Consider the following 54,032-nt stretch of genomic DNA (forward strand, 5'->3'; position numbering starts at 1 on the left):
GGTACGTGGGGTGCTTGCGCACCTTGCGCATGAACTCCTCGACCAACCACACGGCGATGGAGTCCGCCCGGTCGTCGTTGTTGCCGTACGCGGGGTAGTCGCCCTCGACGACGTAGTCCACCGCGAGGCCGCTCGCGTCGCGGACCGGCTTCACCGTCGCGTACTTGACGGCGGACAGCGAGTCCGCGGCCACCGCGAGGCCGGCGATGCCGCAGGCCATGGTGCGCCGCACCGCCCGGTCGTGCAGGGCCATCTCCAGGCGCTCGTAGGCGTACTTGTCGTGCATGTAGTGGATGACGTCGAGCGCGTGCACGTACGTCTCGGCGAGCCACTCCAGCTGCTCGTCGAACCGGGCGAGCACCTCCTCGTAGTCGAGGACCTCGGCGGTGACGGCGCCCGTCCGCGGGCCGACCTGCACCCCCGACACCTCGTCCCGGCCGCCGTTGATCGCGTAGAGGAGGGTCTTGGCGAGGTTCACCCGGGCGCCGAAGAACTGCATCTGCCTGCCGACCGTCATCGCCGAGACGCAGCAGGCGATCGCGGTGTCGTCGCCGAAGCGGGGCCGCATCAGCTCGTCCGACTCGTACTGCACGCTGGAGGTGTCGATCGACACCTTGGCGCAGAACTCCTTGAAGCCCTCCGGCAGTCCGGGCGACCAGAAGACGGTCATGTTCGGCTCCGGCGCCGGGCCCAGGTTGTAGAGGGTCTGCAGGTACCGGAAGGAGGTGCGGGTGACCAGCGGCCGGCCGTCCTCGCCGATGCCGCCGATCGACTCGGTGACCCAGGTCGGGTCGCCGGAGAACAGCTCGTCGTACTCGGGGGTGCGCAGGAAGCGGACGATCCGCAGCTTGACGACGAAGTCGTCGACGAGCTCCTGGGCCTGCTCCTCGGTGAGCAGCCCGGCCGCGAGGTCGCGCTCCAGGTAGACGTCGAGGAAGGTGGCGGTGCGGCCGAGCGACATCGCGGCGCCGTTCTGCTCCTTCACCGCCGCGAGGTAGGCGAAGTACAGCCACTGGACGGCCTCCCGGGCGGTGGTGGCCGGCCCGGAGACGTCGTGCCCGTAGGACGCCGCCATCCGCTTGAGCTCGCCCAGCGCCCTGATCTGCTCGGCGAGTTCCTCGCGCTCGCGGATCGTCTCCTCCAGTGCGCCGGGGTCGCGGGGGGCGGCGTCGAGTCCGGCCTTCTCGGCCCGCTTGGCCTCGATCAGCCGGTCCACGCCGTACAGCGCGACCCGGCGGTAGTCGCCGATGATCCGGCCGCGGCCGTAGGCGTCCGGCAGGCCGGTGATGACACCGGCCTTGCGGGCGGCCAGGATCTCGGGGGTGTAGGCGTCGAAGACGCCGTCGTTGTGGGTCTTGCGGTAGGTGGTGAAGACCTTCTCCAGCTCCGGCGACACCGGGTAGCCGTAGGTGCGCAGGGCGCCCGCCACCATCCGCCAGCCGCCGTTCGGCATGATCGCCCGCTTCAGCGGGGCGTCGGTCTGCAGGCCGACGATCAGCTCCCGCTCCCGGTCGATGTATCCGGGTGCGTGCGCGGTGATGCCGGAGGGCACGTCGTACGCGACGTCGTACACGCCCTTGGCGCGCTCCTCGGGGAAGCGGTCGGTGATCCGCTTCCACACCGCCAGGGTCCGCTCGGTCGGGCCGGCCAGGAAGGCCGCATCGCCCTCGTAGGGGGTGTAGTTGTGCTGGATGAAGTCGCGGACGTCGATCGCGTCTCGCCACAGGCCGCCCCGGAAGCCGTCCCAGGCTCCGCGGGTGGCCGTCTCCGTCTGCCGGACCGTCATCGTCCTTGCTCCCGTCGTGTTGTCGTCGGAACGGTCGTGCTGCTCGGGCCGTCGGCGCTCAGCCCCGGGTGCCGTAGTAGGCCCGGGTCATCAGCTGCTGCATGTCGGCGAGCATCGGCAGCCGCGGGTTGGCCGGGGCGCACTGGTCCTCGTAGGCGTTCATCGCCTGCCGGGGCAGCGCCGCCAGGAACGCCGCCTCGTCCACGCCCGCCTCCTTGAAGGACCGCGGGATGCCGACCCGGTCGCGCAGGTCCTCGACGGCCGCGGCGAGCGACTCCACGCCCTGCTCCGGCGTGGCGGCGGGCAGGCCGAGCGCCTCGGCGACGGCCCGGTAGCGTTCCGGTGCCGCGTAGCTGCGGTACTTGGGCCAGCTGGTGACCTTGCCGGGCGCGGCGCCGTTGTACCGGATCACGTGCGGCAGCAGCAGGGCGTTGGTCCGCCCGTGCGCGATGTGGAAGGTGGCGCCGAGGGTGTGCGCCATGGCGTGCACCACGCCGAGGAAGGCGGAGCCGAAGGCCATGCCGGCGATGGTGCCGGCGTTGTGCATCTTCTCGCGAGCCACCGTGTCGTTCGGCCCGTCGGACACCGCCCGCTCCAGGTGCTCGAAGATCAGCCGGATGCCCTGCAACGCCAGGCCGTCGGTGAAGTCGTTGGCGTAGACCGACACGTAGGTCTCGATGCAGTGGGTGAGGGCGTCGAAGCCGGAGTCCGCGGTGACGTCCTTCGGCAGCCGGGTGGTGAGCGCCGGGTCGACGATCGCGACGCTCGGGGTGAGCGCGTAGTCCGCCAGCGGGTACTTCTGGCCGGTGGCGGTGTCGGTGATCACCGCGAACGGGGTGACCTCGGACCCGGTGCCCGAGGTGGTGGGGATGCACACCAGCTTCGCCTTCTCCCCCAGGTCGGGGAAGGTGAAGGCGCGCTTGCGGATGTCGAAGAACTTCTCCTTCAGGTCGGCGAACTCGACCTCCGGGTGCTCGTACATCAACCACATCACCTTGGCGGCGTCCATCGGCGACCCGCCGCCGAGCGCGACGATCGTGTCGGGCCGGAAGTCCCGCATGAGCTCGGCGCCCTTGCGGACGGTGTCGATGCTGGGGTTGGGCTCGACGAAGTCGACCACCCGCACCTCGACGGGCTCGCTGCGGCGGTCGAGGACGCCCCTGATCCGCTCCAGGTGGCCGATCTCGACCATCGTCCGGTCCGTGACGACGACGATCCGGCGGGCGTTCGGCATGCTCGCCAGGTACGTGATCGAATTGCGCTCGAAGTAGATCTTCGGCGGGACCTTGAACCACTGCATGTTGGTGTTCCGCCGGCCGATCCGCTTGATGTTGAGGAGGTTCGGTGCCGACACGTTGCCCGACACCGAGTTGTGCCCGTAGCTGCCGCAGCCGAGCGTCAGCGAGGGGGTGAAGGCGTTGTAGACGTCGCCGATGCCGCCCTGGGAGCTGGGCGCGTTCCAGATGATCCGGCAGGCCTTCACCGCGTGCCCGAACTCCTCGACGAACGCGGTATCCTCGGTGTGCACCGCCGCCGTGTGCCCGAGCCCGTTGAACTCCACCATGGCGGCCGAGAGTTCGACGCCTTCACGGCGCGATCCCGCGGTCAGCACCGCCAGCACGGGGCACAGCTTCTCCCGGGTCAGCGGCTCGAACGGCCCCACCCGCTCGACGTCCACCAGGATCACCGAGGTGTCCGCCGGCACCTCGAACCCCGCCGCCTCGGCGATCTGCGCCGCCGAGCGGCCCACCACCCCGGGGTTCAGCCGCTCCCCGGCGCAGGAGGTGCCGTCCGCGGAGCCGAACAGGTGGCGCTCCAGCAGGGCCTTCTCCTCGGCACTCGCGTGGTGCGCCTTCAGCGTGCGGAACTCGGCGAGTGCGGCGTCGCGGATCTCCGCGTCGAGGACGACCGCCTGCTCCGAGGCGCAGATCATCCCGTTGTCGAAGGTCTTGGACAGGACGATGTCGTTGACCGCCCGCTTCAGGTCGGCACTCCGCTCGACGTACGCGGGGACGTTGCCCGCGCCGACGCCGAGGGCCGGCTTGCCGCACGAGTAGGCGGCGCGGACCATCGCGTTGCCGCCGGTGGCCAGGATCGTGGCGACGTCCGGATGGTTCATCAGCGCCTGGGTGGCCGCCATCGACGGCTCCTCGATCCACTGGATGCAGTGCTCGGGCGCCCCGGCCGCCACCGCGGCGTCGCGGACGATCCGCGCCGCCTCCGCGGAGCAGCGCTGCGCCGCCGGGTGGAAGGCGAAGACGATCGGGTTGCGCGTCTTCAGGGCCAGCAGGCTCTTGAAGATCGTGGTCGAGGTGGGGTTGGTCACCGGGGTGACACCGGCGACGACACCGACCGGTTCGGCGATCTCCACGATGCCCTCGATGTCGTCGCGGCGCACCACCCCGACCGTCCTCGTCCGGGCCATCACATGGGTGACGTTCTCGCAGGCGAAGACGTTCTTGACCGCCTTGTCCTCGAACAGCCCGCGCCCGGTCTCCTCCACCGCCAGGACCGCGAGACCGGTGTGCTGGGCCAGCGCGGCCAGGGACGCCTTCTTGACGATGTGGTCGATCTGTTCCTGGGTGGAGTCCGCGTACTCCCGAAGTGCCGTCAGGGCGTGTGCCACGAGCGTGTCGACGGCCGGCGCGGCGCCGCCCGGAGCGGGCGGCTGCACGGTGTGCGGGCGGCGGGTCATGGCAGGACCACCTTTCAGTGGGATCGTCCGGAAAGCGGCGGCCGGCGGGTCGTGCCCGGCTCTCGACGAGAAGCTTCCTGCGCGCGGCACGGGCCCGGGATGCGCCGATGGGGACCGGGTCTTCGGGCCGAAGGTCCCTTCTCGGCAGCCGGCCGCAGGGCCGTTGGTCCGCCGGTCCGCCCGGGTGGGAGTCCGCGCGCTCGTGCTCACGACCCCGGCACGACCGCCACGGGGCAGGCGGCGTGGTGCAGAACGGCATGGACGACCGGGCCGAGCGGGATCACGGAGCCGACGGGCCGGCGCCCCAGCACCATCAACCGCGCCTTGGCGGACACGTCCACCAGCACCCCGGCCGGCCCCCCGCCCTCGACGTCCTCCAGCACCTCGACCTCCGGGTTGAGCGCCTTCCACGGCTCCAGGGCGGCGGCCAGCAGCCGGGCCTCACCGCCGGGGCCAGCCGGGCGTGCGGCCCCGGCGTGGACGGCCCGCAGCGGCAGGCCGTACCGGTGCGCGGCCGCGAAGGCGAAGCCGAGGGCCGCGTCGGCGGGGCGCCGCGCGTCCACCCCGACCGCCACGAACTCGCGGGGATGCGGCCCGGCGGCCTCCACCGGCAGCACCACCGTGGGGCAGCCCGTCCGGGCGACGACCTGCAGCGCGGTCGAGCCGACCCGCAGGTCCGGGAAGCCGCCGGTCCCCCGTGCCCCGAGCACCACGAGGTCCGCGTCCTCGCCCGCCGTGAGGAGCGCGGGGGCGGCGGTGTCGTGGGCCTGCTCGGTGCGCATCCGCAGCCGCGGGTGACGTACCGCCAGGACGTGGGCCACCTCGTGCAGCAGGTCGCCCGCCGGTCGGACGGCCACGGCACCGGCGGGGAGCAGATGGGGCATCAGCGGGAGGGCGTGCAGGACGCGCAGCGACCGGTCGCGCAGCAGCGCCTCGCGGGCGGCCCAGTCGGCGGCCGCCGTCCCGGCCTCGGATCCGTCGACGCCGACGGTGACGGGAAGGTCCACGGTGAATCGTCTCCTCTCGACCCCCCTCCGTTCCGGGCCGAGCCCGGGGGCGGCCCCGTCGGACGGGCGGCCCGCACCCATCATCACCCGGTGCAACCGTCCGGTCACAGGGCCCACCGGGCCGGATCTGCCGCGCCCCGACCGGGACCTGCGGCCCCCGCGGAGGGACTGCAGGGCCCTGTCGGCGGCGGTCGCGCAGCGACCAGGCTGGACGGCGCCTGCCGACGGCGCAGGCGCACTCCACGACGACCGGGACGAGGCATGATCGACAGCGGACGCACCACCAAGGCGTATCTGGTCGGCGGCGGGATCGCCGCCCTGGCAGCCGCGGCCTTCCTGATCCGGGACGGCGGCGTCCCCGGTGAGAACATCCGCATCCTGGAGCAGATGCCCCTCGCCGGCGGCTCGCTCGACGGGCGGAAGGCGCCGGACGGGGCGTACGTGACCCGCGGCGGGCGGATGCTGGAGGACGAGGCGTACACGTGCCTGTGGAACCTCCTGGAGTCGATCCCGACCCTGGACGATCCGAACGTCTCCGTCCGCCAGGAGGTCGCCGACTTCAACCGGGCGGTGCCGACGGACGCCAGAGCCCGGCTGATCGACCGCGACCACCGGATCGTCGACGCGTCGCGGCTCGGCCTCGACGCCCGCGACCGGCTGGAACTGGCCCGCCTGCTGGTCACACCCGAGTCGGCGATCGGCGCCCGGCGGATCGACGAGTTCTTCTCCGAACACTTCTTCGCCACCAACTTCTGGGCGATGTGGCGGACGACCTTCGCCTTCCAGAACTGGCACAGCGCAATCGAGCTCAAGCGCTACTTCCTGCGCTTCCTCCAGGAGTTCCCGCGCATCCACACCCTGGCGGGCGTCCGTCGCACCCGGTTCAACCAGTACGACTCCGTCGTGCGGCCGCTCACCAAGTGGCTGCTGGAGCGCGGCGTGCGGATCGAGCAGGGCGTGACCGTCACCGACGTCGACTTCACCGAGAGGGACGGCATCCGCCGCGCCGGGCGCCTCCACCTGCGGCGGGCGAGCGGCCCGGAGACCGTCGAGCTCGCCGAGCCGGACCTGGCCTTCATCACGCTCGGTTCGATGACCGCCGACGCCTCCTTCGGCGGGGACGACACCGTCCCGGAGCTCGTCCGCGACAAGCGCGACGGCAGCTGGACGCTGTGGGAGACGCTGGCCCTGAAGGCGCCCGACTTCGGCCGGCCGTCGGTCTTCAACGGCAGCGTCGCCGAGGCCGCCTGGGAGTCGTTCACCCTCACCATGCGCAGCCCCGCCCTGCTCAAGCGGATCGAGGAATACAGCGGTAACGCCCCGGGCACCGGCGCGCTGATGACCTTCAAGGACTCGCCGTGGCTGATGTCGATCGTCGTCCCCCGCCAGCCGCACTTCGACGGCCAGCCCGAGGGCGTGTTCACCCTGTGGGGGTACGGCCTGTTCATGGACGCTCCCGGTGACTTCACCGGCAAGCCCATGGCCGCATGCACCGGGCGGGAGATCCTCACCGAACTGCTCGGCCAGCTGGGCTTCGACGACATCGCGGAGGAGGTGCGCGCCTCCACCACCGTCACCTCCGTGATGATGCCCTACATCACCAGCCAGTTCGCCCGCCGCTCGACGCACGACCGGCCCAGGGTGATCCCGCACGGCGCGCGGAACTTCGCCTTCCTCGGCCAGTACGTCGAGATTCCGGAGGACGTCGTCTTCACCGTCGAGTACTCGGTGCGCGGCGCCATGCACGCCGTCCACCAGCTGCTGGGACTCGACCTGCCGGTGCCACCGGTGCACCACGCCCTGGCGGAGCCGGCGACCGTGCTCGCGGCCCTGCGGACCGCGTTCGCCTGAGCCACGCCGCCTCGTCCGCCGGCCGCACCGCGGAGCGCGGCCGACTGCGGGACCGGCAGGAACCGGGAACGGCCCGACCGCTGTTCCCGGTTCGGCGTTTCCGTGTCCTGCCGGCGCCCTGCAGCCCGGAGCGATCAGCCCGCACCCGCACGGCTCGGCACCACCGGGGTGCCGGCGGCACCCGTCACGTCCGAGCGGGCACCTCCCTGGGCAGGGCCGCCCGGACACGCCGTCACCGGGGCGCATAATGGGGTCCGTTGCCGGGGTTGCCGGGCCGCCCGGCCCGGTGTCCTCCGGGAGCCCCCGGCACACTGCCGACGGTCCCACCCGCTGCCCCGACGGCGGGTCCGAGAGTTACGGAGACGCGATGACGGGCAGTACGGAGGCCCAGGCGAGCACCCCGATCACGGTGTTCCTCCTCGACGACCACGAGGTCGTCCGGCGCGGCGTGCACGACCTGCTGGACTCCGAGCCCGACCTCACGGTCATCGGCGAGGCCGCCACCGTCGAACAGGCCCTGGCCCGCGTGCCGGCGCTGCGCCCCGACGTCGCAATCCTGGACATGCGGCTGCCCGACGGCGACGGCGTGACCGTCTGCCGCGAACTGCGCTCGAAGATGCCGGAGCTGGCGTGCCTCATCCTGACCTCCTTCGACGACGAGGAGGCACTGCTGGACTCGATCATGGCCGGCGCCTCCGGCTACGTCCTCAAGCAGATCACCGGCACCGACCTGGTCTCGGCCGTCCGCACGGTCGCCGCCGGCCAGTCCATGCTCGACCCCGGTGCCACCACCCGCCTGATGGCCCGCCTGCGCGGCGACACCGCCCCGCCGGCCTCCGACCTGCCCGCTCTCACGGACCGGGAGCGGGAGATCCTCGCGCTGATCGGCGAGGGGCTCACCAACCGGCAGATCGGCGAGCGCCTCTACCTGGCGGAGAAGACCGTCAAGAACCACATCTCCCGGCTGCTGGCCAAGCTCGGCGTCGAGCGCCGCGTCCAGGCCGCCGTCATCGCCACCCAGGCCCTGGCCGCCCACGGCCAGGCGGACGGCCGGACCGCCCGCTGACGACCGGGCCCGGCGCGGCGGGCCGCCCGGCCGTCCGACCGGGGCCGAAGGCCCCTGCCCCGCGCGGCGGGCCCGGGCGACCATCGGTGTCATGACCCCTGACTCCGCACCGCTGGGCGAGTGGCACTCCCTGCGTCTCCTGGCCACGTCGTCGATCGGGCGCGTCGTCTACACCGTCGGCGCGCTGCCCGCCGTCCTGCCGGTCAGGTACCGGCTCGACGACGACGGCAACGTGCTCGTGCCCGCCACCGCCGGGTCGGAGTTCCTCCGGGCCGTGGCGGACGCGCTGGTCGCCTTCCAGGCCGACGAGGTGAGCGAGGCGGACGGCAGCGGCTGGAGCGTCACCGTCCTCGGCAGGGCCGAGGTGACCGGCCCCGGGGCCGTGGCCGGGTCACACCCCCGGCCCGCCGACCGGGTCACCGTCCGCATCCACTCCGAACTGGTGACCGGACGCCTCCTCGCCGACGTGACGCCCCCTCCGCCCTGACACGACACCGGTGGCCGCTCCCGCCGGCGAGCACCGGACCGGTGGGCTCAGCGTCCCAGCGGGGCCGACCAGACGAGCCTGGTCCCGCCGTCCGCCGGGTTCGACAGTTCGAGCAGCCCGCCGAGGCCCTCGGCGCGTTCGGCCATGTTCCGCAGGCCGCTGCGCCGTCCCTGCTCGGGGATGCCGACGCCGTCGTCCAGCACGGCGAGCACCACCTGCTGCCCGGTGGCGCGGAGCGACACCTCCACCCGGCCGGCCCGGGCGTGCCGGGCGGCGTTGCTCAGGGCCTCGGCCAGCACCGCCACCACGTGGTCCGCGACCTCCCCCGGGACGTCGGTGTCGAGCAGGCCCTCCATGCTCAGCCGGGGCGCGAATCCGAGGGTGGCCTGTGCCTCCTCGACCGCCCGGACCACCCGGGCCCGCAGCCCGCGCCCGGTCTCGTCCCCCCGGGCCCGCAGGCCGAAGATGGTCGACCAGATGATCTTGATGGTCTCGTCCAGGTCGCCGACCGCCCGGAGCACCCGGTCGGAAGCCCCGGCGTGGTCGATCAGCCGGGCGGCGCTCTGCAGCGTCATGCCGGTGGCGAACAGCCGCTGGATCGCCAGGTCGTGCAGGTCCCGGGCGATCCGGTCACGGTCCTCCAGCATCGCCAGCTGTTCGGCGTCCCGGCGCCGCTCCCCCAGCTCCAGGGCCAGCGCGGCCTGGTCGGCGAAGCCCAGCAGCGGGCCGATCTCCCGCTCGGTGAAGGGCGGTTCGCCGGGCCGCCGGGCCAGCAGCAGCACACCCGCGCTCTCGCTGCCGGCCCGGCCCAGCGGAACGGCCACCGCCGCGCCGAGTCCCTGGAAGCGCCGCGGGCCGGCGGACAGCCGCGGGTCGTCGGCGAGGTCGGGGCTGGTCACCGGCTCGGCCCTCGCGACGGCCGCGCCCGAGAGCGTCCCCTCCGCCGGGACGACGAGACCCAGCCGTGCGGCACCGTCGCCGCCCAGCGCCAGCTCCACCCGCAGCGATCCGGTCCCGGCCACCGGCACCGAGACGTCCGCCAGCTCGGCGCCGGTGATCTCCCGCGCGCGCTGGGCGATCAGCCCGACCACCTCGGACCGGGAGCTCCCCGACAGCAGCGTGCGGGTGATCTCCGCGCTCGCGCTCAGCCAGCGCTGCTGGCGCTGCGCCTCCTCGTAGAGCCGGGCGTTGTCGATCGCCACGCCCGCCGCCACGGCGAGGGTCGCGATCACCGACTCGTCGTCGGCGTCGAACTCCTCCCCGCCGCGCTTGTCCGTGAGGTAGAGGTTGCCGAACACCTCGTCGCGCACCCGCACCGGCACCCCGAGGAAGGTCCGCATCACCGGGTGGTGCGCGGGACAGCCGAAGGACGCCGGGTGCTCCGACAGGTCGCGCAGGCGCAGCGCCTCGGGACGGCGGATCAGCTCCCCGAGCAGCCCCTTGCCGGTCGGGTAGGGGCCGATCCGGGCGATCTCCTCCTCCGACAGTCCCACCGTGAGGAACTGCGACAGCGTCTCGCCGTCGGGGCCGATCACACCGAGTGCGGCGTAGCGGGCGTCCACCAGCACGGCGGCGGCCTCGACGATCCGGCGCAGCACCTGGGTCAGGTCCAGTTCCCGGCCCACGGACAGCACGGCCTCCAGCAGGCTGTGCACCCGGTCCCGGGTGCCCCGGGCGGCGTCGATCCGGGCCTGGAGCTCCTCCAGCAGCTCGTCCAGCCGCAGCTGCGGAATCCTCGACCGCACCTCGTCACCGCCCACGCGGCCCTCCTCGTCCCTGGTTGCCGGCCGGTCGATTCTGGCAGATGAACGGCCTGACATGGCAGGGACGAACGGCACCCCTCGGCCCGGCCCGACCCGGCAGACCCGGGCGGCCCGGCCGGCCCCGCCACCCGGGCCGGATCCGGTTCGGCGTCGTCAGCCCGTGGTCCGCCCGTTGCCGAACACGGCCCTGATGAGCCGGTCCAGCGCCCCGGGGAACGCCTGTGCCGGGTCGACGTCGGCGTCGCCGGTGGTCAGCCCGGCGGTGAGGGTCCGGCTGCCGTCGGGGCTGGCGATCATCAGTGCGCCGTAGCCGCCGGGGGCGCCGCCGTTGTGGTGGACGACGGTACCGCCCTCCGGGCCGAGGTCCTGCACGAACAGGCCGAGGCCGTAGCCGAGCATGCCGTGCGGTGTGCGCATCTCGGTCAGCAGCGGGGCGGGCAGGAGCTTGCCGCCCAGCAGTGAGGAGAAGAAGGTGTGGAGGTCCCGGGTGGTGGAGATCATGTCGCCGGCGCCGGTCAGGAGGGTGAGGTTCTGGCGGGTGACGTCGACGACCTTCCACTGGTCGCCGTCCTGGTAGCGGTAGTAGCCGTGGGCGTGCGGCGCGGGCAGGTCCGGCGAGTCACCGGGCACCGCGGTGTCCCGGAGCCCGAGCGGCTGCAGGATCCGCAGCCGCATCTGCTCGGCGTACGAGCGGCCGGCGGCCTTCTCGATCAGCAGCACGGCCAGGGTGTAGTTGGTGTTGGAGTAGCTCTGGTCGGCCCCGGGCTCGAACCGGGCCGGCTTCGCGAGGGCGAACCGGACGAGTTCCTCCGGCCGGTGGCTGCGGAACCGGTCGTCCACCCACGGCTTGCCCGCCGCCGGGATGCCCGGCACGAAGGTCCCGTCGGGGTCGAGGTCGCCGGTGTAGCTGGCCAGCCCGCTGGTGTGCCGGAGCAGCATCCGCACGGTGATCCGCCCGTCCAGTCCGAGCTCGGGCAGGTGGTCGGCCACCGGGTCGTCCAGCCCGATCGCCCGGTCGGCGACCAGCTGCAGCACCAGGGTCGCGACGAAGGTCTTGGTGGTGCTGCCGATCCAGAACCGTCCGTCCGGCGGCGGCGGCGCCGCCTCGCCGAGCTTGCGCACTCCGGCGGTGCCGGCCCACGCACCCCGCTCGTCGTGGACGCGCATCTGCACCCCGGCGAACCCGGCGTCGACGAAGTCCTCGACGGCCTTCTGCAGGTCGGGACGGTCCTGTCCGGTGGCGTTCTCGGCGGTGCGCAGGGATTCACTCATGGTCGTTTCCTCGTCTCGTGTCGGAACGTGCCGGGTACTGACCGCGACCGCGGCGCCGTGGGAGGTGCGACTGCGCGCACCTCCCACGGTCCGGTCGGCCGGGCGGTGGTGGTCAGAGGCTGCGGGCGGTGATGTCGCCGGCGGCGGTGGTCGCGCGGATGGTCACGGCCGCGTCGGCGCCGTCGGTGTTCTTCAGGGAGTTGGCGATCCGGCCGAAGGCGGTGCCGGCGTCCAGTGCGGCGGAGACGCCGTGGGCGACGCCGACCTCGATCGCGCCGGAGCCGGTGCGCAGCACGAGGGTGCCGCGGACGGCCTCGGTGATGCGGAGGTCGCCCTGCTGGGTGCTGATCTCGGCGGGGCCGGTGAGGCGGCCGAGGGTGACGTCGCCGGACTGGAGGGTGAGGCGGGCGGCGGACGCCTCGTCGAGTTCGACGGTGCCCTGCGCGATCTCGACGGCGACCTCGCCGAGCCGTCCGGTGCCGTGGAACTCGGCGGCGGCGCCCTTCGCCTCGATGCGGGAGCCGGCGGGCAGGTGGACGGTCACCGAGACGGTGCCGGAGGTGCCGAGGATCCGGTTCCTCGCCGCGGGGGCCTCGATCCGCAGCACCCCGTCGCGGTGGGCGACCTCGATCAGCTCGGCCGCCTTCACGTCGCGGCCCTTGGCGGCGTCCGCGGGCAGGACCTCGACGGTGGTGTCGGCCCGGTCGGCCGCGACGAGCCGGACACGGCCCGCGGGGATGTCGAGGACGACGGTGACCGGGGCGGGGGTGTTGAAGGTGTGCATCGTGCTCTCCTTGACTGGCTGCGCTGGTTTCTGACATTGGAAACGCTACGTTGCATTCCAAGTTGTGGCAACCGACTCGTTGCATAAAATCTCGATATCAGCAGGTCAGAGCCGGTAAATCGTTGCAACAGCCACGGAACTAACGCAACGTCACGCACGCAGCCCGTTGCAATGAATTGAGCGTGAACGCTACTCCGGGGGCGGGCCGACTCCGGTCGGTGGCGCTGCCGGGCTGCCGCCACCCGAGGTCGTTCAGCGCCGTGTTGAGCAGGACGACGTTGATGCCGCCCCGGCCGAGGAAGCCGAACGGGCGGCCCTCGGTAGGTCCTCGCTGTTCGGGCCGAGGTCGGACGCGCCGGAAGCCTTCGACTCGTACGAGCCGGCCGAAGGTCGGGGCTGGAACCACTTCGGGCGAAGGGGACGATCAGGCCGCCGACGCCGTAGAGCCCGAGGTTCCGGGCCAGCAGCGAGCCGGTGTCGGAGGGGCGGTACTTGACGCCACGCAGGACGCCGCGTTGACGGCGGCGTCGTCCGCCGTCCAGTGACGACAGAGGGGAAGGGGCGCCCTTCAGGCTCGCGGGGCTTCGGCCTGCCCCGCCGACCGGGCGTTCGCGTCCTTGCGCTCCGCGAGGAGGAACAGCACCACTGCGGCGGCGATGAGGCCGAGGCCGGCGGCGGTGCAGGCCGTGACCGTGCCGACGGACGCGTCGGCGATCCGCGGGAGGCCGTTGAGGGGGGCGAGGGCGTAGCAGCAGAGGGCGCCGTGGGCGCGAAGCCGCATCCCGGCCCGTCGCCCCCGCATCCACGGCGGTGTCCAGCCGGCCAGCACCGCCACCGGAATCGGCAGCAGGAGCGCGGTGGACACTGCCAGCGCCGTCCAGTGGTACAGCGGATCGCCGTTCACCACACCCCCTCCCAGATGATCACCAGCCTAGGCGGCATCGGCGCGGCACGTCCATCATCGAATGCCGCGAAGCTCCGCATGGCGCCCGCAGCTCCCGCGTGGCGCCACATGGCGCCACGCGACGCCATCGCAGACCGCCGGCATCGGACAGGGCGTGAGTGGCGCCACAGCAGGCCCGTCCATCCCGGCGCGTTTCCGCAGGCCAGGACCGCCCCCACTGCAAGGCGCCACGGATGACACCACACAGGCTTGCGTATGGCGCCATAATGGTGCCATCATGGCGTCACGAACCTGGACCACCTGGTCTCGCCGACGACCGACCGGGCGCAGCTCGACGGCCGGGTGTGCCGACCGCGGCACCCCGCACCACCTCCGCCCCCCCATCCACACACACCGCGTCCCACCAGCGGGGACGTCCTGCAGAGCCGAGAGGACGGGACAGCCGTGCCTTCTTTCACCACCCCCGAACCGATCTCCGTGACCGCCACCGTGGAGGCCGGTTCCGTCCGGCTCACCGCCGGCGACCGCACCGACACCGTCGTCGAGGTGCTGCCCCGCGACCCGCAGAAGGACCAGGACGTGCGGGCCGCCGAGCGGACCCGGGTCACCTGCACGGACGGCGTCCTGACCGTCACCACGCCCAAGCAGCCCTTCTCGCTCCGCCGCTCCGGAACCGTCGACGTGACGGTCGAACTGCCGACGGGCTCGCACGTCGCCGTGGCCGGCTCCTGGACCCAGGTGCTCGGCGAGGGCCGGCTCGGCGAGGTCCGGGTGAGGACCTCCTCTGGCGACCTCCGCTTCGACACGACCGGCGCGCTGCACCTGGAGGCCTCGCACGGCTCGATCACCGTCGACCGGATCGAGGGCGCCGCCGAGATCAGCACCAGCTCCGGCAGCGTGCGCGTCGGCACCGTGGACGGCCCCGCCACCCTGAAGAACGCGCACGGCACCACCACCGTCGGCACCGCCCTCGGCGACCTCCGGGTGCGCGGCACCAACGGCGACATCGACATCGCCCACGCCGAGGCGTCCGTCACCGCCAGCACCGCCCACGGCACCCTGCGCCTGGGTGAAGTCGTCCGCGGCACGGTGCAGTTGGAGACCGCCTTCGGCTCGATCGAGGTCGGCGTCCGCAAGGGCACCGCCGCCTGGATCGACGCCGCCTCCGGTTCCGGGCAGGTCCGCAACGCGCTCGCCGCCGCCGGAGCCCCGGCCAAGGCCGAGTCGGAGGCCGAGGACACCGTCAAGGTCAGCGCCCGCACCACGCACGGCACCGTCGACATCCTCCGCGCCCGGGCCTGACCCGCGGCAGCACCGGCACCACCGTCCCCGCTCCAGCCACGCCAGCCTTCAACCGGAGGGCCCCATGCCTTCGTCCGCCATGCCCGCATCCAGGACGGACCTCGACCAGCAGCCGCCCGCCGCGATCACCGCCGCCGGTCTGCGCAAGTCCTACGGCGACAAGACCGTCCTCGACGGCATCGACCTGCACATCCCGGCCGGAAGCGTCTTCGCCCTGCTCGGCCCGAACGGCGCCGGCAAGACCACCGCCGTCAAGATCCTCTCCACCCTCGTCTCCGCCGACGGCGGCACGGCCCGGGTGGCCGGTCACGACCTCGCCGCCGACCCGCAGTCCGTCCGCGCGGCGATCGGCGTCACCGGCCAGTTCTCCGCCGTCGACGGCCTGATCACCGGTGAGGAGAACATGCTCCTCATGGCCGACCTGCACCACCTCCCCCGGCGGGAGGGACGGCGCGTCGCCGCCGAACTGCTGGAGCGCTTCGACCTCGCCGACGCCGCGACGAAGCCCGCCTCCACCTACTCCGGCGGCATGAAGCGCCGCCTCGACATCGCCATGACCCTGGTCGGCACGCCGAGCATCATCTTCCTCGACGAGCCCACCACCGGCCTCGACCCGCGCTCCCGCCAGAACATGTGGCAGATCGTCCGCGAGCTCGTCGCCGGCGGCACCACCGTCTTCCTCACCACCCAGTACCTGGAGGAGGCCGACGAACTCGCCGACCGCGTCGCCGTGCTGAACGACGGCCGGATCGCCGCCCACGGCACCGCCGAGGAACTGAAGCGGCTCGTCCCGGGCGGCCACGTCCGGCTCCGCTTCACCGACCCGACGGCGTACCGGTCGGCCGCCTCCGCCCTCCGTGACGTCACCCGCCACGACGAGGCGCTCGCGCTGCAACTCCCCAGCGACGGCAGCCAGCGCGACCTGCGCGCCGTCCTCGACCGGCTGGACGCGGCCGGCGTCGAGGCCGACGAACTCACCGTGCACACCCCCGACCTCGACGACGTGTTCTTCGCCCTGACCGGCGGCACCACCGTCCCCCACCAGGCCGAGGAGGCCTCCCGATGACTTCCCTGTCCCTCGCCGTCCGCGACTCCTCGACGATGCTGCGCCGCAACCTGCTGCACGCGCGCCGCTACCCGTCACTCACCCTGAACCTGCTGCTCACGCCGGTCATGCTGCTGCTGCTCTTCGTCTACGTCTTCGGCGACGTGATGAGCGCGGGCATCGGGGGCGTCGGGGCGGACCGGGCCGACTACATCGCCTACATCGTCCCGGGCATCCTGCTGCTGACCATCGGCGGCACCACGATCGGCACCGCGGTCTCCGTCTCCAACGACATGACCGAGGGCATCATCGCCCGCTTCCGGACCATGGCGATCCACCGCGGTTCCGTCCTGATCGGGCACGTCGTCGGCAGCGTGCTGCAGTGCGTCGCGAGCGTGGTCCTGGTCGGCGCCGTCGCGGTGGCGATCGGCTTCCGCGCCAAGGACGCCACCGCCCTGGAGTGGCTGGCGGCGCTCGGGCTGCTGACCCTGGTCGCCCTGTCGCTCACCTGGATCGCGGTCGGCATGGGCCTGGTCAGCCCGAACGCCGAGGCGGCCAGCAACAACGCCCTGCCGCTGATGGTCCTTCCGCTCCTCTCCAGCGCCTTCGTCCCCGTCCACTCCATGCCCGGCTGGTTCCAGCCCGTCGCCGAGTACCAGCCGTTCACCCCCGCCATCGAGACGCTGCGCGGCCTGCTGCTCGGCACCGGGATCGGCAACAACGGGTGGATCGCCCTCGCCTGGTGCCTGGCCCTCACGGTGCTCGGGTACCGCTGGTCGAAGCGGGTGTTCGACCGCGACCCGAAGTGACCGCACGGACTGCGGCCCCGCAGTCCCGCCCGTTCGAGGGGCGGCGTGTCCGACACCGAGTCGGTGCACGCCGCCCTTCGTCCGGGTCAACGGCCTGCGGGCATGCCGGTGGTCGGAGGTGTCAGCCGAGGTGGCGGGCGAAGAACCGCAGCGTGCTGTCGAGTTCGAAGTCCGGGACCTCGGAGTGCTTGCCGGGGTTGGCGTGCAGTGTCTTCTCGACCGAGCCGAGGGCGTCGAAGAGCGCCAGGGCCGCGGCCCGCGGCACCCTCTCGTCGTCCCACTGGAGGAGGAACTCCACCGGGACGGTGATCCTCGCGGCGTCCCCGGCCGAGGCCAGGGCCCCGCCCAGGCCCAGGACCGCGGCCCGCACGCGGGGCTCGGCCGCGACGAACGGGACCCCGAGTCCGCAGCCCAGCGACACCCCCCAGTAGCCCACCGGCCCGGCGCCGACGTGCTCCAGTTGCTGGACGGCGTCCAGCAACGACCGCCACTCCGGAACGGTCCGGCGAGAGACCAAGGCCTGGAACTCGGCGATCAGCCGGGCCAGGTCCTCCCCCGCCTCGGCGCGGGCCCGGTTCTCGGTCGCGATCCGGTCGAACTCCTCGTCGACCGGCCGGCCACCGTGGCCGGGCACGTCGACCGCGACCACGACGAAGCCGCACTCGGCGGCGAGACGACGCGCACGCGTCTCGATGTCGGGGGCCTTCTTGTGCTGGCCGCCGCCGTGCCCCATCACGATCAGGGGGCGGCCGCCTGCGGCACCTTCCGGTGTCCACAGCACGCCGGGCACCCCTTCGAGTTCGAAGAGCTGTTCGCGGACACCGCGGGACGACGAGTCGGAGATGAAACGCATGGTTCGGGCCTTTCGGGACGCCTTCGGCGGGCGTCCCTAGGCCATGCGAGGGAGGGAGGCCCGACCTGTCACAGTGTTGATCGGTCTCACCTCCTCGATTTCGCAACGGCGCACGGCGGCACAGAAGGTATCACGAGAGGCATCCCGAGACGATCGAGCCCGCATGCCGCCGCTCGCACCGACCGTTCCCACCAACCTATGGACATCCAGCGGGAATTGAGCGGAATGATCAACCTGCTAGGGTGGCCCGATGGCATCGGTCAGGCAGGTTCAGGTCACGTTCGACTGCGCGGATCCCGAGCGCGTCGCCCGTTTCTGGTGCGAGGTGCTGGGGTACGTCGTACCGCCGCCGCCGGAGGGGTTCGCCACGTGGGACGACTACCACCGCTCCCGGCCGGCCGAGGACCGGGGCGCCTGGTTCGCGTGCAGCGACCCGACGGGTGCGGGCCCGCGGCTGTACTTCCAGCGCGTTCCCGAAGGCAAGGTCGTCAAGAACCGCGTCCACCTCGACGTGCGGGTCGGCACCGGCCTCGTGGGTGAGGAGCGCCTGGCCGTGCTCGAGGCCGAATGCACGCGACTGCTGGCGCTCGGCGCGGTGCGCGAACGCCTGCTGTACGACGGCAACGACGCCTGCATCGTCATGCAGGACGTCGAGGGCAACGAGTTCTGCCTCGACTGACCGTCCTCCGACCGGGCTCAGCGGGCACGGCGCCGCAGCGCCAGCACCCCGCCGACCGCCGCTGCGGCCAGCGCCGCGAGCAGGCCGAGCACCCACGGCAGTGCGGAACTTCCGTTCGCGGCGGGCGTGGTGGCCAGCGGGACGACGGCCGGTGATGCCGCCACCGGCGGTGCCGGGCTCGGCGAGGACGCCGGGCTCGCGCCCGGCGACGGCGGGGCGGCCACCGACGGCGCCGAGGGCGACGGTGAGCCGGACGGTGCCGGGAGCGGCGAGCCCGGCGTCCCGGCCGCTCCCGGCGTACGGGGTGTGCTCATCCGCGGGCTCGGCGTGCCGGTCGCGCCGCCGCCGGTGGCCCGGGAGGGCTCCCGGGCGGGGGTGCCGCCGGTGAACTCGTAGGTCACACCGCCCATCGTGGTGCCTCTGACCATCCCGCACGGCCCGTCCATGTAGGCGTAGGCGCCCAGTTCGTACAGACCGTCGGGGCTGCCCACCGGCATCGACAGGGTCTCGTGCAGCACGTGGACACCGCGGGTCAGCCTCCCGAACTCCACACGGGTGGAGACCCAGGTGCCGAGGTCTCCGGGCCGGGTGGCCGGCCGCCAGGTGAACGAGAACCGGTGCGACGGGCCGCCGTCCACGCTCAGCGACACCGTCGGCGGCCGACCGGGCGTGTAACCGCCCTGCTGCCGCACCGGGATGACCATCGTTTCGAACGCGCTGGAGCTCTGGTCGGGGGCGTCGAGATGCATCCTGTTGTCGATCGTCAGCGAATTCCCCATCCGCACCTTGGGAACGCTGCCGGTCACACCGTCGATCCTGTAGGTGCCGCCCGCCTCCGGCGTGCACCCGTCCGCGTGCGCCACACCTGCACCGGTCGCCGCACACAGGGACATCGCAAGGGCCAGCGTCAGGCCGCGTCTCGTCATGGCCCCGCATCATTGGGCCGCCCGACCGCACTTGGGACAGCGGTACCGCCGCAGCGGCCTTTCCCTTCGCCCCCCTGCGTGCAGCCTGCCGGTGGACAGTTCGAGCACGTGCTCCTATCCTGAGCGATCTCTGCGTGTGACCAGCACCGCAGGCGTGATTGGTGGGGACACGCAGTGAACTCTGAACCCGGTCGTGATGACGCGCGCCCGCGCGCCCTGGCCTACAGCGGACCGGTCGCAGATCCCCGCCGACTGGCCCTGGCCGCCCAGGTGCTGATCGGTGTGCAGGCCGCCGCACAGCTGGCCGTGGCGCTGGCCGGTGGCACCGAGTCGGAGTTCTTCGCACGATTCGTGCCGATCTCCATGCCGCTGTTCCTCGCCACCGTCGTCGTGTTCCTCTGCTGGTTCCGGCGCTGCCGCCTCAATGCCGAACTCTTCGCGCCCGGAACCCACAAGTACTCGGCGGGGCTTGCCGTCGGTGCATGGTTCATCCCCGGGGCGATGTGGTGGATTCCGCGCCGGATCGCGCTGGACGTCTGGCGCGCGACCTCCCCCACCGGCGGAACGTGGTTGATCGACGCCTGGTGGGCGGCGTGGCTCGCCAAGACCGTCGGCGGCGCCGTCGCCCTGCGACTCGGCGCCCGCCCCTACGGCTATTCGCCCTACGACGCGACGGCCGGCATCGTCGCCGCGATCCTCGCCGTCCTGGTGATTCGGAAAGTGACCGCCCGACAGGACAGCAAGGTGCGCGCCGATCTGGATGCTCTGCCGTTCACCAGGACGGCCCGGGTCTGACGTCGGTTCCGTTCTCCGTGCAGGCCGGTCGGGCTGGGATACTCGCGGGCATGGCTGACGACACCGGTGCACCGACCGCTGCGGCTGCACCACCCGGCGCTCCGCCGCCCGCCTCCCCGCCGGCCGGACCGCAACGAGCGGCACGCGTGCCCGGCCGGCGCACCGCGGGCGTGGTCGGCTTCGTGGCCGGTGCGGCGGTGGTCGGTCTGGTGTGGGGCATCGGCTCCGGCAGTCCGGCGTTCGCCGGGCTGTTCTCGCTCAGCGGCACCGTGACGCTGCCGACCGGGCTGACGCGCACGTCCGACGAGTGCACCGGCACCGGCGGATACGCCGGCATCGCGCAGCACACGGCCGTCGCCGTCTACGACGACCACGGCAAGCTCCTCGCCACCGGCACCCTCGGCCCCGGTAGGTCGTCGAAGGCGGCCCAGTGCGACTTCCCCGTAGAGATCGCCGACGTCCCGAAGGGCGGGGCGTACTACCAGGTCGAGCTCGACCACCGGGTGCGGTTCAACGTGCCGCGCGAGCGGGCGGAAGGCGGTCCGTTCCGCGTCGCGCTCCAGTGACCGGGCACGGCCCGGGGCGGACTCGACGCAGGCCCACCCCGCCGGGACGCATGCGTGACATCGATCTCGCGCCCTCCGGTGAAACCTGAACGCCCGTCGAGGCGTGTAACTCTCCGGAAGATCCGATGGAGGGGGGCCGTCGTGCGACGGACATCGATGGCGGGCGGGGCACTGGGCGGGGTTCTGCTCCTGGCCGCGTGCAGTGGCGGCGGGGCCGGAGGCGGTACGGACGCCGCCGGGGCGGGGGGCGCCGGCGGCGGCACGGGCGGTGCGGCGAAGGCGTCCGCGGCGGTGCTGTCGATCGAGCCGAAGGACGGTGCGCAGAACGTGGCACCGGGCGGGGTCAAGGTGTCGGTGGCGACCGGCAAGCTGACCGAGGTCGCGGTGACCGGCGCGGACGGCAAGCCGGTCGAGGGTGCGATGGCCGCCGACGGTCTCAGCTGGATCCCGGCCACCGGTGGTCTCACGGTCGGTGCGGCCTACACGGTGAACGCCAAGGCCGTGGACGCCGCGGGCGTCACGACCGCCGCCACCAGCCGGTTCACCACCCTGACCCCGTCGAAGACCGCCGAGGTCGAGGACAACGTCGTCACCGGCCGGACCTTCGGCGTCGGCATGATCATCTCGGTGCGGTTCGGCGTGAAGGTCAAGAACAAGGCGGAGGCCGAGAAGGTCGTCACCGTGGAGGCCTCGGACGGCACCGAGGTCAGGGGCCACTGGTTCGACAACGACACCCGCCTCGACCTGCGGCCCGCCGCGTACTGGAAGTCCGGCACCACGGTGCAGATCCACCTGCGGACCAAGGGCGTGGAACTCGCCCCCGGTGTGTACGGTGCGACCCAGCGCGACGAGCACTTCACCGTCGGCCGCAAGCGGATCAGCGAGGTCGACGCCCGAACCCACCGGATGGTGGTCACCGAGGACGGCAAGCCCGCCCAGACCATCCCGATCACCGCGGGCACCGACGACAACCCGTCCTGGAACGGCACCATGGTCATCTCCGAGATGAGCCGGATGGAGAAGATGACCTCCCGCGGCCAGGTCGGGCTGGTGGGCGAGGGCTACGACGCCGTCGAGCCGCACGCGATGCGACTGACCACCAGCGGCACCTACCTGCACGGCAACCCGAAGGCCGCCGCGGCCGTCGGCCGCTCCAACATCAGCCACGGCTGCATCGGCATGGTCGACTCCGAGGCCGGCGACGACGACTCACCCGCCGGCAAGGTCTACGCCGCCTCCCTGGTCGGCGACGTCGTCATCATCCGCAACTCCGTCAAGAAGCAGCCCCTCGACCCCGCCAACGGCCTCAGCGGCTGGACCATGCCCTGGTCCCAGTGGTGACGGAAGGCGGCGCCGGGCGCCGGGGCCGGTCCTGCGGAGGTGGTCACGGGCGGCTCCAGGTCCGGCACACGGGCTCGTGCCAGGTCGTGCGGATGACCGTGCCGCCCTGCGAGATGCGCTCGCTCGACCAGGTCCGACAGCACCGACCGCCGCTGCTCGGCCCGGCGTTCGGGGGTCGCTCGGCACGGCCCTGAGCGGAGCGGACGGGTGCGGTGCGGGCCGCCGCGGAGCGGACCGGCGCGGAGCGGACCGCCGCGGAGCGGACCGCAGTGGCGGGGGTGGGGGCGGGGGGCGCGGCGGGACGGCGGCGACGAGGGCGGCGGCTGTTCGTGGATGTCGTCATGCCGCAGGCTCTGCCCGCCCGGGAGGCCCCATGAACCCGGCCTTCACTCGAACGGAGTAACGCGCGGCGGAGCGACGACGTCCGTCCGCGCCATGTGCCCACAGGGGGCGACGATCTGCAGTTCCGTCAGTTCCGCGACCCGAACACCGGCTCGACGCAGCGGTCGTACTCCGTCCAGCAGTCCTGGCTGCACCCCAGCCACTGGTCGTAGTCGTCCGCCAGGGGTAGAGGACGCCGACGCGAGGCGGGGCACGCGATCGGGCGTTCGACCCGTTCCGCCGTCCTGGCGACACACCAGCGACACACCAGAGGCGATCCGTGCGGCGGTCGCGGGCCGGTCGTGGCGGCGCCGGTACGGTGACCGGATGAACCCGCCGATCATCGACTCGAAGCCGGTCCTCCGGCACACCGACCTGCTCGCCGCCGGCCTGCGCGAGGCGGCAGCGACCCGGATCACCGAGCTGCGCCGGGCCCTCGGCCCGGTGCCGGCCGGGCCGGCCGATCGGCACCGCTGGGAACTGCTCCTCGACGACGACCGTCGGCGCCTCCTCGCCGAGCACGACGACCTGGTCCGTCTCCGGGACGCCGCCGGCCGGGCCTGGTCCGAGGACCGGTTGGCCGACCTGGTGGCCCTCGCCCGCCACTACCGCCGGGGCCTGCGGCTCGGCGACGACCTCGTGGACGCGGCCCGCCGGATCGCCGCCTTCACCGACGCCCACCCCGACTGGGGTCTCGGGATCCGCCTCCCCGCCTCCCGGTAGTGGCGGCAACGGGCCGATCCACGGTCCCGTCCCGCTGGTCAGCCACCTGCGTGCCGCATCACGCCGGTTGATCTCCGCGTCCGACGATCCCGCGGGCAGCCCGCCGGTCGGGGGTCCGGTGTCGGCCCTCGCCTGCTCGGTGCGTGCGGGTCAGAGCCTGCGCAGCACGGTGACGACCTTGCCGAGGATGGTGGCACGGTCGGCGGGGATCGGCTCGAAGCCGGAGTTGTGGGGCATCAGCCAGCTGCGGTTGCCTTCGCGGCGGAGCCGTTTGACGGTGGCTTCGCCGTCGATCATGGCGGCGACGATGTCACCGGGATCCGCGGTGGGCTGGCTGCGGACGACGGCCCAGTCGCCGTCGCAGATCGCGGCGCCCGTCATGCTGTGGCCGACGACCCGCAGCATGAACACGTCGCCGGTGCCGGTGAGCCTGCGCGGGAGGGTGAAGACGTCCTCGGTGTCCTGTTCGGCGAGGACGGGTCGACCCGCGGAGATCCGGCCGACGACGGGGACGTCGACCAGGCCGGTGTCCTCGCCCTCACGGGTCGGCGGTTCGTATCCGGCCTTGCCGCGCACCCGGTAGGCACGGGGAATGTGCGGGTCGCGCAGGAGCAGGCCCTTGCGTTCCAGCGCACCGAGTTGGTGGGCGACGGAGGACGTGGAGCTCAGGCCGACGGCCTGGCCTATCTCCCGCATGCTCGGCGGGTAGCCCCGCTCGGCCACCGCGGTGGCGACGTAGTCGAGGACGGCCCGCTGCCGGTCGGTCAGCCGGTCCGGATGGCGTCCCGGCGGATTCGCAAGGCTCATGCCGGACCCCTTCCGTCGATCCTGAGTCGGACTCTAATCGCATCGTCGGGCCTTAGGAACCATGAGCCGGTCCGACGCGAGCCTCGGCCGCCCGGCGCGGCTGCGGCTACGCCCGAGGGGGCCGGCATCCCCGATGCCGGATCAGCCGCCGCTCGGGACGGGACCGGCTCCGCAGGCGCGTCGACCTCACGCCCGGCCCGAGACGATATCGATCCGCCGGCTCAATGTAAGAAATTTTCCACTGTCTGCATGATTTTCGCCTGCCGCTTGTTTACGGTGGCGCGATCAGCAGGCCTCCGCCACGGCCGATGGAACGGGAGCCCGGCCATGACACTCGCCTCCGCGTCGCGGACGCCACGGCCGACCTGCCGGGGCGGGCGTGTCGTCGAGGCTCCGCGTCAGGACGGGGCGAGGACGCAGAACTCGTGGCCCTCCGGGTCGGCCAGGCACGTCCACGGGACCTCGCCCTGGCCGAGGTCGAGGTCGGTGGCGCCGAGGGCCCGCAGCCGCGCCACCTCCGCCGCCCCGTCGCCGCCGGGGTACGGCAGCAGGTCGAGATGGACGCGGTCCGGCACGGTCTTCACGTCGGGCGTGCGGAGGAACTCGAGGTACGGGCCGGTGCCCTTCGCGGAACGCAGCACCGCCTGATCGTCGGTCACCTCGTGCAGGGTCCAGTCCAACGCCCCGTCCCAGAACCGGGCCATGGCCCGCGGATCCGTGCAGTCGACGACCACCGCGGCGATCGGTCCGGTGTCCCGGTAGACCTCGCGGGGCTCCAGCACGCAGAACTCGTTGCCCTCGGGGTCGGCGAGGACCGTCCACGGCACGTCGCCCTGGCCCACGTCGGCGGGCGTGGCGCCGAGGGCCCGGAGCCGCGTGACCAGCTCCGCCTGATGGGCCCGGGAGGTGGTGGCGAGGTCGAGGTGCACCCGGTTCTTCGTCGCCGTCCCGGCCTCCGGGACGGGAACGACGTCGACGCCGAGGAAGACCGGGTCCGGCCAGACGAGGCCGCCGGCGGGTCCGACGTAGGTGGTCGCACCGGGGTGGTAGGCACTCCAGCCGAGCGCCTCCGCCCAGAACCGGCCGACCGCTCGCCCGTCGAGGGCCTTGATGTTCACCATCACGGGTCGCAGTGCCATGCGGCCGATCCTATGCGCCGCACCGCCACCACCCCGGCACACGCACGCGCACGTGCGGTGCGGGCCCCTGAGGTGCCGTCACCCCGGGCTCAGTGGGCGGCGTCGCGGCGGGAGACCTCGAAGGCCGTCCGGGCGCGCGGGAGGAGCGGGCCGGGGGAGCGGCGGACCCGGCCCTGCGGGCCGAGCGGGTTGCGTCGGCCGGGACGGTGGCTGCCCCGACGGGCGGCGGGTACGACGATCGGTCGGCTCGGCCTCACGGCTTCCTCCAGGTGGTTCGCGGTCGGAAGTAGTGGGCGGCTACCCGCCGTTCGGGCGGTGAAGCACTGCCCCGCCACCCCGCGCCGCACCCCGCACCGCTCGTTTCCCGGTTCCGGCGGGCAGACGCGGGGTCTGGCACCGCGACCCGCCGGGCCGCCACCGGGACCCCGACCCGCGTCGGTTGCGAGTCGCCCGGACGGGCCGCGGCAGCCGGACCGGCCGAGGAGTCCCCGCCCGTCCCGGCGGGCGGCCGCCGGACGAAGTGATCCCATGCCCGCCGCACCCGGCACGTGGCTACTGACCTGCCCCCGGACCGCACCCGATGGACCGGGTGCATCCGGTGCACCCACCGAGGCCGCGCATGCTCGCCGCCGAACTCACCGCGCTGGCCGGCCGCACCGCCGACCACGGGGTCGCCGCGGCGGCCGAACGGCTGGCCGCGGTGTCCCGCGGGCACGCGGCGTGGATCCTCGGTCGGCTCCCGGCCCGGCCGCGCACCGCACCCACCCGGGCGGCCCGCGAGCGCCGCACGGCCCGGGGCCCCGCGGACGGCCCGACGCTGCTCGCCGACCTGCGGCGGGTGCACGCCCTGGCCGGTGACAACGCACTGCTCTGGGACGCCCTGTGCTGCGCGGCCCCCGCCGCCGGCGACCGCACCCTGCTGGACCTGGCCGCACTCTTGTCGCCCCCGCACGGCCGAGCAGCTGCGCTGGAGCCGCAGCACCGTACGCGCCCTGGCGTCGCAGGCGCTGACCGGCCGCGACGTCCCCTGGCGGCGCAGGGAGGCCGTGCTGTTCGCCGTCGACCGCGCCGAGGATCCCGGCAGCCGGCTGCTGGCGGACGCGACCGCGGACGACGCGTGAGCGGACGGGGCCGGACAGCACGCTTCCGCGGGCCGGCCCGTCTCGGCCGGCCCGCGGGGGTGGAGCGGGGCGGGCGGTCAGTCCTCGCCGAGCACGGCGTAGAGCTCGGCCTCGCGCCGCCACGGCGCGTCGCCGTCCGGCTGCGGTGCATGCGCCTCGCTCCGGCCGCCTGCCGTGCCCCCGCGCCGTTCGTCGGCGAAACGGCGGCCCGGCCGGACGGACGGGGCTTGGCGGTTCCTCAGGGTGTCGCGCTGTTGCGACTCCGTCATCACCGAACTCCTCGGTCGTGGTCTCCCTGTCTCGTGGTCACCGGGCGCCTACCCGGGCCCCGCCGGAAGAACCGCGGCACCCGCCGACGGTCCGTCAGGAACGCCCTCTCCCGCCTGCTGCCTGCGGTTTGCCGGAATTCCTGCGGGGCACACGCGGACCGGTCAGGAAGGAGCGACCATGAACCGCGAGAGCCGGCCACTGCACGACATGGGCGGGGCCGTCGGCCCGGCGGACACCGCCGGCCACGAGGAGGACCGCGAGCGGACGGACGGTCCCGAGCGGGAGCCCGCACCGATCGGCAAGGGCGGCACCCCGAACGTCGCCGGCAGCGACGAGCAGCAGCCCGAGATCGCCGAGGGTCCCGTTCCCGGCGTCCGGCCCGGCGAGGACGAGCGCCGCGGCCGGCGGTCGCCGGTGGAGATCGACGCCCCGGGGCCGCCCGGGGAACGGCCCGCCGAGGATCCGCCGCCGGTCGGCGACACCCCCGCCGCGGACCCGGAGCGGATCCACGGGCACGATCCGGGCGCCGAACCCGAGGACGAGGGCATCCCCGACCTGGCGGACGGCTCGCCCGGCGCCCGTCGGGCCGAGGATCCGCAGCGGATGCCGGTGCCCGGTGAGGCGCCGGTGGCCGCCGAGTCCTTCGGTGTGACGGGGGCCGAGCAGGCCGAGGGCCGGTCGCTGGACGAGCGCCTCGCGGCGGAGGAACCCGAGGCCGACTCCGTCAACGGCCCGCCCGACCCGGAGGCCGGGCAGCTGACCCTGGACGACGAACGCCGCGACACCACCGGGACGGCCGACGGCGAGACGGTCGGCCTCGGGCCGGAGGAGCGCGCCGTCCGGCTGCGCCGGGTGGAGCAGGTCGACCTGCCGCCCGACGGCGAACCACCCGGGGAGTGAGCACGGCACCCGGCGGCCTCGCCCGGTCGGAACGCACCGACGGGCGGGGCCGCCCGGCATGGTCCGTCCGCGCGTACTGGTCCCGCGTCAGCGGGCACCGCGCAAACCGGCACCGCGCAAACCGGCACCGCCCTGCCGCCGTACCGACCGCCGAGGGGAGACCGGTCGGTACGGAGGTCCGGCGGGGCGGTGCCGGGTCCACCTGCGAAGGTGCGATGCGTCTGCCCCGGGCGGTGCCCGGCAAACCGGTGAGAGCGGCAAACCCGAGAGGCTGCTCCGCCTGCCGCTTCAGTTCCGCCAGCGCAGCACGGCACCGACGCCGCCGACCGGTCCCTCGGCACCGTCCGGCACCGTGACCGCCTCGGCGCGCGAGGCGATCGCGCAGCGCAGCAGCGCGTCGCCGGCCTGCGCGCGCTCGGGACGGCGGACGCCCATGCTGCGGACCTCGCCGCGGTCCATGCCGATGTGCTCGGGTTCGGGTCCGATCCAGACCTCGCGGCCGGCGTCCGGACCGTCGCCGCGGAGCAGCAGGGTGGCGAGCTGGTGCTGCTGGGCGGCGGCCGCGACGGCGGGCACGCCCTCGGCGGCGGCTCCCGGCGCGAGCTCGGTGCCGGTGCCGTCCGTCCGGTGTTCGCCGGGGCGGCCGGTGCCGTTGCGGAACCGTTCGAGGATCTCGTCCGCGTGGTGCCGACTGAAGTCCTGCCACGCCTCGTCGAGCCGCCGTTCGAAGGTGTCGGTGTGGATGCCGTCGGCGCGGCCGCCGCCGTCGATCTCGACGGTGCGCGGTTGCAGGTCCTGGGGCAGCCGCTCGTGGACGGCGCGCCGCTCGCGGGCGTCGCCGGTGAGGACGACGAGGTCCGCGCCGCAGTCGGAGCGGGCTTCGGCGAGCCGGTCGGCGATCGCGTCGGCGGACCGGTCCCAGGCGTCCTGGGCACGGTGCCGGTAGTGCCATTCGTAGCGGTCCGCGGGCGGGGCGCGGTGGCCCCTGCTCTGCCAGATCGTGCCGTCGACGGTGCCGAGCGGCTCGGGCCTGCCGAGGCGGCGGCGCTCCAGGTCCGCGCCGGTGCGGTCGACCGCGACGACCAGGCAGTCGGCGGTCGCGGCCTCCAGGCGGCCCAGCAGCGGGGCCAGACGGGGCAGCGGCCCCCAGGCGGCCTCCACGCCCGGGGGTGCGGTGGTCAGGGGTACGTCGAGCACGACCTCGCCTCCGGCGGCGAACAGGGCCCGGCCGGGCGGGGAGCCGGAGACCGGCTCGTCCGCGAGGTGTTCAGCGACCGCCCGGCAGGTGCGGGGGTCGGCGCCCAGGTCGATGAGCTCGCGCACCGCGGTCCGCTGCAGCAGCACCTGCCGCTGCCGGGCGTCCTCGGTGGTGCGGGAGGTGTCGAGGCAGACCGTGGCCCAGGGGCCGGGCCTGCCGATCAGCGGTTCGAGGAAGCCGAGGTCCATGGAGTTCTCCGTGTGTCGGTGCGGGCCGGTGACGGCGGCCGTGCGGGCCGGTGGCGGTGCCGACCGGGTGTCGGTGCCGGCCGGTGGCGTCGCGGCGGATCGGTGGCGCGGCGGATCGGTGGCGTGGTGCGCTCCCCGCGGGAGGGTCGGTGCTGCTTCCCTGTCGGGCGGCTGCCCGGCAGGGCGGGCGGAAAACGGGCGCGGTTCCCCGGGATCGCCCGCGGCGGCGGGCCGTCTCAGTGCGGAAGGCGGAGCGTGGCGCGGGGGGCGGCCCGGTACACCTCCCGGTAGAAGGCGGCGAACCGGCCGAGGCGGGCGAAGCCCCAGCGGGCGACGATCTCGGTGACGGTGGCGGTCACCGGGTCGGCGGCGAGCAGGTCGCGGTGGGCCGCGTCCAGACGCACCCTGCGCAGGTGGGTGAGGGGCGTGGTGTCCAGGTGGCGCCGGAAGGCGTACTGCAGGGCGCGCGGCGTGACGAAGGCGGCTGCGGCGATGTCGGCGAGGACGATGTCGTCGGCGGCGTGGGACTCCATGGAGGCGACGGCGCGGCGCACCGGGTCGGGGGCGGTGGTCGCCCCGGGCGCGGGCAGCGGCGCGGTGTCCGGGTCGGCGGCGTCGGGGAGGACGGTGAGCGCCACCTGCACCAGGACCCGGGCGGTGCGGCCCGGCGGGATCGGGGTGGGGCCCTGCGTCTGCCGGAGGCACGCGGCGGCGCAGCGCAGGACGGCGTCCCACAGGTCGGCCGCCACCGTGTCGAGGACGTAGGCGCCCACCCGCATCTCGCGCGGCGGACCGCCGGCGGTCGGCCCGGCGGGCCCGGGCGGGGCCGCGTGGGCGGGACCGGCTGGCTGCCGGGGTGCCACCTCGTCCGGTGGCTGCGGCCGGGCGGGCTGGACCACCGGCGGTGGCGGACGGCCCTGGGGGATCGACGCGGAGCGAGCGGCACCGGCCATCACGGACCACCTCCTCGACGGCGGCAGGGGGCGGCCGGCCGGTACCGGGAGGATCGGCGCCGCACCCTCTCCCTTCGAGGCTGCGCCCTGGGCGGAGCCGAAACGCGTTCAGCCCCACCAATGGCCGACCGGACCCGCCGCCGGCGGGCTCCCGGCGTCGGCCGGGCGTCGGTCGGCCTCGGCACGGGCGTGGGCCTCGGCCTCGGCCTCGGCGAGGACGTCGAGCACCGCGGCAGCCACCGAGGCCGCCGCGGTCACCGCACGGTGGGCGGCGGGCAGGTCGCCGGACTCCCAGGACTCCACCGCGCCGGCTGCGAGCTCCCGCAGCTCGGTCAGCTTCGCCAGGGCGGTCTGCGGCAGGACACCGGTGTCGGTCGGGGCATGGGTCATCCGCCCATCATCGGCGCGGCACCGGGCGGCGGCCGTTCACGACACGCGCCCGCCCCACTCGGCGACCGGATGGCCGACGGGCCCGATTGCCCCGTTAGAACCCGGAGCGGTCGGGCAGACGCGTCGCGGACCTGTTGGACGAGAAGACTGGAGGCCCGGCATGAGCATGGTGCAAGAGTCCGTCGAGGTCGAGGTTCCGCTGCACACCGCGTACAACCAGTGGACGCAGTTCGCGGACTTCCCGCGCTTCATGGAGGGCGTGGAGGAGGTCACCCAGATCGACGAGCGGCACAACCACTGGAAGACCAAGGTCGCCGGGGTGAGCCGCGAGTTCGACACCGAGATCGTCGACCAGCTGCCCGACGAGAAGATCGCCTGGCGCACCGTGGGCGGGGACGTCCAGCAGATGGGTGTGGTGACGTTCCGGCGTCTCGACAACGACCACACGATGGTGCGGCTGGCTTTGGACTTCGAGCCGGACGGCGTCGCCGAGAAGGCCGCCGACATGATGGGGATGGTCGACCGCCGCGTCAAGGGCGACCTGCGGCGGTTCAAGGCGTTCATCGAGGACCAGGGCATGGAGTCCGGCGGCTGGCGCGGCCGGATCTCCCCCGGCAGTTCCTGACCCGGGCAGCGCCGGCCCGGGGCCGGACGACCCGGGTACGCACGGACGGGCCGTCGCGGAACACCGCGGCGGCCCGTCCGTGCGGGGCGCCACGCGTGAGCGAGGGGCCGCGGGGTAGGCGCGCGGCCAGGCAGCACGGCACCAGCGAGCCCGAGGAGGAGTCATGCCGGCCGGTTCGAGCAAGAAGCGGGAACGCCAGTACGAGCACATCAAGGACAGCGCGCTGGACCGCGGCGAGAGCGAGGAGCGGGCGAAGGAGATCGCCGCCCGGACGGTCAACAAGGAACGTGCCCGGCACGGCGAGTCGAAGACCGCCAGCCGCAGCTCCGTCCAGGACATGTCCTCCTCCCGGCGCGGCGGGCAGCGCTCGCACTCCGGCGCCCAGGGGCCCACCTACGACCAGCTCTACAACGAGGCCAAGCAGCGGGGCATCCACGGCCGTTCGAAGATGAACAAGAAGCAGCTCGCCGACGCACTCGGCCGCTGAGCGCCCGCGGTCCCCGGAGGACGGCCGGTGCCCCGACGGCGCCACCGCCCCTCCGGGGGCCGCTCCACCTCCCGCAAGCCCCCGGTCCCGGCACCCGGGCGGGCGGCACGTCCGGAGGACCCCTGATGGACACCTCTGCCGAGAAGGCACCCTGCAGCACGGCGCCCGCACCGTCGGGGCCGGCCCCGGATCCGGACGCGGAGCTGGACGCCGCCCTGACCGAGACCGTCCGCCGGACGGGCGCGTCCGCGGGCGCGGTCTACCTCCTCGACCGGGAGCCCGTGCTGGTGATGGCGGTCGCCTTCGGGCTGCCGTCGGGGCTCGCCGCGGCCTGGCGGCGCGTCCCGCTGTCCGCGCCGCTGCCGGTCTGCGACGCCGTCCAGGAGGAGCGGTTCGTGTGGGTCGGCTCGCAGCAGGACCTGGCCCGGGCGTACCCCCGGCTCGCCGCCACCCTGCCCCACCCGCTGGCGCTCGCGGCGACCCCGCTGACCGGGACCCGCAAGGTCTGGGGTGCGCTGGTGCTGCTCTTCCCCGCCGACCACCCGCAGCGCGCCACCGTCCGCGAACGCGGCCACGTCACCACGCTGGGCCGCCGGATCGCCCGGCTGCTCGACGACGCGGAACGGCCGCCGCGCCTGCCCGACGCGCCGCGCACGGCCCCCGACCTGTCCACCGGTCAGGGGCCGGGCCGGCCGGAGCCGGCCGCCGCGGACTTCGCCGAGCGGCTGCCCGGGGCGAGCCTCGCCCTCGACCTGGAGGGGCGGATCGCGTACGCCAGCGCGGGCTCCGCCGAGGTGCTCGGCCGCACCCCGGAGCAACTGCTCGGCGCTCTGCCCTGGCTGGCCCTGCCGTGGCTCGACGACCCGGCCGTCGAGGACCGCTACCGGACGGCCGTGATCAGCCGGGAGCCCACCGCGTTCACCGCGCTGCGGCCGCCCGACACCTGGCTGGAATTCAGGCTCTACCCCGACCACAGCGGCATCAGCGTCCGCGTCACCCGCGCAACCGCCGACCCCGGCGCGGACGGCGCGCACGACCCGGCGGACGGGCACCGGCCGGACGGCGAACGCCAGGGCGGCCGCCTCTACCAGCTGATGCACCTCGCCGCTGCCCTGACCGAGGCCGTCGGGGTGCGCGACGTCGTGGAGATGGTCGCCGACCAGGTCCTGCCCGCCTTCGGCGCGGACGGGCTCGTGCTGTCCGCCGCCGACGCGGGCCGGTTGAAGATCATCGGCCACTGCGGGTACTCCTCGGCGAACATCGCCGGGCTGGACGGCCTGCCGCTCGACACCCGGCTCACCCCGGCCGGCCGGGTGCTGGCCAGCGGCGCCCCGGCGTTCTTCACCGACGCGAGCCAGATGGCCGACGAGTACCCGGGCGCTCCGCGGATGAGCGGCAAGCGGGCCTGGGCGGTGCTGCCGCTGATCGTCTCCGGGCGGCCCGTCGGCGTCTGCATCCTGTCCTACGACCGCCCCCGGACGTTCGACTCCGGCGAGCGCGCCGTCCTCACCTCGCTCGCCGGCCTGCTGGCCCAGGCGGTGGACCGCGCACGGCTGTACGACGCCAAGCACGACCTCGCGGACGACCTCCAGCACGCCCTGCTCCCCCGCTCCCTCCCCCGCGTCGCCGGCATCACGGTGGCCTCCCGCTACCTGCCCGCCACCCGCGGCCTCGACGTCGGCGGCGACTTCTACGACTTCATCCGGCTCGACGAGCGCACCGCGGCCGCCGTCATCGGCGACGTGCAGGGCCACAACACCACGGCCGCCGCGCTGATGGGGCAGGTCCGCACCGCCGTGCACGCCCACGCGACGGCCGGCGCCGCGCCGGACGAGGTGCTCGCCCGCACCAACCGGCTGCTCGCGGACCTCGACTCCGACCTGCTGGTCTCCTGCCTCTACGCCCAGCTCGACCTCACCGGGCGGCAGGCCACCGTCGCCTCCGCCGGCCATCCGCCGCCGCTGCTGCGCCGCCCGAACGGGCGCGGCCACGTGCTGACCGTGGAGGCCGGGCCGCTGCTCGGCGCCGCCGCGTCGGCCCGCTACCCGCTCACCGCCCTGCCGCTCCTGGAGGGCACCCTGCTGGCCCTCTACACCGACGGACTGGTGGAGGTCCCCGGCACGGACGCCTCCCGGACCACGGCCGAGCTGGCCGGTCTGCTCGGCGTGAGCGGCGCCGGACCACTCGACCGGCTCATCGACGAGTTGGTCCGCCACAGCTGGCCCGCAGGCCGGCACACCGACGACATCGCACTCCTCGTCCTGGACATCGCGCCGGGTCGCGCGGCACGATACGGAACCGGCCGCCCGAGCGACCGCGACACGCCGGCGGGCAGACCGTGCGGGCGTACGCGGTCCGGTGCAGGGTAGGTGGCTGTGGCTCACGGTGCCCGCCGCCCGGGCGGGCACCCGAACGGTCCGTACCCGGGAGGTCCCCCGCCGTGGCAGCAGCGTCCGCCGCCCAGGAGTTCATCGCCGTCAGAACGCCCCGGGAGATCGTCGACCGTGCGGCATGCGCCGCCGGTACCTGCGGGGGGCCCGAGGCCCGGGGGGCCGAGGCGGCCTACCGGTGGGTCCTGGCACCGGGGACACCCGCCCCCGTCACCGGCACGGTGTGCGAATACCTGTACGACGCCGACCTCGCCGCCGAGGAGAGGGCCGCGCTCCTGACGGCCCGGGACGCCGGGCGGTCCAAGGCCGAACGGCGGCACGCCCGCGGTGTGGCGGACGCCCTCGGCTGGGTGCTCGGCTTCGCACCGCTGAACGACTGATCGCCGCCGGTCAGCCACCGCCCCGCGGACCGGGTACGGACTCCTCGGTCCGCACCGCGACGGAACGGATGCCGGTGAGTCCCGCGAGCTCGGCGGTCAGGGCCCGGATGTCCGCACGGCCCTCCAGTGTCAGGCAGAGCCGCATCAGCGTGTCGGGTTCCGTGCCGGGCGGGCACGGTGCCCGCTCCTGCTCCGTCTCGGTGTCGATGATCCGGAAGCCGGACGCCGCGCACGCCTCCAGCACCCGGGGCAGCAGGGCGTGGCCGATCTCGTAGACCAGGACGACGCTGACCGGGGCGTCCATGAGCGCGGGCGCCAGCCGCCGCAGCAGGGCGGGGAAGCCGCGGATGATCAGGAAGTAGCCGGCCGTGCAGAACACGGCGACGACGCCCAGCCCGGCGGCGCAGGCCATGCCGACGGCGCAGGTGAGCCAGATCGTCGCCGCGGTGGTCAGCCCGCGCACGGCGTCGCGCCGTACGAATATCAGGCCGCCGCCGATGAAGCCGATGCCCGAGACGACCTGCGCGGCCACCCGGGACGGGTCGCCCGCGCCGAAACCGTAGCGCGAGACGCTGACGAAGAGCGCGCTGCCCAGGCCGACCAGGGCGTGGGTGCGCAGACCCGCGCTCTTCTGCCCCGCCTCCCGTTCCAGACCGATCAGGCTGGACAGGACGAGCGCGGCCGCCAGGTCGGCCAGCGCCACCCAGTCCTGGCCGCCCGTCGGCCGCCACAACACCTCGGTCCGCTGCACGGTGCTCGGTCGCCGCGGCCAGGAGCCGCGGCGTCTCACGGCGCGCCTACCCGGGCCGCGGCGAACCACCCGCGAACGCCCCCGGTCAGGGCGCCCGCAGCACGGCCCACACGGTCTTGCCGCTCGGGACGGGCGTGACGCCCCAGTCCACCGCGAGCCGTTCGACGATGTGCAGGCCGTGGCCGTGCGGCTGCTGCGGGCGGTAGGGGCGGACGACCGGCGGACGGGTGCTCGCGTCGGTCACCGCGACGGTGAGGGTGTCGTGGTCGAGGTCGAGGTCGAGGCTGAGCGGGCCCGGGGTGTGGCAGTACGCGTTGGTGAGCAGCTCGCAGGCCACCAGCAGGACGTCCTCGGCCCCTTCCCCGGAGGACGGCACGGGCGACGTCCCCTGCGCCAGCGCTCGGCGCACGTAGGCCATGCCGAACTGGGGCCCGGGGCCGTCGGTGGACCCGAGCGGCAGATGCCAGTGGCGCGATGTCCGGTTCACCCTCGTCTCCTGCGTCCGTTGCTCCCCTGGGAGCGTGTAACCGGCTCCCCGCCCGCCGTAACCCCCGGAGGCCGGGTGGCGGCCCCGGCCGACCGGGTCTTCGTTCTGCGGTCCGCGCCGCCGGGGACGCTTCGTTCCGCGGGGTGACGGGCAGGCTCACCGGGAGCCACTGTCGCGGGAAGCCCCGTCGGGGAGTCCGTGACGGAGGGAGCAGCACCATGGATGCGGAGCTCCGTGTCACCCCCCGCCCGGCGCCGGCCGGTGAACGAAGGCTGGCCGTCGCCGGCCAGGCCGACATGGACACGGTGCACGTGCTGGAGGAGGCCCTGGGGAAGGCGCTGGGCGTTCCTCCCCGGCCGACGGCCGTGGCGGTGGACTGCTCGGCGCTCGCCTTCTGCACCTCGGCCGGACTGAACGCGCTGCTGCGCGCCCGGCTGGCGGCCACGGCCGCCGGCGTCACCCTCCGGCTGGCCGCGCCCTCTCCGCAGCTGGTCCGCCTGCTCCGGCTGACGGAGGCCGACACCGTCTTCGACATCGACCCGGCCGACGAGCCGCCGCTGCGGGAGAGCCTCTGACTGCGGGAGAGCCTCTGACCCGGGCCCGCCGCCGGCGGGTTCACCTTGGCAGGCCCTCGATGCGGAAGAAGTCCCGCAGGTGGGTCTTCGGGCGGGGGCCGGTCGGCGGGAGGTCGTCCCGGGGGCGGTCGGCCGGCGATCGGCGCACCTTGTGCAGCGGCTCCGAGCGGGCCGCGACACCGGCATCGGCGAGTTCGTCCGCCGGTGCGGCGGTGCCGAGTTCGTCGAGGATCATTGCCTCTTCCTCGTTGGCGTGGCCGGTGACCTCGCGGACGAGCAGCGCGACCTTGCGGTCGAAGAGTGCGGAGTCCGCACCCACCCGGGACAGGTCGTCGAGCAGCGCGCCGATCGTGGCGAGCCCGGCCCGTTCCTGCTCCACGGTCTCCCGCCGCTCCGGGAGGCTGCGCAGCGCCAGCGGGTAGAGGTACTCCGCCTCGACCGCCATGTGGCGTTCCAGCAGGGCGGCCGCCTCGTCGAGGAGTTCGCGGCGCAGCGGGTCCTTCAGCGGGGTGCCCGCCATGCGGCCGAACAGGTTGCGGATGCGTTCGTGGTCGGTGGTGACGACATCGATGAGGTCGCCGGAGGTCATGGTGCACCTCGTCTTCCGTGGTCTTCCGTGGTCTTCCGTGGGTCAGATCAGGGCGAGCGCGGCCGTGCCGTGCAGGACGACGCCCTCCCCGCCGGTGGCGGCGACGCTTCGGGTGAGGCCGTCGGCCTCGTCCTGCGGGTCGCCGTCGGCCTCGTCGGTGAGGCAGGTGCCGGGCGGGACGACGACGACGAGGACCTCGCCGCGTTCGCGGGCCGCGGTCCGCCACTCGGGGGAGGCCGCGGGCTTGGGCACCGGCTCCCAGGACTGCCGGCCGCCGACGAAGAGCAGCCGGTCGACCAGCGGGCCGTTCATCACCACCATGGCGGTGCTCTGCGGCGCGTCGCCGGCTGCCAGCAGGAAGCCGCTCTCCAGGGCGTGGGTGAGCAGTTCGGCGTGCCACCGCCGCCCGACCTCGATGAACGCCTCGGCGACGGGCGGGCCGATCTCCTGTTCCTGCACGGTGAGTGCCCACACCGTGGGCTCCGAGTCGGAGTCGATGTCCTCGCTCATGGGGCCACCTCCGTGGGTCCGCGTCGCGCCGGTCGGTCGTGCCGTCGCGCCTACCCGCCCGGGGGCGGCCCACGCCTGGTCGGCCCCCGGGCGGACCCGCGGTCCGGGGTGGCCGGCCACGGCGGCCGGGACCGCGCGGATCGTGACCCGGCGCGGCCCGGGGCGGGTGGACGTGTGTCCAGGGCGGGCCCGGGTAGGCGTGGCGCAGACCGCGTGCCGGAAGGCCCCGGCACCGGGCCGACCGGGAGCTTCTGACCATGACCCGTGCGCCGACACCTCCGTCCGTACCCGAACCCCGCCGCCGGCGGTACCTGCTCTGCCCCCCGACGCACTTCGCGGTGGACTACGCGATCAACCCGTGGATGGACCCGGGGCGTCCGGTCGACGGCGCCGCGGCGGAGCGGCAGTGGCGGCGGCTCCGTGCGGTGCTGCGTGGCCTGGGGCACGAGGTGGCGACCGTGGATCCGCTGCCGGGGCTGCCCGACATGGTGTTCACGGCCAACGGCGCCACCGTGGTGGACGGGCGGGTGCTGGTGGCGCGGTTCAAGCACGCGCAGCGCGCGGGCGAGGCCGCGGCCCACCGCCGCTGGTTCGCCGGGGCTGGGTTCCGTCCGGTGCACACGGCGAGCCTGGTCAACGAGGGCGAGGGCGACCTGCTGGTCGCCGGGCGGCGGATCCTGGCCGGTTCGGGTTTCCGGACGACCGCGCCGGCCCACCGCGAGGCGCAGCGCCTGCTCGGCCTGCCGGTGGTCACCCTGCAGCTGGTCGATCCGCGTTTCTACCACCTGGACACCGCGCTGGCCGTGCTGAGCGACGATCAGATCATGTACTGGCCGCCGGCCTTCTCCGCCGCGAGCCGGCGGCTGCTGGCCGCCCTGTACCCGGACGCCGTCCGCGCGGAGGCGGCGGACGCGGCCGTGTTCGGGCTGAACGCGGTCTGCGACGGACGGCACGTGGTGCTGCCGCGGGCCGCCACCAGCCTGGCCGCGCAGGTGCACGCGCGCGGCTACCGCCCCGTCCCGGTGGAGATGCCCGAGCTGCTGAAGGCGGGCGGCGGTCCCAAGTGCTGCACGCTCGAACTCCGCGGTGCGTGATCGCGCCGAGGCCCCCGCGAGAGAGAGGTTCCCGCATGACGACCGCCCTGCGTCCCGCCGCCCCTGCCGCGCCCGTCCTGCCCACGGCCCGCGGCCCGCTGTCCGCGCTGGTGCTGGAGGCGCTGACCGCCGCGCCGGGCACCGGGCCGGGCTGCCCGGCGGACGTCGGGGACCCGTGGGGCGAGGACGCGCAGCTGGCCCTGTACGTCTGCTACGAGCTCCACTACCAGGGGTTCCACGGGGTCGATCCGGCCTGGGAGTGGGACACCGGTCTGCTGGCGCTGCGCGCCCGGCTGGAGGCGGCGTTCCTCGCGGCGCTGCGCGGGGCGGTGGGCGATCCGGGCCCGCTGGACGAGGTGGTCGCCGATCTGCTCGTGGAGTCGCCGGACGGCACGGGGCCCTCGTTCCACCTGCTGGAGCGCGGCGAGCGCTGGCAGGCCCGGGAGTACCTGGTGCACCGGTCGCTCTACCACCTGAAGGAGGCCGACCCGCAGCTGTGGGCCGTCCCGCGGCTGCCGCACCCGGCCAAGGCCGCCCTGATGACCGTGCAGTACGACGAGTACGGGTCGGGGCGGCCCGAGCGGGCGCATGCGCTGCTGTTCGGGCGGATGATGGCCGACCTCGGCCTCGACACCCGCTACGGCCACTACCTGGACGCCGTCCCCGCCCCCGCCCTGGCGGTGGTCGACCTGATGTCGCTGTTCGGGCTGCACCGGGCGCTGCGCGGCGCGGCGGTCGGCCAGTTCGCCGCGGTCGAGATCACCTCACCGCCGGGCGCGGCCCGGCTGGCCCGTGCGCTGGAGCGCCTCGGCGCCTCCCCGGACGGCACGCTGTTCTACCGGGAGCACGTGGTGGCGGACGCCGTCCACGAGCAGTTGGTGCGGCGCACCGTGCTGGAGCCGCTGGTGGCCGGCGACCCGGCGCTGGCCGCGGACATCGCCTTCGGCATCGCCGCCACCGGCGTGGTCGAGGACCGGTTGGCCGGGCATCTGCTGGACGCCTGGGGCCGGGGCCGCAGCTCGCTGCGGGCGCCGCTCGGCGACGGCCCGCCGGCCTGACGGCCGTTCGTGCGAGGAGCCGGACCGTGTCCGACCGTCCCTCCCCCGGCAGCCGGCTGGACCGGCCCGCCCGGCTCGCCCGGCAGATCACCGCGGCGCTGGACGCGGCCGGCCACACCGTCGCCGCCGCCGAGTCCCTGACCGCCGGCGCGCTCTGCCAGGTGCTCGCCGAGGCACCCGGTGCCTCCGCCGTCCTGCGCGGCGGTGTGGTCGCCTACGCCACCGAGCTGAAGGAGGACCTGCTCGGGGTCGACGCGGCCCTGCTGCGCGAGCACGGCCCGGTGGATGCGGGGGTGGCCGCGCAGATGGCCGAGGGCGTCCGCCGGCTGACCGGGGCGTGGTACGGCCTGGCCACCACCGGCGTCGCGGGGCCGGCCCCGCAGGACGGCCGACCGGTGGGCACGGTCTTCGTCGCCCTGGCCTCCCCGCACGGCACCAGCACCGCCCGGCCGCGCCACAACGCCCGGGACCGCGACGGGATCCGCCGCGCGGCCGTCCTCGCCGCCCTGGAACTCCTGCACGGGGTCCTCCGGCCGCCCGCCGACTGAGCTCCGGCCGGTCGGGACCGGCACCGATTGGGCTCGGGCGCGGCGGGCAGGCGCGCACCATGCTCCTGATCACCCCGCCGGGCGTGTACCCGGCCCAGGGGGACACCCGGCTGCTCACCGACGCGCTGGAACGCGAGGCGCTCGACGGCCGGAGGGTCCTCGACCTGTGCACCGGCAGCGGGGCGGTGGCGATGGCCGCCGCCGCGCTGGGTGCCCGGGTGACGGCGGTGGACGTGTCCCGCCGTGCCCTGGCGGCCGCCGCCGCCAATCTGCTGCTCAACCGCCGCCGGGTGCGGCTGCGCCACGGCGATCTGCTGGCCCCGGTCGCCGGGTCACGGTTCGACCTGATCACCGCGAACCCGCCGTACGTGCCCAGCCGGTCGGCGCCGCCCCGCCGCGGGATCGCCCGCAGCTGGGACGCCGGCCGCGACGGCCGTGCCCTGCTGGACCGGATCTGCGCCGACGCCCCGGCGCTGCTCGCGCCGGGCGGGGTGCTGCTCGTGGTGCAGTCGGCGCTGGCCGGCGTCCCGGCGACCTGTGCCGCGCTCGCCCGCGCCGGGCTGCGGGTCGGCATCGCGGCACGGCTGCACCAGCCGTTCGGGCCGGTGATGACCGCCCGGGCCGGCTGGTTCGAGGAGCGCGGCCTGATCCCGCCGGGGCAGCGCGAGGAGGAACTGGTGGTGGTCCGCGGTGTCCGGCCCGTCTGAGCGCGCGCCGCGGCGGGTCACCGTCGCCGGGGACGGGCCGTTCCTGGTGGAGGGCCCGGTGGAGGTCGTCCTGCCGGACGGCACCCGGCAGGTGAGCGAGCGGCCGGTGGTCGCCCTGTGCGCCTGCCGGCGCAGCCGCTGCTTCCCGTTCTGCGACACCAGCCACCGCCGCCGGAGCCGGCCGCCGGACCCGCAGGTTTGAAGCCCGCCGCGCTGCCCAGAGGCGGTACACGGGTGCCACGGCGTCCTGCCCCCCTCGCCGTGGCGCCCGACCCGCTGCACCGGGGGCCGGGCGCGGCTGCGGACCGCGGTCAGCGCTTCAGGGTGGCCGAGGGGGCGACCCCGTACGCGCGCCGGTAGGCCTCGGCGAACCGGCCGGGGTGGGCGAAGCCCCAGCGGGCGGCGATCCCGGTGACGGTCAGTCCGTCCTGCAACGCGGCGGCCCTGAGGTCGGCGTGCGCCCGGGCGAGCCGGACGCGGCGCAGGTACGCCAGCGGGGTGCACCCGGCGTACCGGCGGAAGGAGTACTGCAGGGCCCTGGGCGTGACGCAGGCCGCCGCGGCGACGGCCGCCGGGGTGAGGTCCCGGTCGGCGTTGTCGTCGATGAAGGCGACGGCTCGGCGCAGCGTCGCGGGGGTGGCGTCGCGGCTGTCGGCGGGTACCGGATCGGTGCGGGCGTCGTGCGGCAGGGCGGCCAGGGTCGCGGTGGCGAGGTGCCGGGCGGCGCTGGACACCAGCAGGTCGGACTCGCAGGCAGCCGGGTTGTCGAGGACGCCGTCGCGGAGGTAGGCCACGGCGGCGGTGAGCTGGCGGTTGGCCTCGGGCGTGACCGCGCGGGGGCCGGTCAGCCGGACGGGCCCGCCGCCCGCGGGGATGGCCGGGGCGGCGTCGGCGAGCAGCGCCGGGTCGAACATCGCGATGGTGTGGCGGGCCGAGCGGACCTCGCCGCGGTACGGGCGGTCGGACGGCGCGATCAGGAAGGTCTCCCCGGTGCCGAAGACCTCCTCGCGGCCGTCGGTGAGGTCGACGATGGTGCCCGCGTGCACGGTGATCAGGCACACCTTGCCGAGGCTGCCCGCGTCGTAGCCCATGGTGTGGCCGAAGGAGAGGCGGTCCACCGACAGCGGGCCGACCGCGCGCCGGCTGATCCGCACCCGCGCGTCCTCGACCGGCCCGCCGATCCGCATCGGCGTGTAGGCGGACGAGAGGAACTCCTCCGTCGCGTCCAGGCTCGCGCTGTCGAACAGGAACGACTCCACATCCACCACCGGACTCTGGCCCCGGACCTCCGACGCTACGCCGGTCGGTCCGTCCCTGTCGTCACCCCCCAGCACAGCACACCTGACCGGTGCGGCGCCGGGCGACCAGCACGTCGAACTGCGCCCCGAGGACGGTCGCCACGGCCGCGCCTACCGGCACTCCCCCGGGCGCCAGGGCCAGCACCAGCGGATCCGGCGGTACGCCGCCGAGCTGCCTGCACAGCGCCTCGGTGAGGGCGCGGCCCGCCTGCTCGCGGTCGTGGAATCGCATGCCGTCCACCTTCTGCCGTCCGTTCCGTCCCCCGGTCGGTCCTTCGCGGCACCTCTACCCGCTGTGACGGAAGCCACCGGGCCGTCCGGGTGACGTCCGCCGGACGGCACGTGTGCACCCGGCCGGACGGGGCACCCGCCGGTCATGGCCCGCACCGGGCGGGCCCCTACCGAGGAGGCGGCGATGGCAGGCCACGGCGGCGACGTCATCAAGGAACTCGAGACCGACCACCGCGAGGTCGAGGAGCTCTTCGCGCAGATCATGCAGGCCACCGGGGAACACCGGAAGTCGCTGCTCGACGAGGTGACGATCGAGCTCGTCCGGCACTCCGTGGCCGAGGAGGCCTACCTGTACCCCGCGGTCCGCGAGCACGTGGGCGGCGGCGACGCGATGGCCGACCGCGAGGTCGAGGACCACGCGAAGGTCGAGCGGCTGCTCAAGGAGATCGAGGACACGGAGGCCGGCGACCCCCGGCTGGACACCCTGGCGACCACCCTGGTCGACGAGGTCACCTCGCACATCCGCGACGAGGAGCAGAACCTCTTCCCGGCCCTGCGCGCGGCCTGCAGCCAGGCCGACCTGGAGGTGCTGGGCAACCAGGTGCGCCGCTCCAAGGCGACCGCACCGACCCGGCCGCACCCCGGCGCGCCCTCCTCGCCGACCGCCCGCAAGGTGCTGGCCCCGGGCGTCGGCCTGATCGACCGGGTGCGGGACTACGTGTCCGACCGCGGCGCGGCGTGAGGGGGGAGACCGTGAGCATCCGGCGCCGGGCGTACCCGGAGGCACACCGCGAGGAACACCCCGAGGCGCGCCGCGGCCGGGCCCGACGGGACGACCGCGGCACCGGGCCGTCGGAGCGCGGAGGCGACCGGGAGCGGGCCGCCGACCGGGAGGGCGCGGGCAGCAGCACCGCGCCCGCCCCGGCGGCGGGCCGCGACGACGACGGGCCGGAGCCGCCGGCGGCCGACACCGCAGCGCCCTGACGGCCGTCCGGGCACCGGGCGGGGTACCGCCTACGGCGTGCCGGGGAGCCGGACCGTGACGAGGAGGCCGCCGGCGGGGCGCGCGGCGAGGTCGAGCGTCCCGCCGTGGGCGCGGACGATGCTGTGCACGATGGCCAGGCCGAGGCCGGCGCCCTCGTGCTCGTCGGTGCGGATGCGTTCCGCGCCGCGCCGGAAGGGTTCGGTGAGGGTCGGCAGCAGGTCCGGCGGGAGCGGGCGGCCCGTGTTCTCGACCCGCAGCACGCTCGTGCCGCCCTGCGTCCCGGTGTGCACCGTCACGGTGCCGCCGGCGGGCAGGTTGTGGACGACGGCGTTCTGGACGAGGTTGGTCGCCATCCGCAGCAGGAGTTCCGCGGAGCCCCTCGTCCGGGCCGCCCCGCCGGTGACCTCCAGCGTGGTCCCGCGCCGTTCGGCGAGCGGCAGCAGCGTCTCGGCGGCCTCCTCCGCCACCAGGGAGAGGTCGACGTCCTCGCGGGGGAGGTTGCCGCGGTCGGCGCGGCCGAGCAGCAGGAGGGCCTCGGTGAGGTCGATCGCCCTGGTGTTGACGGCGTGCAGGCGTTCGACGACCTCGCCCGGGTTCCGCGTCGGGTCCTTGCGGGCGACGTCGAGGAGCGTCCGCGTGATCGCCAGCGGGGTGCGCAGTTCGTGCGAGGCGTTGGCGGCGAACCGCTGCTGTTCGGCGACGTGGGACTCCAGCCGGTCGAGCATCGAGTCGAAGGTGTCGGAGAGTTCGCGGAACTCGTCCTGCCGGCCCTCCATGCGGATCCGGTGGGACAGCGAGCCCTTTCCGGCCGTCCGTGCCGCCTCGGTGATCCGGGTGAGCGGAGCGAGCATCCGGCCCGCGAGGATCCATCCGCCGACGAGGCCGAACACCAGGAGGAAGGCCATCGCCACGGCCGCGGCGGGGGCGAAGGTGTGCACCAGGAGGTAGCGGTTGGGCGACACCCCGAGCAGGCCCTGGCTGTTGTCGGGGACGTAGCGCAGCAGGTACAGCCACACCACGCCCAGCAGGAGGGCACCGGCCACGACGAGGAACCCGACGTAGCTGAGGGTGAGTTTGAGTCGGGCGCTCGGCCCGGGCCGTCTGTTCACGGGCGGGTGGAGTCCGTGCCGGTGTCGATGCGGTAGCCGACGCCAGGCACCGTGGCGATGGCCCACGGCTCGCCGAGCCGCTTGCGCAGCGCGGAGACGGTGATGCGGACGGCGTTGGTGAGGGGGTCGGCGTTCTCGTCCCAGGCCCGCTCCAGCAGCTGTTCGGCACTGACGACCCCGCCGTCGGCGGCGACCAGGACCTCCAGCACCGCGAACTGCTTGCGGGTCAGCGCGACGTGCCGGCCGTCGCGGAAGACCTCCCGGCGGAAGGGGTCGAGCCGCAGGCCCGCGATCTCGCGGACCGGCGGCCGCAGGTGCGCGCGTCGGCGGTCGAGCGCCCTCAGCCGCAGGACGAGCTCCCGCAGGTCGAACGGCTTGGTGAGGTAGTCGTCGGCGCCGAGCCCGAACCCGGACGCCTTGTCGTCGATCCGGTCGGCGGCGGTGAGCATGAGGATCGGGATGCCGCTGCCGGAGGCGACGATGCGCCGGGCGACCTCGTCGCCGGAAGGGCCGGGGATGTCCCGGTCGAGGATCGCGAGGTCGTAGGAGTGGACGCCGAGCAGCTCCAGGGCACGGTCGCCGTCGACGGCGATGTCGGCGGCCATCGCCTCCAGCCGGAGGCCGTCCCGGACGGCTTCGGCCAGGTAGGGCTCGTCCTCCACGATCAGTACGCGCATGCCGGAAGCCTAAGCCGCGACCGGCGCGGGGCGGGACGGCTCCGACGGCGCCCGGTCCGCGGTGCACCACCAGCGGCGCGAGGCGAGGCCGGCCAGCCCGGCGCCGACGGCGTTGACCAGGACGTCGTCCACCGAGGACACCCGGTCCAGCTGCAGGACGTACTGCGCGGTCTCGACCAGGACGGAGCAGCCCGCCCCGAGCGCCAGCACCCGCGGCACGGACGCCAGGGCCGCGAACCGCATCGGCGCGAAGAAGCCCAGCGCCGCGAAGACCAGCAGGTTGCCGACGATCCCCAGCGTCCCCATCGTGACCAGGTCCCGCAGCGGCACCAGGCTCACCCGGGCGGGCACGGTGCCTGCCCCGCCGCCCGGCATCATGGTCATCCACACGAACGGCACCGTCCCGTGGACCATGCCGACCTCGGCCAGCGACCTCCGCCACGTCCGGCCGGCCCCGGCGGCACGCCGGCGGTGCGCCAGGGCCCACGCCAGCAGCACCGACAGCGGCAGCGCGACCAGGGTCATCAGCACCACACCGTTGAAGGTGTCGAAGCAGCCGTGCCACCGCCCGGCCATGCACCGCGGGGCGGACATCATCAGCGGCCGGCGGACGACGAACGCGCCGCCCGCCACGCCGAGGACCGCCAGGCCGAGGAGCGCGGACCTGAGCGTGCGGCGGGGCGGTGCGGACGGGGAGGCGTCGAGGTTCATGCCCCCATTCGAGCCGGTGGGGCGTTGCGGCGGCGTATGCGGTTTTCGATACGCCCGCGATACACGCCCGCCCCACCGGCGGGAGCCGTCCTACAGGACGTGCCTTCAAGGGGTGTACGGACACCACATAGGGGCGCGTGGGGCACCTATGCGGCATCCGTACGCCTGCGAAGACACGTCCTAGCGGTGGAGCAGGTGGTGGCCGTCCTCGTCGGCGGTGGCGGCCATCAGGAGGCCGCCGAGCATGGAGAGGTTCTTGAGGAAGTGGATGCGCTGCTGGGCGCGTTCGTCCTCGTCCTCGGCCTCCCAGAAGCGGTGGCCCGCCCAGGTGACCGGGAGGAGGGTGCAGGCGAGGACGGCCGCCGACAGCCGCGGCAGCTTCCCCGCCGCGAGCAGCAGGCCGGAGGCGGCCTGGACGCCGCCGTTGAGGCGGATGGCGTTGACGGTGCGGGCGGGTACTCCGGGCAGGTCGGACAGGGCGTCGACGACCGGCCGGGCGGCGGGTGCGAGGTGCTCGGGGCGCCGCACCGCGTCCGCTCCGCCGGCGATGAACATCGAGGCCAGCAGTGGGCGTGCACAGACTCTGACGACGGTCATGACAGGTGGCCTTCCAGCAGGACGGCGGGCTCGACGTCGAACAGCTCGTGCGTTCCGGTCACCCGGAGGAGATGGGCCAGCTGCTCGCGCGGCTCGCTCAGCCGGAAGGCGATGCCGTCGGCGGCGGCCCGCTCCCGGGCGACGATCAGTTCGTTCAGGCCCGCGGTGGTGCAGAACTCCAGACCGGAGCAGTCCACCACGACGGTGTGGGGCGCCGGGAGGCGGCTCAGCGCCTTGTCCAGTGCGGCGCGCAGCGTCCCGGTGCTGCCGGTGTCGGCCTCCCCGGCCAGCTGGACGACCCGCAGACCGGGCGTGGGCGAGCGGTGGGTGACGTGGATGACGGGATGCACGGGAGCCTCCTCCAGGGGTGCGGGGCCGCCCGGTCCGGGGGCTCCCGCCCTGAATCTGTGCGCGCGCCTGCCCGGCCCGCGCCCCGGGAAACGAACGGCCGTGCCCGGCGTCGGCGGCGAAGTCCGGCAAACCGGTCGGACCGATCGGATCGTCACGAAGACGGAGGTTCTTCGTTTTCAGGACGGCAGCACCGTGCCGCTTCGTTCAGGGGGCTGTGGGAGGGCACCCGAATGGGCCAGCGTCGAGATGGAGACCTCCCGCCACGGGAGGTTCCGACGACGAGAGGAACGGACCGTGGGAACCGACCTCCGCGTGACCCGCTGCCCCGCCCCGCCGGGGGTGTGCAGGCTGGCCCTGGCGGGACAGGTCGACATGGAGACCTCGGACGCCCTGGCCGAGGCCCTGAGCGGGGCGCTGCTGGAGGAGCCGGCACCCGAACTGCTCACGGTGGACTGTGCCGCGCTGGACTTCTGCGGCTCCGCCGGCCTGAACGAACTCCTCCGCGCCCGGCAGACCGCCCTGGCGGCGGGGATCGGCTTCCGCCTGGCCTCCCCCAGCCCGCAGGTGGTCCGCCTCCTGGAAGTGACCGAGGCCGACACCGTCTTCGAGATCGAGCACACGGATCCCTGCCGGTTCGAGGGCGCCGTCTGCTGACGGCCGCCGTCCGTCGCCGGCGTCATTCGAGCCGGCCCGGATCGACCGGGAGCCGTTGACCGCGAGGAGAGGCGGGACGAGTTCGGCCCAGACCGTCTTGCCGCCGCCCACGGGCCGGTGGCCCCACCACAGGGCGAGCCGGTCCACGATCTGCAGTCCGTGGCCGAAGGTCGCGTCGGGTGCTGCTCAGACGAAGATCCGCGCCACCATGAAGACCAGGACGCAGAGGACCAGCAGCCCGACGATCACCAGCGGCCACGGACCCCAGGCCTTGCGGAGTTCCGGCGGTTCGGGCACCGAGATGCCCGCCGTGGTGCTGGACTCGGCCGGCGGCGTCTCCTCGGGCCGTGCGGCGCGGACGGCCCGCGCGGGACGGTCCGGCAGGCTGCTCGCGGATGTGGTGGCGCTCGCCGGGGGCGGGTCCGAGACCGGTGCGGCCGGCGCCCGGGACGTGCTCGCCAGCTCCCGCAGCGTCCCGGACAGGTCCAGTTCGACGACGCCGGTGCCGGGACCGGAGGCGCTCGCGTAGGCGAAGGCGCCGTCGTGCGTGAAGACGGCCATCAGTGAGCGTCCGGGCCGGGTGAAGAGCAGGCGTTCGTTGCGCGTCCGGTCGCCGGGCTCGCGGCGCACCGCCCAGCCGAGTTCGCCGGCCCGCTCGTAGAGTGCGGTCTGCTGCCGGCTCAGCGGCAGTCTTCGTACGACGGTGGCCATGGCGGTGCACCCACTCCGGTCGGGCCGGCCGCGATCCGGCGCCTCGGGGCTCGCGCCGCAATCGCCTGAGTCAGTGCGTCTGCCCCCGGCTCCCCGTCCCAATCCCGATGCCGCGTGCGGACTCGCGCGGTTCGGGCGAACGGCTCGCGCTGCGCGGCCCTCAGTTCAGCAGGCCGGCCGTCTCGTCGGTGATCATGCGGACGAGGCCCTTGCGGCCGGTCTGCCGGAGCTCGCGGCGCTGGCGCACCGCGCCGTTGCCCTCGGCGAGCAGGCGGTGCAGGCCCTCCTCGACACGCTCCAGATCCCCGTCGGCCGTCAGCTCCGGCCCCACGCAGGCGAGGAGCGTCGCGGCGGCCTCGGCAGCCGACACCAGACTGCCGGTGACGGGGTCGGGCAGCCGTTCGGCGAGGCCGTGCCGGGCGGCGTACCAGGCGGCGGTCTGCAGGAACTCGGGAGGGGCGGGCGGCACGGCGGCGACGCGGCGGGGGTCCAGCGCACGGGCGGCCAGGGCGCGGACGAGCCCGGCGAGCAGCACGGCCTCGTCCGCCCGCAGCTGGACGTCGGTCGTGCGGACCTCGACGGTCGGGTAGCGCTCGGAGAGCCGGGCCTGCCAGTAGACCTGCGCGGTGTCGCGGATCAGTCCGGTGGCGACCAGCCGGTGGATCCGCCGGTCGTAGTCGGCGCCGTCCGCGAACGACGGGGGCACCCCGCTGACCGGCCAGCGGCCGAAGACGACCGTGCGCCAACTGGCGAAGCCGGTGTCCCTGCCCCGCCACAGCGGCGAGTTGGCACCCAGCGCGGTCAGCACGGGCAGCCAGGGCCGCAGCCCGTTCAGCACTGCCACGCCCGCTGCCCGGTCCGGGACGCCCACGTGCACGTGCATGCCGTTGATCAGCTGTTCGTCGGTGAGGGCGGGCGCGTCACGGCGCATCCGGCGGTAACGCGCCGAGGGGGTGACCGGCACGGGGAGCCGGTCGGTGAACGGGGCCGAGCCGCAGGCGGCGAGCCGGCAGCCGCAGGCCTCGGCGGCACCGGTGAGGCAGTGGCGCAGCCGCAGCAGGTGCCCGCCGAGTTCGTCGAGGCTCCGGCAGACCGGGGTCGCCACCTCCAGCTGGGCCTGCAGCAGTTCGCGCTGCACCTCGCCGTGGGTCACCGCAGGATGCAGCCCGGCCTCGGCCAGGACGTGGGCGGCACGCGCCACCGGCACCCCCGTGGCCGGGGAGATCAGGAGGTACTCCTCCTCGACGCCGATGGTGAGCACGTGCGGCGGCTACCCGTGGTCGCCGAGGGTCAACCGTGCTCGACCCCGGGCGTGTCTTCAGAGGTCGCGGGCGCACCACAAGGGGCGCGTGGGGGTCGCCGCGGCTCGGGTTCCGTCAGGGGCGGCGGGGGACGGCGACGTGCCAGCCGCCGACGTCGACGAGGCCGAGGGCGTGGCACACGGCGGAGTGCGGGCCGGTGAGCCGGAGTTCGATCCCGCGGGCGGCCGCCGCATCCAGCGCCTCGCGCAGAACGGCGATACCCGCGTCGGAGCACCGCGCGAGCGCGCCGAGGTCCACGGTGACCGATCCGCCGGGCGGGCAGTGGCCGACCTCGCTGAGCAGTGCGTGCCGCAGTACGGACACCGCGGCGCCGTCCTGGGCCCCGGCTGCGACCAGGTGTCCGCGGCGCCGCGGCGCCGCGCCGCTCGTCCGCCCGTGGGGCGAAGGCGCCGCCGCGGGTGCGGGGCGTGCCGGGGGGACGAGTGGGCTGGTCACAGCACCAGTGTGAACCTCGCGGACGGCGAAGTCAGCCCCCGGAACGAAACCCGCGGGTAGCCGGCCGCTGCCGGCTCAGGCGGTCGCGCCGAGGTCGGCGGGTCCCGGGCGGGTGGCGGGCCGGCGGACGACGACCGGGGGCCGGCGCCCGAACCTCGCCTCGCCCGGCCCGAGGGCGGCCAGGTCGTCGAGGAGCTCGCCGAGCGCGGCGAGGAGGGCCCGCTCGTGGCGGGTCTGCTCCCCGGCGGGGCGCTGCGCCACGGTGTTGCGGGGGTCGGGAAGGTTCGGCACGGCGGACTCCTCACGGGTCGGCGGGTGGGGCTCTCAGGCGAGTTCGGGGTGGCCGAGGAGCTCGGAGAAGCCGGCGGGCAGTTCGGTCACGAGGGCGTCGAGTTCGCTGTCGTCGACGGCCTCGGCCACGGTCCGCAGGACGGCGGAGGCGTCCACGGCGGCCTCGTCGACGGTGGTGTCCCGCGCTTCGGCGAGCCGGCCGAGGAAGCCTTCGGCGGTCCAGCCGGCCGCTTCGGTGTCCGCTGCGGGGAGCACCAGGTCGGCCAGTTCTTCGGGGAGTTGGTCGGCCAGGGCCTCGGCGGAGGCCGTGCCCAGCAGTTCACCGAGCAGGCCGAGCACGGTGGTGACGGCCTCGTCCGTGCCGTCGTCCTCGTAGCCGCCCGTGTCGTGCACCAGGCGGAGGAATTCCTCGTGTTCCATGACGCGTCCCCTCGTGCGTCCGGTCGGACGGTGGTCAGCCGGAGTCGGGCGAACCGCCGTCCTCGGACTGCTCGCCTTCGGCTCCCTGTTCGGCGACCGGCTTCCCCGCCCGTACGGTCTTCACGGTCGGCGTCCGCCGGTCGCCCCGGTCGCCCCGGTCGTCCCGGTCGTTCCGGTCGTTGCGGTCGTCGTGGTGTTCGTCGGCGTGGTGGCCGGGCACTCCCCCGGCGCCGCCCTGCGGGATGTCCTCCATGGCTCCTCCTCGGGTGGTTCGGTCGCGGAGTACCGGTCTCGCCTGCCCGGCTGCCGGGCCGGCAAAACGCCGTCCGGTGCGCGTCGGCCCGGCGGATCCGGGTTTCGCCCGGGCCGGGTCGGCAAGAAGCCCGACAGCCCGTCCCCCGACGGAACCCGACAAGGTGTCCCGGACGGATGGCCAGCCGCCCGGGACGGTCGGACCGGTGTCGGACGCGGCCCCGTCCACGGACGGCCCGCCGGCAGCGGTGCGAGCAGGTCCGCCAGGCCGGCGCGGACCGGCGACCACAGGAGGTCCCAGCGTGACCGCACCCGGCGTCTCCCGCTCCGACCCGACCGCCTCGGCCCCCCCGGCAGCGGGCGGCAACGGCGGCCAGGACCCCTCGCAGGGCATCCTGGAAGCGACCAAGCAGGTGGCCCGGCTGCTCAAGGCGAGCGGCCACCGCTTCGCGCTCGCGGGCAGTGTCGCCTCCTACGCGCACGGGGTGCCGCGGCGGACGCTGCACGACACCGACTTCTGCGTGCTCCGCGACGAGATCGAGGCCGTCACCGAGGTCCTCAACGACTCGGGGATGGAGGTCTGGTCGCCGCCGGAGGACTGGCTGGTCAAGACCGAGTTCCAGGGGCAGCAGATCGACCTGATCTTCTCGCTCTCCGACCGGCCGGTCAGCCCCGAACTGCTGGAACGGGCGGTCGCCCGGCCGGTGGACTCGGTGTGGATGCCCGTCCTGGCGCCGACGGACCTGATGGTCAGCCAGCTCACCCCGTTCTCCGAGCACCACTGCGACTTCGGCCGGGTGCTGCCGCTCGCGCGGACGCTGCGCGAACAGATCGACTGGGCCGAGGTCCGGTCCCGCTGCAGCGGGCTGCCCATGGCCGAGGCCTTCCTCTACCTGCTGGAACGCCTCGACGTGATCGGGCCGTCCGGGGAGGAGACACCGTGAACACCGTCGAACCCGGGCCGGGCGCCGACAGCTCCGGGCCCGCCGAGTACCGCGCGGCACGGCTGCAGGAGCGGCTCGCCGCCGGGCCGTACGCCGAACTCGCGCTGCGGATCGAGTTCCGCGGCGACGCCGTGCTGGTGCGGGCCGTGGCGGGCAGCGCGGCCTGCCGCAGCTACCTCCTGGAGGCCGTGGCCGAGGAGTTCGCGGGGCTGCGGGTGCACACCGACATCGTGCTCTCGGACACGAGTGTGCCGGACCGTCCGGAGGCGGTGCGATGACCGGCGCAGCCGTACCCGGCCGTGCGGGGTCCGGGTCGACCGCCCGGATCGCCGCGATCGGGGACATCCACCTCGCGCCGGACGCCGCGGGCCGCTACCGCCTGGCCTTCCAGCGCCTCGGCGGGCTGGCCGATCTGCTGCTGCTCGCCGGTGATCTGACCCGGCACGGCACGGTCGCCGAGGCCCGGACGGTCGCGGCGGAGGTGGCCGGCCTGGACGTGCCGGTGATCGCCGTCCTCGGCAACCACGACCACCACGACGGCTGCCCGGGCGAGGTGGCGCAGGTGCTCCGCGAGGAGGGTGGGGTCACCGTGCTCGAGGGCACCGCGGCCAGGGTCTCCGTCGACGGCATGCGGGTGGGGGTGGCGGGCACCAAGGGCTTCGGCGGGGGTTTCGCGGGGCGCTGCGGCTCGGAGTTCGGCGAGGACGAGATGAAGGCGTTCGTCCGGTACTCCCGGTCGCTCGCCGACGGGTTGCGCACGGCCCTGGCCGACCTCGACGACTGCGACCTGAGGATCGCCCTGACGCACTTCTCCCCCGTGCCGGACACGCTGGCCGGCGAGCCGCCGGAGATCTACCCGTTCCTCGGCAGCTACCTGCTGGCGGAGGCCATCGACGGGGGCCGGGCGGACCTGGCCGTCCACGGCCACGCACACGCGGGCACCGAGCACGGCATGACGGCGGGCGGGGTGCCGGTGCGCAACGTGGCACAGCCGGTCGTCAAGCACGCCTTCGCCCTGTACGAGCTGCACCCGGCCGGAACGGCCGGGTGCTGAGGCTCTTTCGGTTCACGTCCGGTCACGCCGTGGTGGTCGAGGCCGCGAAGGCAGCGGAGCCGGGAGCGGCACGGTCGACGCCCCGTCAGTACGGCAGCGGACGGCCGGACGGGGTCCGCAGGTCGATCGGGGGCCGCGGGCGGCCCCGACCGGGCTTGGGGGCAATCCGGATCCTGGCCATCACCCTCACCTCCTCGCTTCGGGCCTGCGGGGGCGTCTGCCCTGGACGGGCGTCCCCACGCCTCCGACTGCCCTGCGGGAAAGACCCGGGCGGACCCGGAGGGCTCCAGCTCATGCATGTTCTGCAGTTCACCGCCCAGTCGTCCGCGGACGGGTCGTCGAGCGCGCCCGGCTCCTCGTGGCCGGCGGCGGTTTCCACGTCGCCTGCGGCGGTGCCGGTGTCCGGCCCTCTCGGATCCGGACACCGGCACCGCCGGGCTCACCGCTCGTTGCGGTCCCTGCCCTGCCCCGCGGCCATCCGGCGGCGGATCACCATGAGGTCCAGCGCGGCGATGCAGGCGAAGGCCAGGCAGAGCAGCGCGAAGACGGCGAAGGTGGCGCGGTTCGGTGCGACCCCCGTGCCGGCCGTCCCGGCGAGGACGGCGAAGGCCACCGTGCCGACCGCGAAGAAGCCGAGGAAGACCCGCGAGAGCAGGCGCCTCAGCTCCAGGTCGGTGCGGGCCGTGACCGGTTCGGTGCCGCGGCGCACCGGACCCTGCGGCCACCACTGCGGTGAGGTGCGGCCCGGTCCGTGCGGGGCGTGCGGGAAGTCGTGCCGTTCCCCGGGCCTTCGGTCGCCGTCCGGGGTGTGCTTCCGGCTGTTCATCGGGGGCTCCTTGCGGCCGCTGGTTCCACTCCGGCGGCTGCCCGCTGCGGGCGCGGCCACGCGGCGCGCAGCGGGCTGATTCCGGACGGCCGTGGCGGGCAGGCGCGGGAAGAACGGAAGGAGAGCGCCATGACCGCCGACCGCACCCTCACCGCTCCGATCGAACCCGGCACCGATCTGCGACAGGTCGCCGAACTCGCCCAGCAGCTACGGGTCGACTCGGTGCGGGCGAGCACCGCGGCGGGCTCGGGCCATCCGACGTCCAGCCTGTCGGCCGCCGACCTGATGGCCGTCCTCATGGCGCGCCACCTGCGGGCGGACTGGCTCGATCCCGGCAACCGGGCCGCCGACCACCTGGTCTTCTCCAAGGGGCACGCCTCACCGCTGCTGTACGCGATGTTCCGGGCCGCCGGGGTGATCGGCGAGACGGAGCTGCTGACCACCTACCGCCGCATCGGCGCCCGGCTGCAGGGCCACCCGACGCCCGTGCTGCCCTGGGTGGACGTGGCGACCGGCTCGCTCGGGCAGGGCGTGGCGTACGGGGTCGGCATCGCGCTGGCCGCCCGCGACCTGGACGGGCTGCCCTCGCGGGTGTGGGTGCTGTGCGGGGACAGCGAGATGGCGGAGGGCTCGGTGTGGGAGGCGCTCGGCGCGGCCGGCCGGCACCGGCTGGGCAACTTCACCGCCGTGGTGGACGTCAACCGGCTCGGCCAGTGCGGGCCGACCGAGTTCGGCTGGGACACCGAGGCGTACGTCCGCCGGGCGGAGGCCTTCGGCTGCCGTGCGGTCGCCGTGGACGGCCACGACCTGGAGGCCGTCGACCGGGCGCTGGCCACCGCGGCGGACGGCCGGGCCCCGACCGTGGTGGTCGCGCGGACGGTCAAGGGCCGGGGTGTGTCCGA

Annotated in this window: 64 protein-coding genes and 1 pseudogene (2 of these 65 only partly in view); 30 read left to right on the top strand and 35 right to left on the bottom strand. The window is 74.5% G+C overall.

The annotated features are described in order from the left end of the window. The 3 genes from pflB to AB0442_RS06730 form a co-directional block, all read right to left on the bottom strand. Positions 1–1,786, bottom strand: the 5' portion of a protein-coding gene (gene pflB, locus AB0442_RS06720; RefSeq protein WP_366161073.1) for a formate C-acetyltransferase. It extends 482 nt beyond the left edge of the window; 1,786 of the gene's 2,268 nt are visible here — the first part of the coding sequence; its start codon is at positions 1,784–1,786; the stop codon falls past the left edge of the window. A gap of 58 nt (positions 1,787–1,844) precedes the next feature. Next, on the bottom strand, positions 1,845–4,481 hold the full coding sequence (gene adhE / locus AB0442_RS06725; RefSeq protein WP_366161074.1) for a bifunctional acetaldehyde-CoA/alcohol dehydrogenase: 2,637 nt from the start codon (positions 4,479–4,481) through the stop codon (positions 1,845–1,847). A 206-nt stretch (positions 4,482–4,687) separates the two neighbouring features. Continuing rightward, on the bottom strand, positions 4,688–5,488 hold the full coding sequence (locus AB0442_RS06730) for a universal stress protein (protein WP_366161076.1): 801 nt from the start codon (positions 5,486–5,488) through the stop codon (positions 4,688–4,690). 261 nt (positions 5,489–5,749) lie between these two features. Here AB0442_RS06730 and AB0442_RS06735 point away from each other — a divergent pair, with 261 nt between their 5' ends. From AB0442_RS06735 to AB0442_RS06745, 3 genes are all read left to right on the top strand, one after another. Further along, positions 5,750–7,339 (top strand): oleate hydratase, encoded by a 1,590-nt coding sequence (locus AB0442_RS06735; RefSeq protein ID WP_366161077.1) that lies wholly within the window; start codon positions 5,750–5,752, stop codon positions 7,337–7,339. A gap of 367 nt (positions 7,340–7,706) precedes the next feature. Next, on the top strand, positions 7,707–8,405 hold the full coding sequence (locus AB0442_RS06740; protein WP_366161079.1) for a response regulator transcription factor: 699 nt from the start codon (positions 7,707–7,709) through the stop codon (positions 8,403–8,405). Positions 8,406–8,496: 91 nt separating this feature from the next. Next, positions 8,497–8,892 carry a pyridoxamine 5'-phosphate oxidase family protein gene (locus AB0442_RS06745; protein WP_366161081.1) on the top strand — a complete coding sequence of 132 codons (396 nt, stop codon included), beginning with the start codon at positions 8,497–8,499 and terminating at the stop codon, positions 8,890–8,892. Between the two features lie 47 nt (positions 8,893–8,939). Here AB0442_RS06745 and AB0442_RS06750 read toward each other — a convergent pair whose 3' ends face one another. From AB0442_RS06750 to AB0442_RS06770, 5 genes and pseudogenes are all read right to left on the bottom strand, one after another. Next, positions 8,940–10,652 (bottom strand): GAF domain-containing protein, encoded by a 1,713-nt coding sequence (locus AB0442_RS06750; RefSeq protein ID WP_366161082.1) that lies wholly within the window; start codon positions 10,650–10,652, stop codon positions 8,940–8,942. Between the two features lie 156 nt (positions 10,653–10,808). Then, complete coding sequence (locus tag AB0442_RS06755) at positions 10,809–11,927, bottom strand: serine hydrolase domain-containing protein (RefSeq protein WP_366161084.1); 1,119 nt, start codon at positions 11,925–11,927, stop codon at positions 10,809–10,811. Between the two features lie 112 nt (positions 11,928–12,039). Further along, positions 12,040–12,711 carry a DUF4097 family beta strand repeat-containing protein gene (locus AB0442_RS06760; protein ID WP_366161086.1) on the bottom strand — a complete coding sequence of 224 codons (672 nt, stop codon included), beginning with the start codon at positions 12,709–12,711 and terminating at the stop codon, positions 12,040–12,042. A 252-nt stretch (positions 12,712–12,963) separates the two neighbouring features. Beyond that, positions 12,964–13,113, bottom strand: a pseudogene (locus tag AB0442_RS06765) (potassium-transporting ATPase subunit C); the annotation flags it as partial. A 166-nt stretch (positions 13,114–13,279) separates the two neighbouring features. Next, a complete protein-coding gene (locus tag AB0442_RS06770) occupies positions 13,280–13,618 on the bottom strand; it encodes a hypothetical protein (RefSeq protein WP_366161088.1) in 339 nt (112 codons plus the stop codon). Between the two features lie 441 nt (positions 13,619–14,059). On the opposite strand from AB0442_RS06770, the gene AB0442_RS06775 reads away from it, so the two are divergent. From AB0442_RS06775 to AB0442_RS06785, 3 genes are all read left to right on the top strand, one after another. Continuing rightward, entirely contained in the window at positions 14,060–14,917 is an 858-nt protein-coding gene (locus AB0442_RS06775) for a DUF4097 family beta strand repeat-containing protein (RefSeq protein ID WP_366161090.1), read from the top strand. A 64-nt stretch (positions 14,918–14,981) separates the two neighbouring features. Continuing rightward, positions 14,982–15,983, top strand: coding sequence for an ATP-binding cassette domain-containing protein (locus AB0442_RS06780; protein WP_366161092.1), 1,002 nt, complete (start codon positions 14,982–14,984; stop codon positions 15,981–15,983). Continuing rightward, positions 15,980–16,771 carry an ABC transporter permease gene (locus tag AB0442_RS06785; RefSeq protein ID WP_366161094.1) on the top strand — a complete coding sequence of 264 codons (792 nt, stop codon included), beginning with the start codon at positions 15,980–15,982 and terminating at the stop codon, positions 16,769–16,771. Before AB0442_RS06780 ends, AB0442_RS06785 begins: the two co-directional genes overlap by 4 nt. A gap of 121 nt (positions 16,772–16,892) precedes the next feature. Here the strand turns inward: AB0442_RS06785 and AB0442_RS06790 are convergent, their stop codons facing one another. Then, the gene (locus tag AB0442_RS06790) at positions 16,893–17,624 is read right to left on the bottom strand and encodes an alpha/beta hydrolase (RefSeq protein WP_366161095.1); all 732 of its coding nucleotides are present in this window, start codon (positions 17,622–17,624) and stop codon (positions 16,893–16,895) included. 250 nt (positions 17,625–17,874) lie between these two features. Between AB0442_RS06790 and AB0442_RS06795 the strand changes: the two genes are divergently transcribed. Then, entirely contained in the window at positions 17,875–18,303 is a 429-nt protein-coding gene (locus AB0442_RS06795; protein ID WP_363543099.1) for a VOC family protein, read from the top strand. Between the two features lie 17 nt (positions 18,304–18,320). On the opposite strand, the gene AB0442_RS06800 is transcribed toward AB0442_RS06795, so the two are convergent. Then, positions 18,321–19,109 carry a hypothetical protein gene (locus tag AB0442_RS06800; RefSeq protein ID WP_366161097.1) on the bottom strand — a complete coding sequence of 263 codons (789 nt, stop codon included), beginning with the start codon at positions 19,107–19,109 and terminating at the stop codon, positions 18,321–18,323. A 294-nt stretch (positions 19,110–19,403) separates the two neighbouring features. Here AB0442_RS06800 and AB0442_RS06805 point away from each other — a divergent pair, with 294 nt between their 5' ends. The 4 genes from AB0442_RS06805 (at position 19,404) to AB0442_RS06820 (ending at position 23,035) form a co-directional block, all read left to right on the top strand. Continuing rightward, positions 19,404–20,024, top strand: a complete 621-nt coding sequence (locus AB0442_RS06805; RefSeq protein ID WP_366161099.1) for a DUF4328 domain-containing protein — start codon at positions 19,404–19,406, stop codon at positions 20,022–20,024. A gap of 50 nt (positions 20,025–20,074) precedes the next feature. Continuing rightward, complete coding sequence (locus tag AB0442_RS06810; RefSeq protein ID WP_366161100.1) at positions 20,075–20,590, top strand: hypothetical protein; 516 nt, start codon at positions 20,075–20,077, stop codon at positions 20,588–20,590. Between the two features lie 141 nt (positions 20,591–20,731). Further along, a complete protein-coding gene (locus AB0442_RS06815) occupies positions 20,732–21,931 on the top strand; it encodes an Ig-like domain-containing protein (RefSeq protein ID WP_366161102.1) in 1,200 nt (399 codons plus the stop codon). 708 nt (positions 21,932–22,639) lie between these two features. Beyond that, on the top strand, positions 22,640–23,035 hold the full coding sequence (locus AB0442_RS06820; RefSeq protein WP_366161104.1) for a hypothetical protein: 396 nt from the start codon (positions 22,640–22,642) through the stop codon (positions 23,033–23,035). Positions 23,036–23,185: 150 nt separating this feature from the next. Here AB0442_RS06820 and lexA read toward each other — a convergent pair whose 3' ends face one another. The 3 genes from lexA to AB0442_RS06835 form a co-directional block, all read right to left on the bottom strand. Beyond that, complete coding sequence (lexA, locus tag AB0442_RS06825) at positions 23,186–23,842, bottom strand: transcriptional repressor LexA (protein WP_366161106.1); 657 nt, start codon at positions 23,840–23,842, stop codon at positions 23,186–23,188. A gap of 398 nt (positions 23,843–24,240) precedes the next feature. Next, positions 24,241–24,981: a VOC family protein gene (locus AB0442_RS06830; protein ID WP_366161108.1), complete on the bottom strand. Its 741-nt coding sequence runs from the start codon at positions 24,979–24,981 to the stop codon at positions 24,241–24,243. A gap of 89 nt (positions 24,982–25,070) precedes the next feature. Next, positions 25,071–25,238: a hypothetical protein gene (locus AB0442_RS06835; protein ID WP_366161110.1), complete on the bottom strand. Its 168-nt coding sequence runs from the start codon at positions 25,236–25,238 to the stop codon at positions 25,071–25,073. A gap of 597 nt (positions 25,239–25,835) precedes the next feature. Here AB0442_RS06835 and AB0442_RS06840 point away from each other — a divergent pair. Continuing rightward, on the top strand, positions 25,836–26,102 hold the full coding sequence (locus AB0442_RS06840; RefSeq protein WP_366161111.1) for a hypothetical protein: 267 nt from the start codon (positions 25,836–25,838) through the stop codon (positions 26,100–26,102). 77 nt (positions 26,103–26,179) lie between these two features. On the opposite strand, the gene AB0442_RS06845 is transcribed toward AB0442_RS06840, so the two are convergent. Further along, a complete protein-coding gene (locus tag AB0442_RS06845; protein ID WP_366161113.1) occupies positions 26,180–26,371 on the bottom strand; it encodes a hypothetical protein in 192 nt (63 codons plus the stop codon). A gap of 178 nt (positions 26,372–26,549) precedes the next feature. On the opposite strand from AB0442_RS06845, the gene AB0442_RS06850 reads away from it, so the two are divergent. Then, positions 26,550–27,272 (top strand): hypothetical protein, encoded by a 723-nt coding sequence (locus AB0442_RS06850; RefSeq protein WP_366161114.1) that lies wholly within the window; start codon positions 26,550–26,552, stop codon positions 27,270–27,272. Positions 27,273–27,560: 288 nt separating this feature from the next. Here AB0442_RS06850 and AB0442_RS06855 read toward each other — a convergent pair whose 3' ends face one another. From AB0442_RS06855 to AB0442_RS06865, 3 genes are all read right to left on the bottom strand, one after another. Further along, positions 27,561–28,718: a hypothetical protein gene (locus AB0442_RS06855; protein WP_366161116.1), complete on the bottom strand. Its 1,158-nt coding sequence runs from the start codon at positions 28,716–28,718 to the stop codon at positions 27,561–27,563. Positions 28,719–28,954: 236 nt separating this feature from the next. Beyond that, positions 28,955–29,671, bottom strand: a complete 717-nt coding sequence (locus tag AB0442_RS06860) for a helix-turn-helix domain-containing protein (RefSeq protein WP_366161118.1) — start codon at positions 29,669–29,671, stop codon at positions 28,955–28,957. Between the two features lie 108 nt (positions 29,672–29,779). After that, the gene (locus AB0442_RS06865) at positions 29,780–30,061 is read right to left on the bottom strand and encodes a hypothetical protein (RefSeq protein ID WP_366161120.1); all 282 of its coding nucleotides are present in this window, start codon (positions 30,059–30,061) and stop codon (positions 29,780–29,782) included. 160 nt (positions 30,062–30,221) lie between these two features. Between AB0442_RS06865 and AB0442_RS06870 the strand changes: the two genes are divergently transcribed. From AB0442_RS06870 to AB0442_RS06885, 4 genes are all read left to right on the top strand, one after another. Next, entirely contained in the window at positions 30,222–30,686 is a 465-nt protein-coding gene (locus tag AB0442_RS06870) for an SRPBCC family protein (RefSeq protein WP_366161121.1), read from the top strand. A gap of 163 nt (positions 30,687–30,849) precedes the next feature. Then, positions 30,850–31,173 (top strand): plasmid stabilization protein, encoded by a 324-nt coding sequence (locus tag AB0442_RS06875; protein WP_366161123.1) that lies wholly within the window; start codon positions 30,850–30,852, stop codon positions 31,171–31,173. Positions 31,174–31,298: 125 nt separating this feature from the next. After that, positions 31,299–33,542 (top strand): SpoIIE family protein phosphatase, encoded by a 2,244-nt coding sequence (locus AB0442_RS06880; protein WP_366161125.1) that lies wholly within the window; start codon positions 31,299–31,301, stop codon positions 33,540–33,542. A gap of 71 nt (positions 33,543–33,613) precedes the next feature. Beyond that, positions 33,614–33,943: a hypothetical protein gene (locus AB0442_RS06885; RefSeq protein WP_366161127.1), complete on the top strand. Its 330-nt coding sequence runs from the start codon at positions 33,614–33,616 to the stop codon at positions 33,941–33,943. Between the two features lie 10 nt (positions 33,944–33,953). Here the strand turns inward: AB0442_RS06885 and AB0442_RS06890 are convergent, their stop codons facing one another. Further along, positions 33,954–34,694 carry an MgtC/SapB family protein gene (locus AB0442_RS06890; RefSeq protein ID WP_366161129.1) on the bottom strand — a complete coding sequence of 247 codons (741 nt, stop codon included), beginning with the start codon at positions 34,692–34,694 and terminating at the stop codon, positions 33,954–33,956. A gap of 85 nt (positions 34,695–34,779) precedes the next feature. Continuing rightward, positions 34,780–35,181: an ATP-binding protein gene (locus AB0442_RS06895; protein ID WP_366161131.1), complete on the bottom strand. Its 402-nt coding sequence runs from the start codon at positions 35,179–35,181 to the stop codon at positions 34,780–34,782. Positions 35,182–35,399: 218 nt separating this feature from the next. Between AB0442_RS06895 and AB0442_RS06900 the strand changes: the two genes are divergently transcribed. Then, positions 35,400–35,756, top strand: a complete 357-nt coding sequence (locus AB0442_RS06900; RefSeq protein ID WP_366161132.1) for an STAS domain-containing protein — start codon at positions 35,400–35,402, stop codon at positions 35,754–35,756. Positions 35,757–35,796: 40 nt separating this feature from the next. On the opposite strand, the gene AB0442_RS06905 is transcribed toward AB0442_RS06900, so the two are convergent. Together AB0442_RS06905 and AB0442_RS06910 are read right to left on the bottom strand one after the other, a co-directional pair. Then, complete coding sequence (locus AB0442_RS06905; RefSeq protein WP_366161134.1) at positions 35,797–36,345, bottom strand: hemerythrin domain-containing protein; 549 nt, start codon at positions 36,343–36,345, stop codon at positions 35,797–35,799. A gap of 42 nt (positions 36,346–36,387) precedes the next feature. Continuing rightward, positions 36,388–36,855: a hypothetical protein gene (locus AB0442_RS06910; protein WP_366161136.1), complete on the bottom strand. Its 468-nt coding sequence runs from the start codon at positions 36,853–36,855 to the stop codon at positions 36,388–36,390. Positions 36,856–37,112: 257 nt separating this feature from the next. Between AB0442_RS06910 and ddaH the strand changes: the two genes are divergently transcribed. The 5 genes from ddaH to AB0442_RS06935 are packed head-to-tail and all read left to right on the top strand — an operon-like array spanning position 37,113 to position 40,464. After that, positions 37,113–37,949, top strand: coding sequence for a dimethylargininase (ddaH, locus tag AB0442_RS06915; RefSeq protein WP_366161138.1), 837 nt, complete (start codon positions 37,113–37,115; stop codon positions 37,947–37,949). A gap of 35 nt (positions 37,950–37,984) precedes the next feature. Further along, on the top strand, positions 37,985–39,007 hold the full coding sequence (locus AB0442_RS06920; RefSeq protein WP_366161140.1) for an iron-containing redox enzyme family protein: 1,023 nt from the start codon (positions 37,985–37,987) through the stop codon (positions 39,005–39,007). 56 nt (positions 39,008–39,063) lie between these two features. Beyond that, the gene (locus tag AB0442_RS06925; RefSeq protein ID WP_366161212.1) at positions 39,064–39,555 is read left to right on the top strand and encodes a nicotinamide-nucleotide amidohydrolase family protein; all 492 of its coding nucleotides are present in this window, start codon (positions 39,064–39,066) and stop codon (positions 39,553–39,555) included. Positions 39,556–39,581: 26 nt separating this feature from the next. After that, entirely contained in the window at positions 39,582–40,262 is a 681-nt protein-coding gene (locus AB0442_RS06930) for a HemK2/MTQ2 family protein methyltransferase (protein WP_366161214.1), read from the top strand. Continuing rightward, positions 40,246–40,464 (top strand): CDGSH iron-sulfur domain-containing protein, encoded by a 219-nt coding sequence (locus AB0442_RS06935; RefSeq protein WP_366161142.1) that lies wholly within the window; start codon positions 40,246–40,248, stop codon positions 40,462–40,464. The genes AB0442_RS06930 and AB0442_RS06935 overlap by 17 nt, the downstream gene beginning before the upstream one ends. Before the next feature lie 109 nt (positions 40,465–40,573). Here AB0442_RS06935 and AB0442_RS06940 read toward each other — a convergent pair whose 3' ends face one another. After that, on the bottom strand, positions 40,574–41,527 hold the full coding sequence (locus AB0442_RS06940; protein WP_366161143.1) for a helix-turn-helix domain-containing protein: 954 nt from the start codon (positions 41,525–41,527) through the stop codon (positions 40,574–40,576). Between the two features lie 55 nt (positions 41,528–41,582). Then, the gene (locus tag AB0442_RS06945; RefSeq protein WP_366161145.1) at positions 41,583–41,792 is read right to left on the bottom strand and encodes a hypothetical protein; all 210 of its coding nucleotides are present in this window, start codon (positions 41,790–41,792) and stop codon (positions 41,583–41,585) included. A 183-nt stretch (positions 41,793–41,975) separates the two neighbouring features. Between AB0442_RS06945 and AB0442_RS06950 the strand changes: the two genes are divergently transcribed. Continuing rightward, positions 41,976–42,533 (top strand): hemerythrin domain-containing protein, encoded by a 558-nt coding sequence (locus AB0442_RS06950; protein ID WP_366161147.1) that lies wholly within the window; start codon positions 41,976–41,978, stop codon positions 42,531–42,533. Positions 42,534–42,544: 11 nt separating this feature from the next. Then, complete coding sequence (locus AB0442_RS06955) at positions 42,545–42,775, top strand: hypothetical protein (RefSeq protein WP_366161149.1); 231 nt, start codon at positions 42,545–42,547, stop codon at positions 42,773–42,775. A 30-nt stretch (positions 42,776–42,805) separates the two neighbouring features. Here AB0442_RS06955 and AB0442_RS06960 read toward each other — a convergent pair whose 3' ends face one another. The 5 genes from AB0442_RS06960 to AB0442_RS06980 all read right to left on the bottom strand — a co-directional run bounded on the left by AB0442_RS06960 (position 42,806) and on the right by AB0442_RS06980 (position 46,220). After that, a complete protein-coding gene (locus AB0442_RS06960) occupies positions 42,806–43,885 on the bottom strand; it encodes a HAMP domain-containing sensor histidine kinase (protein WP_366161151.1) in 1,080 nt (359 codons plus the stop codon). Then, on the bottom strand, positions 43,882–44,562 hold the full coding sequence (locus AB0442_RS06965) for a response regulator transcription factor (protein WP_366161153.1): 681 nt from the start codon (positions 44,560–44,562) through the stop codon (positions 43,882–43,884). The genes AB0442_RS06960 and AB0442_RS06965 overlap by 4 nt, the downstream gene beginning before the upstream one ends. 9 nt (positions 44,563–44,571) lie before the next feature. Beyond that, positions 44,572–45,273 carry a VanZ family protein gene (locus AB0442_RS06970; protein ID WP_366161155.1) on the bottom strand — a complete coding sequence of 234 codons (702 nt, stop codon included), beginning with the start codon at positions 45,271–45,273 and terminating at the stop codon, positions 44,572–44,574. A 180-nt stretch (positions 45,274–45,453) separates the two neighbouring features. Continuing rightward, complete coding sequence (locus AB0442_RS06975; protein ID WP_366161157.1) at positions 45,454–45,870, bottom strand: DoxX family protein; 417 nt, start codon at positions 45,868–45,870, stop codon at positions 45,454–45,456. Further along, complete coding sequence (locus AB0442_RS06980; protein ID WP_366161159.1) at positions 45,867–46,220, bottom strand: STAS domain-containing protein; 354 nt, start codon at positions 46,218–46,220, stop codon at positions 45,867–45,869. The genes AB0442_RS06975 and AB0442_RS06980 overlap by 4 nt, the downstream gene beginning before the upstream one ends. Before the next feature lie 295 nt (positions 46,221–46,515). Here AB0442_RS06980 and AB0442_RS06985 point away from each other — a divergent pair, with 295 nt between their 5' ends. Further along, on the top strand, positions 46,516–46,875 hold the full coding sequence (locus AB0442_RS06985; RefSeq protein ID WP_366161161.1) for an STAS domain-containing protein: 360 nt from the start codon (positions 46,516–46,518) through the stop codon (positions 46,873–46,875). Positions 46,876–47,061: 186 nt separating this feature from the next. Here AB0442_RS06985 and AB0442_RS06990 read toward each other — a convergent pair whose 3' ends face one another. The 6 genes from AB0442_RS06990 to AB0442_RS07015 all read right to left on the bottom strand — a co-directional run bounded on the left by AB0442_RS06990 (position 47,062) and on the right by AB0442_RS07015 (position 50,307). Beyond that, the gene (locus AB0442_RS06990; RefSeq protein ID WP_366161163.1) at positions 47,062–47,586 is read right to left on the bottom strand and encodes a DUF6480 family protein; all 525 of its coding nucleotides are present in this window, start codon (positions 47,584–47,586) and stop codon (positions 47,062–47,064) included. Between the two features lie 160 nt (positions 47,587–47,746). Further along, positions 47,747–48,847 carry a glutamate--cysteine ligase gene (locus AB0442_RS06995; RefSeq protein ID WP_366161165.1) on the bottom strand — a complete coding sequence of 367 codons (1,101 nt, stop codon included), beginning with the start codon at positions 48,845–48,847 and terminating at the stop codon, positions 47,747–47,749. A gap of 115 nt (positions 48,848–48,962) precedes the next feature. Continuing rightward, positions 48,963–49,343: an STAS domain-containing protein gene (locus tag AB0442_RS07000; protein WP_366161166.1), complete on the bottom strand. Its 381-nt coding sequence runs from the start codon at positions 49,341–49,343 to the stop codon at positions 48,963–48,965. Positions 49,344–49,418: 75 nt separating this feature from the next. After that, positions 49,419–49,634 (bottom strand): hypothetical protein, encoded by a 216-nt coding sequence (locus tag AB0442_RS07005; protein ID WP_366161168.1) that lies wholly within the window; start codon positions 49,632–49,634, stop codon positions 49,419–49,421. Between the two features lie 33 nt (positions 49,635–49,667). Beyond that, positions 49,668–50,054, bottom strand: coding sequence for a DUF2267 domain-containing protein (locus AB0442_RS07010; RefSeq protein ID WP_366161170.1), 387 nt, complete (start codon positions 50,052–50,054; stop codon positions 49,668–49,670). 34 nt (positions 50,055–50,088) lie between these two features. Then, positions 50,089–50,307 (bottom strand): hypothetical protein, encoded by a 219-nt coding sequence (locus tag AB0442_RS07015; protein ID WP_366161172.1) that lies wholly within the window; start codon positions 50,305–50,307, stop codon positions 50,089–50,091. A 301-nt stretch (positions 50,308–50,608) separates the two neighbouring features. Between AB0442_RS07015 and AB0442_RS07020 the strand changes: the two genes are divergently transcribed. The 3 genes from AB0442_RS07020 to AB0442_RS07030 are packed head-to-tail and all read left to right on the top strand — an operon-like array spanning position 50,609 to position 52,304. Further along, on the top strand, positions 50,609–51,250 hold the full coding sequence (locus AB0442_RS07020; protein WP_366161174.1) for a nucleotidyltransferase family protein: 642 nt from the start codon (positions 50,609–50,611) through the stop codon (positions 51,248–51,250). Then, complete coding sequence (locus tag AB0442_RS07025) at positions 51,247–51,528, top strand: hypothetical protein (RefSeq protein ID WP_366161176.1); 282 nt, start codon at positions 51,247–51,249, stop codon at positions 51,526–51,528. Before AB0442_RS07020 ends, AB0442_RS07025 begins: the two co-directional genes overlap by 4 nt. Beyond that, positions 51,525–52,304 carry a metallophosphoesterase gene (locus tag AB0442_RS07030; RefSeq protein ID WP_366161178.1) on the top strand — a complete coding sequence of 260 codons (780 nt, stop codon included), beginning with the start codon at positions 51,525–51,527 and terminating at the stop codon, positions 52,302–52,304. The genes AB0442_RS07025 and AB0442_RS07030 overlap by 4 nt, the downstream gene beginning before the upstream one ends. A gap of 439 nt (positions 52,305–52,743) precedes the next feature. On the opposite strand, the gene AB0442_RS07035 is transcribed toward AB0442_RS07030, so the two are convergent. Beyond that, positions 52,744–53,130 carry a hypothetical protein gene (locus tag AB0442_RS07035; RefSeq protein WP_366161180.1) on the bottom strand — a complete coding sequence of 129 codons (387 nt, stop codon included), beginning with the start codon at positions 53,128–53,130 and terminating at the stop codon, positions 52,744–52,746. A 129-nt stretch (positions 53,131–53,259) separates the two neighbouring features. Between AB0442_RS07035 and AB0442_RS07040 the strand changes: the two genes are divergently transcribed. Next, positions 53,260–54,032, top strand: partial view of a transketolase gene (locus AB0442_RS07040; protein ID WP_366161182.1) — the 5' portion only. 1,099 nt of this gene lie beyond the right edge of the window; 773 of the gene's 1,872 nt are visible here — the first part of the coding sequence; the start codon lies at positions 53,260–53,262; its stop codon lies beyond the right edge, outside the window.

The sequence above is a fragment of the Kitasatospora sp. NPDC085895 genome, from assembly GCF_040702125.1.
Taxonomy (GTDB): Bacteria; Actinomycetota; Actinomycetes; order Streptomycetales; family Streptomycetaceae; genus Kitasatospora; species Kitasatospora arboriphila.

Bases quoted from the DNA above. Each gene is read 5' to 3' on its own strand.
- AB0442_RS06735 (WP_366161077.1), top strand. From the start codon at position 5,750: ATGATCGACAGCGGACGCACCACCAAGGCGTATCTGGTCGGCGGCGGG.
- AB0442_RS06795 (WP_363543099.1), top strand. From the start codon at position 17,875: ATGGCATCGGTCAGGCAGGTTCAGGTCACGTTCGACTGCGCGGATCCC.
- AB0442_RS06880 (WP_366161125.1), top strand. From the start codon at position 31,299: ATGGACACCTCTGCCGAGAAGGCACCCTGCAGCACGGCGCCCGCACCG.
- AB0442_RS06780 (WP_366161092.1), top strand. From the start codon at position 14,982: ATGCCTTCGTCCGCCATGCCCGCATCCAGGACGGACCTCGACCAGCAG.
- AB0442_RS06970 (WP_366161155.1), bottom strand. From the start codon at position 45,273: ATGAACCTCGACGCCTCCCCGTCCGCACCGCCCCGCCGCACGCTCAGG.
- AB0442_RS06945 (WP_366161145.1), bottom strand. From the start codon at position 41,792: ATGCGATTCCACGACCGCGAGCAGGCGGGCCGCGCCCTCACCGAGGCG.
- AB0442_RS06860 (WP_366161118.1), bottom strand. From the start codon at position 29,671: ATGGCCGGTGCCGCTCGCTCCGCGTCGATCCCCCAGGGCCGTCCGCCA.
- AB0442_RS06975 (WP_366161157.1), bottom strand. From the start codon at position 45,870: ATGACCGTCGTCAGAGTCTGTGCACGCCCACTGCTGGCCTCGATGTTC.
- AB0442_RS06755 (WP_366161084.1), bottom strand. From the start codon at position 11,927: ATGAGTGAATCCCTGCGCACCGCCGAGAACGCCACCGGACAGGACCGT.
- AB0442_RS06760 (WP_366161086.1), bottom strand. From the start codon at position 12,711: ATGCACACCTTCAACACCCCCGCCCCGGTCACCGTCGTCCTCGACATC.
- AB0442_RS06850 (WP_366161114.1), top strand. From the start codon at position 26,550: ATGAACCGCGAGAGCCGGCCACTGCACGACATGGGCGGGGCCGTCGGC.
- AB0442_RS06920 (WP_366161140.1), top strand. From the start codon at position 37,985: ATGACGACCGCCCTGCGTCCCGCCGCCCCTGCCGCGCCCGTCCTGCCC.
- AB0442_RS06900 (WP_366161132.1), top strand. From the start codon at position 35,400: ATGGATGCGGAGCTCCGTGTCACCCCCCGCCCGGCGCCGGCCGGTGAA.
- AB0442_RS07010 (WP_366161170.1), bottom strand. From the start codon at position 50,054: ATGGAACACGAGGAATTCCTCCGCCTGGTGCACGACACGGGCGGCTAC.
- AB0442_RS07030 (WP_366161178.1), top strand. From the start codon at position 51,525: ATGACCGGCGCAGCCGTACCCGGCCGTGCGGGGTCCGGGTCGACCGCC.
- AB0442_RS06785 (WP_366161094.1), top strand. From the start codon at position 15,980: ATGACTTCCCTGTCCCTCGCCGTCCGCGACTCCTCGACGATGCTGCGC.
- AB0442_RS06845 (WP_366161113.1), bottom strand. From the start codon at position 26,371: ATGACGGAGTCGCAACAGCGCGACACCCTGAGGAACCGCCAAGCCCCG.
- AB0442_RS06810 (WP_366161100.1), top strand. From the start codon at position 20,075: ATGGCTGACGACACCGGTGCACCGACCGCTGCGGCTGCACCACCCGGC.
- AB0442_RS06950 (WP_366161147.1), top strand. From the start codon at position 41,976: ATGGCAGGCCACGGCGGCGACGTCATCAAGGAACTCGAGACCGACCAC.
- adhE (WP_366161074.1), bottom strand. From the start codon at position 4,481: ATGACCCGCCGCCCGCACACCGTGCAGCCGCCCGCTCCGGGCGGCGCC.
- AB0442_RS06740 (WP_366161079.1), top strand. From the start codon at position 7,707: ATGACGGGCAGTACGGAGGCCCAGGCGAGCACCCCGATCACGGTGTTC.
- AB0442_RS06870 (WP_366161121.1), top strand. From the start codon at position 30,222: ATGAGCATGGTGCAAGAGTCCGTCGAGGTCGAGGTTCCGCTGCACACC.
- AB0442_RS06910 (WP_366161136.1), bottom strand. From the start codon at position 36,855: ATGAGCGAGGACATCGACTCCGACTCGGAGCCCACGGTGTGGGCACTC.
- AB0442_RS07035 (WP_366161180.1), bottom strand. From the start codon at position 53,130: ATGAACAGCCGGAAGCACACCCCGGACGGCGACCGAAGGCCCGGGGAA.
- AB0442_RS06830 (WP_366161108.1), bottom strand. From the start codon at position 24,981: ATGGCACTGCGACCCGTGATGGTGAACATCAAGGCCCTCGACGGGCGA.
- ddaH (WP_366161138.1), top strand. From the start codon at position 37,113: ATGACCCGTGCGCCGACACCTCCGTCCGTACCCGAACCCCGCCGCCGG.
- lexA (WP_366161106.1), bottom strand. From the start codon at position 23,842: ATGAGCCTTGCGAATCCGCCGGGACGCCATCCGGACCGGCTGACCGAC.
- AB0442_RS06875 (WP_366161123.1), top strand. From the start codon at position 30,850: ATGCCGGCCGGTTCGAGCAAGAAGCGGGAACGCCAGTACGAGCACATC.
- AB0442_RS06745 (WP_366161081.1), top strand. From the start codon at position 8,497: ATGACCCCTGACTCCGCACCGCTGGGCGAGTGGCACTCCCTGCGTCTC.
- AB0442_RS06790 (WP_366161095.1), bottom strand. From the start codon at position 17,624: ATGCGTTTCATCTCCGACTCGTCGTCCCGCGGTGTCCGCGAACAGCTC.
- AB0442_RS06990 (WP_366161163.1), bottom strand. From the start codon at position 47,586: ATGGCCACCGTCGTACGAAGACTGCCGCTGAGCCGGCAGCAGACCGCA.
- AB0442_RS06905 (WP_366161134.1), bottom strand. From the start codon at position 36,345: ATGACCTCCGGCGACCTCATCGATGTCGTCACCACCGACCACGAACGC.
- AB0442_RS06855 (WP_366161116.1), bottom strand. From the start codon at position 28,718: ATGGACCTCGGCTTCCTCGAACCGCTGATCGGCAGGCCCGGCCCCTGG.
- AB0442_RS06820 (WP_366161104.1), top strand. From the start codon at position 22,640: ATGAACCCGCCGATCATCGACTCGAAGCCGGTCCTCCGGCACACCGAC.
- AB0442_RS07015 (WP_366161172.1), bottom strand. From the start codon at position 50,307: ATGGAGGACATCCCGCAGGGCGGCGCCGGGGGAGTGCCCGGCCACCAC.
- AB0442_RS06965 (WP_366161153.1), bottom strand. From the start codon at position 44,562: ATGCGCGTACTGATCGTGGAGGACGAGCCCTACCTGGCCGAAGCCGTC.
- AB0442_RS06865 (WP_366161120.1), bottom strand. From the start codon at position 30,061: ATGACCCATGCCCCGACCGACACCGGTGTCCTGCCGCAGACCGCCCTG.